Raw genomic sequence first — 56,081 nt, 5'->3', positions numbered from 1 at the left:
GGCGCTGGAGCCGCCGATCACCTTGCCCCGCGGATAGGCGAGGCTGCGGCCGCCCAGCCCCGGCTCCTCGGCGGTGGTGAACAGCCAGTCGGCGCGGGGGTGGCCGATGGCGAACAGGTAGCCCACGGGGATGTGGAACCAGACCCAGTCGTCCTGGCCGCCGGCTTCCAGCAGCAGGACGCGGTTCCTCGGGTCCGCCGACAGCCGGTTGGCCAAGAGGCACCCCGCCGAGCCCGCGCCGGCGATGACGTAGTCGTAGGTTCCGAAATCGCGGATCTGACCAGCCCCCAAGTGTCATCCCGGCCGGAGCGCAGCGGAGAGCCGGGACCCATAGACTCCGTGCGGAAGGAATAGCGCGGCGGCGACGCCTGGGTCAGCCCACGCGATCGGTGTTCATGGGGACCGGGTCGGCCTTCGGCCGTCCGGGATGACACCGGATGGTCACTCCGTGAGGTCGACGCTCTCCGCCTGGCGGCCTTCCTTCTCGGCGAGGCGGGCGCCGGCGAGGATGCCGGGGAGGGAGTAGTTGCCCTCGTGGCAGGCGTATTCGTAGACCGGGCCCTTGGCGGCGTTGAGCGGCATCTGGGCCTTCCAGGTCTGGGTGAAGACCTTGGGGTCGTCGACGGTGAACTCGTAGAGGATCTGGCCGTCGGCGATGCGGGTGAACCGCTCGGTGACCCTGGCGTCCTCCGAGATGTAGATGGTGGCCGCGAAATAGGGCCGCAGCACCTCGCCCGGATTGAAGTTGGTGGTCTCGACGACGAGGGTGTCGCCCTCCCACCAGCCGACCGAGTCGCCCATCCACGGCCGGATGTGGGCCGGGACGTGGGCGCGGTCCTTCAGGCGGATCACGCGGGCGTCGTGGTTCATCTCGACGACGATGGTCACGTAGTCGGGCGTCTGCACGATCTCGTAGTGGTTGTTGTAGAGCACGTTCAGCATCGGCGGGCCGGCCGTGGAGCCGAAGCCCAGGATGCAGCGCTCGCCGAGCGGCCGGCTCTCGGGGCCGTCGAAGCCGTTGCGGGCTTTGTCGAGGGTGGTCTGGAGCAGGCGGCGACCCTCGGCGCTGTAGGGCAGCTTGCCGTCGGCCGGCTCCACGATCCAGGAGGTCCGCACCTCGCCGGCGATGCGGCCCAGCGTCGTGCCCGGATCGGTCCAGGCGGCGTTGTAGCCGCCCGGGTCGGACGCCACCGGCGGGGCGCCGGCGTTCGGGTCCGAGGGCCTGTCCTGGGCGGCGCGCATGGCGGCGCGTCGGGCCTCGAAGGCCTTGGCCTCGGCCTCCGGGATGGTGAGCGACTTGAACATCGCCGGCCGCTCCAGGCCGGTGATCGCGGCGTTGGTCCACACGCCCTGCAGGTCGGGCTGGCCGAAGCTGGTGCGCGGGGCCCGGTAATCCTGGGCGGAGGCCGTCGTGGCGAGGGCGGCGGCGGCGAGGGCGAGGAGGGCGGCGCGGAACGTGGTCATGCGGAACGGTAGCGCGGGCGTCTCCGCATTGTCGAGCTTTCGGTATGGTGCGGAGGCGTGACGCGGCGGACGGGGCTTGATTGTCCCGGCGTCAATTGCACGCTGATGGGGCGTGGCCGCGTGCAAGACGGCCCGGGAGGAGATCGATGTCGGAGACGCTGGACCGCACGGGCGACGACCTGGGCTTCGATCCGGACGCGCTGCGCGAGAAATACCGGGCCGAGCGCGACCGCCGGCTGCGGGCCGACGGCAGCCAGCAGTACGTGGAGATCGCAGGCGACTTCGCCCACTACCTCGAGGACCCCTATGTGGAGCCGGGGTTCAGCCGCGAGCCGCTGACCGACGAGGTCGAGGTGGTGGTGGTCGGCGGCGGGTTCGGCGGCCTGCTGGCCGCGGCCCGGCTGCGCGAGCAGGGCGTGGCCGACATCCGGATCGTCGAGAAGGGCGGCGACTTCGGCGGCACCTGGTACTGGAACCGCTATCCCGGCGCGGCCTGCGACATCGAGAGCTACATCTACCTGCCGCTGCTGGAAGAGATCGGCTATGTGCCGAAGGAGAAGTACTCCCGCGCGCCGGAGATCCTGGAGCACAGCCGGGCGATCGGCCGGCACTTCGGCCTCTACGACAACGCCTGCTTCCAGACCGAAGTCACCGAGATGCGGTGGGACGAGGACGCCGCCCGCTGGATCGTGAAGACCAACCGCGGCGACGCCATGAAGGCCCGCTTCGTGGTCATGGCCAACGGGCCGCTGCACCGGCCGAAGCTGCCGGGCATCCCGGGCGTCGAGAGCTTCAAGGGGCATTCCTTCCACACCAGCCGCTGGGACTACGGCTACACCGGCGGGACCTCCGACGGCGGGCTCGTGGGCCTGAAGGACAAGGTGGTGGGGATCATCGGCACGGGGGCCACCGCCGTGCAGTGCGTGCCGCACCTCGGCGAATGGTCGAAGCACCTCTACGTCTTCCAGCGGACGCCCTCGTCGATCGACGTGCGCAACAACCGCCCGACGGACCCGGACTGGGCGGGCCGGCTCGAGCCCGGCTGGCAGCAGTACCGGATGGACAACTTCAACACCCTGGTTTCGGGCGGCTTCGCCGACGAGGACCTGGTGAACGACGGCTGGACCGACATCATCGGCAACATCCTGCTGCTGGCCCGCAAGAAGATGATGGCCGGCGAGGCGGTGGAGGACCCGGCGGCCCTGATGCAGCTCGCCGACTTCAAGAAGATGGAGCAGGTGCGCGCCCGGGTGGACGCGGTGGTGAAGGACAAGGCCACCGCCGAGGCGCTGAAGCCCTGGTACAACCAGTTCTGCAAGCGGCCGTGCTTCCACGACGACTACCTGCCGACCTTCAACCGGCCGAACGTGACGCTGGTGGACACCAAGGGGCAGGGTGTCGAGCGGATCACCGAGACGGCCGTGGTGGTGGAGGGCCGGGAGTATCCCGTCGACTGCCTGATCTACGCTACCGGCTTCGAGGTGGGCACCGACTACACCCGCCGCTCGGGCTACGAGCTCTACGGCCGCGGCGGGCTGACCCTGACGCAGAAGTGGAAGGGCGGGGCGGCGACCCTGCACGGCCTGACCAGCCGCGGCTTCCCCAACTGCTTCATCATCTCGAACGTGCAGTCGGGCTTCTCGGCCAACTTCCCGCACATGATCAACGAGCAGACCAAGCACATCGCCTACATCCTGAAGGCGGCCGGCGAGCGGCAGGCGCGCACGGTGGAGCCCAGCCAGGAGGCCGAGGACGCCTGGGTGGACACCATCGTGAAGCTGGCGGTGCTGCGGGAGAACTTCCTCAAGGAATGCACGCCCGGCTACTACAACAACGAGGGCATGCCCGAGACGATGAGCGCCAGGAACAGCTCCTACGGCGCGGGCCCGGTGGCCTTCACCAAGGTGCTGGAGGCCTGGCGGGCCGAGGGCGAGCTGAAGGGCCTGGAGCTGGCCGCCGGCTGACCCTGGGGACCCACTTCGGGTTGCGAAGTCGCAGCTTATGGGCGAGTCGCCGCTATACCAGCGGCGTGAGGGACGAAGACGGCCAAGGGCTCTGCGCCGGCGCGCGCCGGCACATCCGCGATCTCGTGCTTGAGAGCGGCGGGGCCTCCGAAGCGGAGGCCGAGCTGCTGCTGCGCGCCGTCGCACGCCTGCAGGAGATCGAGGCCGAGCAGGGGCCCGAGGCGGCCGAGCGGGCCGCCCTGGCGCTCAGACGCGCCTGGTCTTCGAGCGAGGCTCGCTAGGCGCCGTCCCGCCCGTCAGGTCGGCGAGGATCGGGCAGTCCGGACGGTCGTCTCCCGCGCAGCAGTGGGAGAGGTGGCGAAGCGTCCCGACCATGGCCTGCATCTCGGCGATGCGGGCCTCCAGGTCGGCGATGTGCTTGTCGGCGATGGCCTTCACCTCGCGGCTCGGGCGGTCGCGGTCACGCCACAGGGAGAGCAGGCGGGTGATCTCCTCCATGGAGAAGCCCAGCCCGCGCGCCCGGCGGATGAAGCGCAGCTCGTTGAGCTCGCGGTCGCCGTACTCGCGGTAGTTGGATTCCGTCCGCGCCGAAGGCCGCACGAGGCCGATCTCGTCGTAGTAGCGGATCATCTTGGCGGTGACGCCGGAGGCGCGCGAGGCCTGGCCGATGTTCATGCGGGACTCCTAGAGCTTCACGCCGCGCAGCCGCAGCGCATTGCCGACCACGCTGACGCTGGAGAGCGCCATGGCGGCGGCGGCGATGGCCGGGGAGAGCAGCAGGCCGAACACGGGATAGAGCACGCCCGCGGCGATGGGCACGCCGGCGGCGTTGTAGACGAACGCGAAGAACAGGTTCTGGCGGATGTTGCGCATCACCGCCCGCGACAGCCGCCGCGCCTTGACGATGCCCTGCAGGTCGCCCTTCAGCAGGGTGACCCCGGCGCTCTCGATGGCGACGTCGGCGCCGGCCCCCATGGCGATGCCCACCTCGGCGGCGGCGAGCGCAGGCGCGTCGTTCACCCCGTCGCCGGCCATGGCGACCTTGCGGCCCTCGGCGCGGAGCTTCTGGACGACGGCGGCCTTGTCCTGCGGCAGGACCTCGGCCTCCACCTCGTCGATGCCGAGACGGCGGGCGACGGCGAGCGCGGTGGTGCGGTTGTCGCCGGTCATCATGACGAGGCGCACGCCCTCGGCCTTCAGGGCGCGGACGGCCTCGGGGGTCGTGGCCTTCACCGGATCGGCGATGGCGAAGACGGCGGCGGCCTGGCCCTCCACGGCCATGAAGATGGCGGTGGCGCCGTCCGCGCGCAGCGCCTCGGCCTCGGCGTCGAGGGCGGAGGTGTCGATCCCCTGCTCGGCCTGGAACTTGCCGGAGCCGAGAACCAGGCGGCGGCCGTCCACCGAGCCCAGCACGCCCTTGCCGACGGGGGAGTCGAAGCCCGTCGCCTCGGCCAGGGTCAGGCCGCGGTCGAGGGCGGCGCGGACGACGGCGTCGGCCAGCGGGTGCTCGCTGCCGCGCTCGAGGCTGGCGGCGAGCCGCAGGAGCTCGGCCTCCTCGAAGCCCGGGGCCGGACGTATGGCGGTGACGGCGGGGCGGCCCTCGGTGAGGGTTCCGGTCTTGTCGATCACCAGGGTGTCGATGGTTTCGAAGCGCTCCAGGGCCTCGGCGTTCTTGATCAGCACGCCCGCCTGGGCCCCGCGGCCGACGCCGACCATGATCGAGATCGGGGTGGCGAGGCCGAGCGCGCAGGGACAGGCGATGATCAGCACCGAGACCGCGGAGACCAGGGCGAAGGTGTAGGCGGGTTCTGGCCCGAACATCGCCCAGCCGATGAAGGCCAGGACGGCGACCGCGATCACCGCCGGCACGAACCAGCCCGAAACCCGGTCGGCCATGCGCTGGATCGGCGCGCGGCTGCGCTGGGCCTGGGCGACCATCTGCACGATCTGGGAAAGCAGGGTGTCGGCGCCGACCTTCTCGGCGCGCATGACGAAGGAGCCGGTCTTGTTGATCGACCCGCCGACCACCTTGTCGCCGGCCTCCTTGGTGACCGGCATCGACTCGCCGGTGACCATGGATTCGTCGATCGCCACGCGGCCCTCGACGAGCTCGCCGTCCACCGGGACCTTCTCGCCGGGACGCACGCGCAGGCGGTCGCCGACCACGATCAGGTCCAGCGTCACCTCCTCGTCGGCGCCGTCGTCGCGGACGCGGCGGGCGGTCTTGGGCGCGAGGTCGAGGAGGGCCTTGATGGCGCCGGAGGTCTGCTCGCGGGCGCGCAGCTCCAGGAGCTGGCCCAGCAGGACGAGCACCACGATCACCGCGGCCGCCTCGAAGTAGATCGCCACCGACCCGTCGTGGCGGCGGAAGGCCTCGGGGAACACGCCGGGCGCGACGGTGGCCACCACGCTGTAGGCCCAGGCCACGCCGACGCCCATGCCGATCAGGGTGAACATGTTGAGGTTGCGGGTGGCCAGCGAACGCCAGCCGCGCTCGAAGAACGGCCAGCCGCTCCACAGGACCACGGGGGTGGCCAGCGCCAGCTGCAGCCAGTTGGACAGCTGGCCGCCGATCCGCTCGGTGAGGCCCGTCAGGTGGCCGCCCATCTCGAGCGCCAGGACGGGCAGGGTGAGGACGAGGCCGATCCAGAAGCGACGGGTGAAGTCGACGAGCTCAGGGTTCGGGCCGGCGTCGGCGCTGAACACCTCCGGTTCGAGCGCCATGCCGCAGATCGGGCAGGAGCCCGGGCCCACCTGGCGCACCTCCGGGTGCATGGGGCAGGTGTAGATGGTCCCCGGGGGCGCCTCGGGCGCCTGGGCCTTCTCCGCGCTGAGGTAGCGCTCCGGGTCGGCGGCGAATTTGTTTCGGCAGCCGGCGGAGCAGAAGTAGTAGGGCTGGCCGTGGTGCTCGGCGCGGTGCGGCGTGGCGTGCGGGTCGACCGTCATGCCGCAGACCGGATCGATCACGGTGTGGGCGTCGCCGGCCGGGGCCGGGGCGTGATGGTGCGCGTGGCCGGCGTGGTCGTGGCTCTTGTGATCGTGGCCCTTGTGATCGGGGGCCGCGTGGCCGCCGTGGCAGCAGGTCTTGGTCATGGTCGGTCTCCACCTCCAACGGTGAGGCTCGCCCTAGATGGACCTTCCCATGATGGGAGGGTCAAGAGATCTGTTCAGGACCCAAGCTGACCAGCCAGGCGCGGCCGGAGTCCAGCACCGGCGGCTTGTCCGCCGGCTCCAGGACGAGGACGTCGTAGCGCGCCAGGGGAACGCCTGCGGCGCGGGCCGGCTCGGTGGCGACGAGCAGTCCGCCGCCGGTGGCGACGCTGCCGGCCTCCAGCCGCCGGACGTCGGCGTGGGCCCGGCCCCGGCGGGTCATGACGTTGAGGTCGAGGACAGGTCCGTCCAGCACCGCGCCGTGCGTGGGGGCGTCGCCCGGGAAGACGGCCGGCGGGCTTTCGGGGGAGAGCTCGACGGGCGGCAGGCCCTCGACCTCGAGGCGCAGGCGGCCCTCCAGGACGGCCAGCACGCGGTCCACGCCGGGAAAGACCGAGAACGGGCCGTCAGCGCGCACCTCGGCCATGCTGACCCGCCAGAGGAAGTCGTCGAAGCCGGCGCCTTCGGGGAAGGCCGCCACCTCGCGGGTCACCCCGCCGCCGTTCTTCCAAGGGACGGGGACCCGGTCGGCGGCGCGGAGCAGGCGCATCAGCCGAGGATGCCCGGCAGGTCGAGGCCGTTCTCGCGGGCGCAGGCGAGGGCTTCGGGGTAGCCGGCGTCGGCGTGGCGCATGACGCCGGTCGCCGGGTCGTTCCAGAGGACGCGCTCGATGCGCTTCGCGGCGGCGTCGGTGCCGTCGCAGACGATGACCATGCCGGCGTGCTGGGAGTAACCCATGCCGACGCCGCCGCCGTGGTGCAGGCTGACCCAGGTGGCGCCCGAGGCGGTGTTCAGCAGGGCGTTGAGCAGCGGCCAGTCGGAGACCGCGTCGGAGCCGTCGCGCATGGCCTCGGTCTCGCGGTTCGGCGAGGCGACGGAGCCGGAATCCAGGTGGTCGCGGCCGATGACCACCGGCGCCTTCAACTCGCCCGTGCGCACCATCTCGTTGAAGGCGAGGCCGAGCCGGTGGCGGTCGCCCAGGCCCACCCAGCAGATCCGGGCCGGGAGGCCCTGGAACTTGATCCGCTTGCCGGCCATGTCGAGCCAGTTGTGCAGGTGCGGATTGTCCGGGATCAGCTCCTTCACCTTGGCGTCGGTGGCGGCGATGTCGGCCGGATCGCCCGACAGCGCGGCCCAGCGGAACGGACCGATCCCGCGGCAGAACAGCGGGCGGATGTAGGCTGGCACGAAGCCCGGGAAGTCGAAGGCGTCGGTGACGCCGGCGTCCTTGGCCACCTGGCGGATGTTGTTGCCGTAGTCGACGGTCGGCACGCCCCGGCGGCGGAACTCCAGCATGGCGCGGACGTGCTCGGCCATGGACTCGCGGGCGGCCTCCTCCACCTGCTTGGGGTCCTGGTCGCGCATGGCCGCCCAGCGCTCGAGCGTCCAGCCCTTGGGGAGATACCCATTCACGGGGTCATGCGCTGACGTCTGGTCGGTGAGCAGGTCGGGCGTGACGCCGCGGGCCAGGATCTCCGGCAGCACCTCGCAGGCGTTGCCGAGCACGCCGACGGAGACCGCCTGCTTCGTGCGGGTGGCCTCCTCGATGATCGCCAGGGCCTCGTCGAGGCTCGCGGCGGCGCGGTCCAGGTAGCCGGTGCGCAGGCGCATCTCGATCCGGCTGGGCTGGCACTCGATGGCCAGGCAGGAGGCGCCGGCCATGACCGCGGCGAGTGGCTGGGCGCCGCCCATGCCGCCGAGGCCGGCGGTGAGCAGCCAGCGGCCGGAGAGGTCGCCGCCGTAGTGCTGGCGGCCCATCTCCACGAAGGTCTCGTAGGTGCCCTGCACGATCCCCTGGGCTCCGATGTAGATCCAGGAGCCGGCGGTCATCTGGCCGTACATCATCAGGCCGGCGCGATCGAGCTCGTGGAAGTGGTCCCAGTTGGCCCACTTCGGAACCAGGTTGGAGTTGGCCAGCAGGACCCGCGGCGCGTCGGCGTGGGTGCGGAAGACGCCCACCGGCTTGCCGGACTGGATCAGCAGGGTCTCGTCGTCGCCGAGCCGGCGGAGGGTCTCGACGATGCGGTCGTAGCTCTCCCAGTCGCGGGCGGCGCGGCCGATGCCGCCGTAGACCACGAGTTCCGCAGGGTTCTCCGCGACGTCGGGGTGCAGGTTGTTCATCAGCATCCGCAGGGGGGCCTCGGTGAGCCAACTCCGGGCCGAGAGCTCGGTCCCGGTGGCGGGGCGGACGATGCGGTTGGGATCGGAACGGGTCATGGGTTCGGGTCTCTGAAGTTTCCCCACGCGCCGCTCATTCCGGCGAAAGCCGGGAACCAAGCGGCGGTGCGGGTGTGGGCGTCGCGGGTCGGGCGCGACTCGGCTTGGGCCCGGGCTTTCGCCGGGGTGAGCGGATTTCCTGCGGCCATCAGGCGCCCGCGAAATCGAGGCAGGCGTCGAGGACGCGGTGAAGGGCGTGGCGCATGAACAGGGCGCGCTCGGGGTCCCACGGCGTGGGCCAGGCGCCCGGCGCGGGCGGCGTGTCGGGGTCGTCCATGTAGCCGCGGCAGGCGAGCTCCATCTGGACGGCGTGGACGCCTTCCTCGGGGCGGCCGTAATGGCGGGTGGTCCACCCGCCCTTGAAGCGGCCGTTGAGGACCACGGAGAAGTCGGAGGCCTCGCAGGCGGCCTCCACCGCCTCGGCAAGAAGGGGATCGCAGCTGGCGCCCGAGTTGGTGCCGATGTTGAAGTTGGGCAGCTCGCCCTCGAACAGGCGCGGGATCCGGGAGCGGATGGAGTGGGCCTCGTAGAGCACCACCCGCGGGTGGACGGCGCGCAGGCGGTCCAGCTCGGCGGCCAGGGCGGCGTGGTAGGGGTCGAACCAGGTGCGCCGCCGCCGCGCGATCTCCACGGCGTCGGGCTCGTGGCCCGGCTTGTAGAGCGGCTCGCCGTCGAAGGTGGTCGTGGGGCAGAGCTCGGTGGTGGCCTGGCCCGGGTAGAGCGAGGCGCCGGAGGGATCGCGATTCACGTCGATGACGGTGCGCGAGACGGCGGTGCGGACCAGGGTGGCGCCGAGGCCGGGGGCGAAGTCGTAGAGCTTCTCTATCCACCAGTCGGCGTCCTTGCGGGCGAGCCAGGGGGAGACGAGCCGGTCCTCGATGTCGGGCGGGATGTCGGTCCCGGTGTGCGGGAAGCTGACGACGAGGGGCGCATCGCCCCGGGTGACCTGCAGCCAGTCCATCAGGCGACGCCCGGCAGGGACAGGCCGGCCGCAGCGGTGACGCCGCCGGTGCGGACGAGGTCGCAGGCCGCCTCCAGGTCCGGGGCCATGTGGCGGTCGTGGTCCAGCGTCGGCACCCAGGCGCGCAGGTCGGCGCGGACCGCCTCGAGCGCCGTGCTGGAGGTCAGGGGGGCGTGGAAGTCGCAGCCCTGGGCGGCGGCCAGCAGCTCGATCCCCACCACGGCGGTGGCGTTGCGCACCATCGGGGCCAGCCGCACCGCGCCGTGGGCGGCCATGGAGACGTGGTCCTCCTGGTTGGCGGAGGTAGGGATGGAATCGACGCTGGCCGGATAGGCCCGCTGCTTGTTCTCCGAGACCAGGGCCGCGGCGGTGACCTGGGGGATCATGAAGCCGGAGTTGAGGCCCGGCTGGGGGGTCAGGAAGGCGGGCAGGCCGGAGAGCGCCGGGTCCACCAGCATGGCGATCCGCCGCTCGGCGAGCGAGCCGATCTCGCAGACGGCGAGCGCGATCATGTCGGCGGCGAAGGCCACGGGCTCGGCGTGGAAGTTGCCGCCGGACAGGGCCTCGTCGGCCTCCGGAAAGATCAGCGGGTTGTCGGTGACGCCGTTGGCCTCGCGCTCGAGGGTCGTGCCGGCCTGGCGCAGGACGTCGAGGGCCGCGCCCATCACCTGCGGCTGGCAGCGCAGGCAGTAGGGGTCCTGCACCCGCTCGTCGTCCTTCAGGTGCGAGGCGCGGATCGCCGAGCCGGCCATCAGCCGGCGCAGGGCCTCGGCGGCCTCGATCTGGCCGGGCTGGCGGCGCAGCGCGTGGATACGCGGGTCGAAGGGGGTGTCGGAGCCCTTGGCGGCCTCGGTGGAGAGCGCGCCAGTGACCAGGGCGGCCTGGAACAGGCGCTCGGCCTCGAACAGGCCGGCGAGCGCGTGGGCGGTGGAGAACTGGGTGCCGTTCAGCAGCGCCAGGCCTTCCTTGGGGCCGAGCGTCAGGGGCTCCAGGCCGGCGGCCTTGAGGGCCTCGGCGGCGGGCAGGCGGCGGCCGTCGACCTCGATCTCGCCGACGCCGATCATGGCCGCGGCCATGTGGGCGAGGGGGGCGAGATCGCCGGAAGCTCCGACCGAGCCCTGGCTGGGCACCACGGGCGTCAGGCCCTGCGCCAGCATGGTCTCCAGCATCCCGACGGTCTCCACCCGGACGCCCGAGGCCCCCTGGGCGAGGCTGGCGACCTTCAGGGCCAGCATCAGGCGGATCACCGGGGCGGGCGAGGGATCGCCCACGCCCGCGGCGTGGGAGAGGACGATGTTGCGCTGGAGCGTGGCGAGGTCGGCCTCGGCGATGCTGACGCTGGCCAGCTTCCCGAAGCCGGTGTTGATCCCGTAGACCGGCTCCCCCTTCGCCAGGATGCGGCCGACGGCGGCGGCGCTCTCGGCGACCACGGCCCGGCAGGCCGGCGGCAGGCGCACGGACGCCCCGCGGTAGATCTCCCGCCAGTCGGCGAGGCTCGCCCCGCCCGGCTGCAGCAACACTTCGCTCACTCACCCCTCCAGACGCGCGCATGGAGCGGGTTGAAGCCCATGCGATAGACAAGTTCGGCCGGCCGCTCCACGTCCCAGATGGCGAGGTCGCAGGCCTTGCCCGGCTCCAGGGTCCCGACCTCGGCGGCCAGCCCCAGGGCCTGGGCGGCGTGGCGGGTGACGCCCAGCAGGCACTCCTCGACGGTCAGGCGGAACAGGGTCGCGCCCATGTTGAGGACCAGCAGGATCGAGGTGAGCGGCGAGGTGCCGGGATTGCAGTCGGTGGCGAGCGCCATCGGCACGCCCGCGGCGCGCAGGGCCTCGACCGGCGGCAGCCTGGTGTCGCGCAGGAAGTAGAAGGCGCCGGGCAGCAGGACGGCGGCCATGCCGGCGCGGGCCATGGCGGCGATCCCCGACTCGTCGAGGTGCTCCAGGTGATCGGCGGAGAGGCCGCCGAACTCGGCGGCGAGCGCCGCGCCGTTCAGGTTGGAGAGCTGCTCGGCATGCAGCTTCACGGGAAGTCCCAGGCTTCGGGCGGCCTCGAACACGCGGCGGGTCTGCGCCGTCGTGAAACCGATGCCCTCGCAGAAGGCGTCGACGGCGTCGGCGAGGCCGGCCTTCGCGACGGCGGGCAGCATCTCGCGGCAGACCAGGTCGATGTAGCCGTCGGCGTCGCTGGCGAACTCCGGCGGCAGGGCGTGGGCGCCGAGGAAGGTCGTGGCGATGCGCACAGGGCGGTGCTCGGCGAGCGCGCGGGCGGCGCGGAGCTGCTTCAGCTCGTGCTCGGTGGAGAGGCCGTAGCCGGACTTCACCTCCACGGTGGTCACGCCCTCGCCGATCAGGGCGTCGAGGCGCGGCAGGGACTGCGCGACCAGGTCGGCCTCGCCCGCCTCGCGGGTGGCGCGGACGGTGGAGATTATGCCGCCGCCGGCCCGGGCGATCTCCTCGTAGGAGGCGCCGGCCAGGCGCAGCTCGAACTCGTGGGCGCGGTCCCCGGCGTGGACCAGGTGGGTGTGGGGATCGATCAGGCCGGGGGTGACCCAGCGGCCTTCGCAGTCCACGGTGTCGGCGGCCTCCAGCGACGCCGCCCCGGCGGCGGGGCCGGCATAGACGATCCGCCCGCCCCGGGCGGCGACCAGGCCGTCCTCGACCTCGCCCAGACCCGGGCGGCCGGGGGCCATCGTGGCCAGTCGGGCGTTTCGCCAGACCCGGTCGCAGCGCACCGTCGTCTCCTCCAGAACAGGCGGGAATCCCTAGCCCGCTGCGTTTCAATTGTATAGACATAAGCCATGGCGGGGACGACGCTCTGGTTCGAACACGGGCTGACGGCGGCCGGCTGGGCGCGCGGCGTCCGGATTTCGGTGGCCGACGGCCGCATCGCGCGGCTGGAGACTGGCGTCGAGGCGGACGGCGCCGAGCGCCACGGGATCGCCGTCCCGGGCCTGCCCAACCTGCACAGCCACGCCTTCCAGCGGGCCATGGCCGGCCTCACCGAGGTGCGCGGGCCGGCCGGCGACAGCTTCTGGACCTGGCGCGAGCTGATGTACCGCTTCGGGGAGCGGCTGGGACCCGAGGAGCTGGAGGCGGTGGCGGCGCTCGCCTTCGCCGAGATGCTGGAGCGCGGCTTCACCCGCGTGGGCGAGTTCCACTACCTGCACCACGACGAAGGCGGCCGGCCCTTCGCCGACCCGGCGGAGATGTCGGCGCGGATCGCGGCGGCGGCGCAGGCCACGGGAATCGGCCTTACCCTCCTGCCGGTGTTCTACGCCCACTCCGGATTCGGCGGGGCCGCGCCCACGCCCGCCCAGGCGCGGTTCGTCCACGACCCCGACGGCTACGGCCGGCTGGTGGAGGCCGCGCGCCTGGCCGTACGGCCGCTGGGCGATGCGGTGGTGGGCGTCGCGCCGCACAGCCTGCGCGCCGTCACCGAGGACGAGCTGCGCGCGGTGGCCGACCTGGGCGACGGGCCGGTGCACATCCACATCGCCGAGCAGGTGCGCGAGGTTGACGACTGCCTGGCCTGGTCCGGCGCGCGGCCCGTGGAGTGGCTGCTCGACCGCTTTGGGGTGGGCGAGGCCTGGTGCCTGGTCCACGCGACCCACATGACGGCCGAAGAGACCCGGCGGCTGGCGCGGAGCGGCGCGGTGGCGGGCCTCTGCCCGGTGACCGAGGCCAACCTGGGCGACGGGATCTTCCCGGCGGACGCCTACCTGGCCGACGGCGGCCGCTTCGGGGTGGGCTCGGATTCGAACGTGCGGATCGACGCGGCCGAGGAGCTCAGGATGCTGGAGTATTCCCAGCGGCTGGGCCTGAAGGCGCGCAACGTCCTGGCCCGGGGCGAGGGCAGCTCGACCGGGGCGGACCTGTTCCGGGGCGCCCTGACCGGCGGCGCCCGGGCGCTGGGCGTCCCCGCGGCCGAGGGGCTGGCGGAGGGCGGGCCGGCGGATATCGTCGCCCTGTCCGCGGACCATCCGGACCTCGCCGGCAGATCGGGCGACCAGTGGCTGGACAGCTGGGTGTTCGCCGCGGGCGGAGCGGCGGTGGCCGACGTCTGGCGGGCGGGCGAGCATGTGGTGCAGGGCGGCCGCCACCGGGCGCGCGACGGGATCGAGGCGCGCTACCGCCAAGCGCTGGCGAGGCTGACCGCATGACCGTGCGCGACGCCACCCTGCACAAGCGCATCCGCGCCGACATCTCCGACCGCATCCTCTCCGGCGCCTGGCCGCCGGGCCACCGGGTGCCGGCCGAGCACGAGCTGATGGCCCAGTACGGCTGCTCGCGGATGACGGTGAACAAGGCGCTGGCGCCGCTCGCCGAGAGCGGGCTGATCGTTCGGCGGCGGCGCGCCGGCTCGTTCGTCTCGCGGCCGCGGATCCACTCGGCGGTGCTGGACATCCCCGACATCGCCGCCGAGGTGACCGGCCGGGGCGAGACCTATGGCTACGAGCTGCTGTCGCGGGCCGAGCGCAGGGCGACGGCCGCCGACTGCGAGGCGCTGGGGCTGGACGAGGCGGCGCGCGTGCTGGCCCTGCGCTGTCTGCACCGGGCCGGCGGCGTGCCCTTCGCGCTGGAGGAGCGGTTGATCAACCTGGGCGCCGCGCCGGAGGCCGCAGAGGTCGACTTCGCGCGCACCGCGCCGGGCGGCTGGCTGCTGGCGCACATCCCCTGGACCGAGGCCGAGCACCGGATCAGCGCCGCCAACGTCACGCCCGCCATGGCCCGGACCCTGCGGATCGCGCCGACCGCCGCCTGCCTCGTGCTGGAGCGGCGGACCTGGCGCGGGACGGACCGCATCACCCATGTGCGGCTGACCTTCCCGGGCGAGGCCTACGATCTGGTGGCGCGCTTCGCGCCCTCGGCCGGAGAGCCCGGCTAGTCCCGCCGGAGCTTCGCGAGGAAGGTCAGGGCGAAGACCCCGAGCCCGGCGGCGACGGCCACCGGCGCCATGGCGTCGAGGACCTGGCCCGCCGACCAGCCGATGTGGCGCAGCTCGCCCGCCAGCAGCGGGCCGATGATCGAGCCGAACCGGCCGAAACCCACCGCCGCGCCGGCGCCGGCCGCGCGCACCGCCGGGTCGTAGAGCATGGGGGCCAGGCTGTAGAGGGCGTACTGGGCGCCCAGCACCAGGAAGCCCGCGGCGGCCGACAGCGCCAGGATCGCGCCCACGTCGGCGGACCTTCCCAGGGCGAACATGGCCGCGGCCAGGGCGGCGTAGGCGACGAGCAGCGACCAGCGGAATCCCGCCCGGTCGACCAAGAGGCCCAGCAGCAGGGCGCCGGCCACGCCCACCAGGTTGAACAGCAGCGAGGCCACCGCGCCGTCCGCCGGGCTGTGGCCCTTGGCGACCACCAGCGAGGGCAGCCAGTTCAGCATCAGGTAGAGGACCAGCAGGGTCAGGATGTTGACGCCCCACAGCAGCAGGGTGGGGACCGCGAGGCCCTCGGCGAACAGGCCGCGCAGGACGCGGCGGTCGGCGTCCGGGTGCGCCGGCGGCCGGGTCTCCGGCAGCAGGAAGACGATCACCGGCACGAGCAGCAGGGGGATCACGCCGCCGGCGATGAACACCGCCCTCCAGTCGAGCCCGTCGCCCATCATCCGGGCCACCAGCGACACGACCGCGCCGCCCGCCGGCATGCCGCAGAACATGGCGCTGGTGGTCGCGCCGCGGCGTTCGGGGCGGCTGATCTCGCTGGCGATGGCGATCAGGTTGGGCAGGGCGCCGCCGAACCCCAGGCCGGTGACGAAGCGGGCGGCGAGCAGGCTTTCGTAGTCGTGGGTCAGCGCCGTCCAGATCGAGCAGACCCCGAAGCCGACTACCGAGGCGATCAGCACCGGCTTGCGGCCCGTGCGGTCGGCCAGCCAGCCGCCGGCGAAGGCGCCGATCACCAGGCCGACCATGGCCATGCTGGCGGCCCAGCCCTGCTGGTCGGCGGCCAGGCCCAGCTCCGGGACGAGCTGGGGCGCGGCCACGCCGAAGGCCTGGATGTCATAGCCCTCGATGGCGGCGATCAGGAAGCAGACGGCCGTCACGGCGCCTGGGCCCAGCCGGCTTGCGGTCTTTCCCACGGATGTTCTCCCCGAACGCCGTTCTGGCGGCGCGCATTGTGTTTCCCGGACGGGAGAGTCGTTCAACCTTGGCGTGGGCAGGCGGCCGGTGCGATACCCGGACAGACGTCTGGCTGACTGCCGTCTGCGGGCCTGTCGTGACCTGCGGGGCGTACTTCCTGGGCCGAGTGGCGGGCGCCTGTCGTGCGCATCCTCGGCGCCCCAGTCTTTGGCACTGGCGCTTTCCGCTGAACCTGGCGGAAGGTAGGATCTCGCAGCTCCAAGGTTAAAGGGCGAAGTCAGCAGCAATGCGAAATCCTGAGAGGCGGACGCATAAGCCCGTCGGTTATCTCACCAGATATCTTGGATTTGCTGGGTGGTTGGTGGTGCTTGCCTCAGCTTCCGCACTCATGTTCTACCCGGACTTCAAGCTAACCATGGCGCCATATGTCGCCTTCATATCCGTCATGACTGTTCTTTCCTGGCCGAGGTAGTCACTCTCCAAGCCCGCTCGATCCGGCTCCCTCTCGGGCAGCGACGCTTCCGGTGATTGATCGGCCTGACGCGGGCCCATTCACCCATGACTTACTAGGCGGGGCGTCTTTAGTTTGCATGGCTGGGGTTGTGACGCGGGAGTGTGGAGGCCTGCCTCTCATGTTTGTACTGGTGCTGATCTTTCTCGTCGCTGTGCTAGCATTCGGGGTTTATCAGACTTATCGCGGGCTGAAATTCGGCAGGGTCCTAAGCAGGTACGGAGACTGGTCAAGAAAAGAGTATCCGCTGCTGTTCTGGGTGCTGTTCAGCGTTTATGCCTCAGCCTCACTAGCTGCGCTGATCTCTCTTGCGGCCATTGTGTTGCCTTCTGGGTAGGCGCGCTCACTCCCCCGAAAAACAGTTGCTGGCCGACATTTTATGCCGGCGGCCTTTGGGGAAGCGCAGGGGCGCCTTCCCGAGCGTGGGCGGATCACCTCTCGACGGGAAATTCCTTTGGTCTTAGGCCCTAGACCGCCGGGGACATGGCGGAACTGGTAGACGCAAGCGACTTAAAATCGCTCGGAGCAATCCGTCCGGGTTCGACCCCCGGTGTCCCCACCACAGCCTAGCGGAGGGCCTGATGTCCGAGTTCGACTTCGGCGGACGCACGTTGCAGAGCGCGCCGCTGTGCGTGGCCCGCTTCGAGGTGGCCGGGGGCATCATGGACCTGGGCGCCTCGCCCTGGCGCACCCGGCGGATCGGCTACATCACCGGCGGCCGGTTCGAGGGGCCCAGGCTGAAGGGCGACATCCTGCCGGGCGGCGGCAACTGGTCGGAGGCGGGCGTCGCGGCCGACGGGGCGGCGATCGGCACCTTCGACGCCCGCTGCGTCTGGCGCACCGACGACGGGGCGCTGATCCACGTGAGCTACACGGGCCGGACCTGGATCCCGCCGGAGGTGGGGGCGGCGTTCCGCGACCCGGCCCAGCCGGAGGTGGCGCCCGACCGCTACCGCATCCGCATCGCGCCGGTCTTCGAGACGTCCGATCCCCGCTACGACTGGCTGAACGCCGTGCTGGCGGTGGGCGTGGGCGAGCGGCTGAGCGATGGCGTGCGCCACTTCATCCACGCGATCGGCTGAGGGGCGGCCTCAGTCGGTGAAGACGACGGTCTTGCGGCCGTTGAGCAGGACGCGGTCCTCGAGCGTCCAGCGGACGGCGCGGGCGAGCACCCGGCGCTCGATGTCGCGGCCCTTGCGGATCAGGGCGCTGGGCGTGTCGCGGTGGCTGATGCGCTCCACGTCCTGTTCGATGATCGGGCCCTCGTCGAGGTCGGCGGTGACGAAGTGGGCGGTGGCGCCGATCAGCTTCACGCCGCGGGCGTGGGCCTGGTGGTAGGGACGCGCGCCCTTGAAGCCCGGCAGGAAGGAGTGGTGGATGTTGATGCAGCGGCCCTCCAGCTTGCCGGCCAGGTCGTCGGACAGCACCTGCATGTAGCGGGCGAGGATGACGAGGTCGGTGCGGGTCTCCTGCACCAGCTTCCAGAGCTGGGCCTCCTGCGCAGCCTTGGTCTCCGCCGTCACCGGCAGGTGGTGGAAGGCGATGCCCTTCAGGTCGGTGTGCGGGAAGGTGGTCGCCGGATGGTTGGAGACCACCGCGGAGATCTCCATCGGCAGCTCGCCCTGGCGCCAGCGCCAGATCAGGTCGGCCAGGCAGTGGTCGGTCTGGGAGGCGAGGATCATCACCCGGCGCTTCTCCCGCGGGTCGCGCAGGGTCCAGTCCATGGCGAGCGCGGCGGCCAGCTCGCCGAAGGCCGAGCGCAGGGCCTCGAGGTCGTCGCCCTCGCCGAGGTCGAAGACCACGCGCATGAAGAACCGGCCGGTCTCGGCGTCGTCGAACTGCTGGGCGTCGAGGATGTTGGCGCCGCGCTCGTAGAGCAGGGCGGCGACGCGCGCGACGATGCCCGTGCGGTCGGGGCAGGAGAGGGTGAGGATCATCAGGCTTTCAGGCGCCGCGCGACGTATTCGACGGCGAGTTCGTAGCCGGTGACGCCGAGGCCGGCGATCACGCCGGTAGCGGCGGGGCTCATGATGGACTCGGCGCGCCAGCGGGCCTCGGTCTCGGCGCGCTTGTGGATGTTGGAGATGTGCACCTCGACCACGGGGCACTCGCACATCTTCAGGGCGTCCAGCACCGGCACGGAGTTGTAGCTGAAGCCGGCCGGATTGATCACCACGCCGCCGGACTTCCGCGCCGCCTGGATCCAGTCGACCATCTCGTGCTCGTTGTTGGTCTGGCGGAAGACCAGCTCGAACCCCTCGCGCTCGGCGATCGCGCGGCAGCGGGTCTCCACGTCGGCGAGGGTGTCGCGGCCGTAGATCTCCGGCTCGCGCTGGCCGAGGAGGTTCAGGTTCGGGCCGTTGAGCACATAGACGACAGCCATCGCAGGGTTCCCCTTCCCGAAGAGGGCGCACCGATAGCCGATACTTGGGTTGTATGCACAGCCCCGCCGTGGACCTGCTGTCGTGGACGGACGACCGGAATCGCCTGAACTCTCGCAGGATGCCGGTCGTCTCGATCCGCCACCTGACCACCTATCGCTACCGCCGGGCGGTGGCGTTCGGCGAGCATCGGATGATGTTCCGCCCGCTGGAGGCGCCCGACCAGCGGGTGATCGCCGCGGACCTCGCGATCTCGCCGGAGCCGCACCTGCTGGCGCACGACCAGGACCTGCACGGCGCCCACGTCGGCTCGGCGCAGTTCATGGCGCGCGCCGACCGGCTGACCTTCGACAGCCGGGTGACGCTGGAGCACCGGCCGCAGCCGGTGGCCAGGCTGATCTCCGACGCCATCGTCGATTCCGCCGCGCGCCGCGTGGAAGGCGCCGCCGCCCAGTGGGCCACGCGGTTCCTGAGCCGGCGGGGCCGGTCGCTGCTGCTGCCGGTTCTGACCGAGATGAGCGCGGCGATCCGCGAGGATCTGGCCTATTCCGTGCGCCTGGAGGGCGGGCCGCGGACGCCCGAGGAGACCCTGGACGCCGGCGGCGGGAGCTGCCGGGACTTCGCCGTGCTGATGATGGCCGCCGTTCGCAGCCTCGGCGTGCCCGCGCGGTTCGTCTCCGGCTACCTCTACAGCTCAGCGGCGCGCGAGCCGGCGTCGGCGGGGCACACCCACGCCTGGGTGCGCGCCCAGGTGCCCGGCTGCGGCTGGGTGGACTTCGACCCCACCAACGGGACGGTGGGCAATGCCGATCTGATCCGGGTGGCGGTGGTGGCCAATCCGCAGCACGCCCTGCCCCTGCAGGGCGCCTGGTCCGGCGACCCCGACGACTACCTCGGCATGGACGTCGAGGTGGAGGTCGCCGCCGTCAAGCCCGCCGAGGCCGTGGCCGCCTAGCCCCCGAAGGTCACGTTCAGCGTCGCGCGCACGGTTGGTCCCGCGATCGGCCAGAGCTCGGTGGTGGGCGAGGCCCAGTAGCCGGTCGGCCGCGCGAGGTTCGAGCCCAGGATCCGGAACGAGGCCGGCCGCCCGGCGATCTCGAAGCGGCGACGGGCGCCCAGGCTGAGCTCGGTGACGCCGTCGAGGCGGAAGGTCTGCTGGGCGTCCACCCAGCGCGGCCCGTTCCAGGTGACCTGGGCGTCCACCGACCATCCGCCGGCGAGCTGGCGCTCGATGCTGGCGTTGGCGATGACGTCGGAGAGCCCGGCCGGCCGGTCGCTGATCGCCCCCGACTCCACCAGCGGCCCCGACACCTTCGGGTCGAGGAAGACGGCGCCCATCACGACATTCGTGCGCCCGTCCAGCCGGCCGGCGAGGGAGGCTTCCACGCCGCGGTGGGTGACCTCGCCCACCAGGCCGAACGAGCCGTCGGCGCGCAGGCCGGTGGTCGGCTTGGAGACGTCGAACACGGCGCCGATCAGGGTCAGGCGCTCGCCCAGCGCATGGCGGACGCCGAACTCGTACTGCTCGGCCTCCACCGGCGGCAGGACCTCGTTGCGGTTGGTGGCGGTGCTGGGCGCCGAGCCGGTCTCCTCCAGGCCGGTCACCCAGCTCGCGAACAGGCTGGTGCGCGGCGTGAGGCTCCAGACGGCGGAGGCGTTCCAGAGCGTGGTCTCTTCCCGGCCCTGCTCGGTGGAGCCGGCGAGCGTCCGGACCGATTTCTCGTAACGGGTGCGGTGCGCGCCGAGGCGCAGCTGCAGCCGGTCGGCCCAGACCAGGCCGTAGCCCAGGGAGGCGGTGGTCTGCTCGACGGCGTCGAGGCCGCGCGCGCCCGACCACTGCGGGCGCACGCCGGGCCGCGGGCCGTCGTCCAGGTGGAAGGGCGCCGAGCGCACGGCGAGGCTGGAGGCGAGGTCGACCTCGCTGCGCCGCCAGCGGACCGAGGCGCTGACCAGGTGGTTCAGCGGGCCGGTGGCGAAGGTCCGGGTCGCGCGGGCCTCGGCGGAGTCGGAGACGTTGGTCTTGCCCGGGCTGACGAAGGTGGTGGCCACCGCGTCGCCGTCGCGGTCCACGTCCACCAGGGTGAAGTCCGTCTCCTCGGCGTTCCAGATCGAGCGGAAGGCGGAAAGGTCCAGCGCCCAGCCGCCGGCCGCGGCGCGGTAGAGCACGCCCATGTTGGTGTTGGCCGCCTCCACCCGCGCCCAGTCGGGGGAATAGTTGTGGCCGCGCCGGGGCGGCGGCGGCTCGACCGGATCGGCGGCGGTCATGGCGTAGTCGCCGTTGTAGGCGCGGTCATAGACGCTGAAGAAGGCGCGCAGGGTCTGGGCCTCGGAGATCCGCCAGCGGCCCACGAGGCCGGCGTCGATGGCGCTGCCGTGGGCGCCGCTCGCCCACTCCACGCGCGGGCGCCAGATCACCCCGCCGGCCAGGCCCAGCCGGCCCGTGGCGTCGGACCAGGAGCCGTTGGCCTCGAGGGTTGGCGTGCCGTAGTCGCGCAGGCCGCCGCCCAGGGTCAGGCGGTTGCGCGCGTCGGGCTCGCGCAGGCGGTAGTTCACGACCCCGGACGGCGCCGGATAGGCGAGCCGGGCGGCGGCCACGCCCACACGCACCCCGACGCCGGCCAGGACGGGATCGTTGAGCGGGGCGGCGCGGGCGAAATAGGCGTCCTCGATGCGGTAGGCGCCGGAGGACTGCAGGTCGAAGCCGCGCACCTGCCCCTCGGAGTAGAGGCCGAGCTGCTCGACCCCCACGCGCTCGCCGAAGGCGTCGGCGGCGGAGGAGACGGCGCTTTCCTGCGCCAGGGCCGGCGAGGCGGCGAAAACCGTCGCGAAGAGCGCGGCCTTGAAATGTGACATTGCTGTAATCCCGTCGAACGTGGGTATTCAGGCGGGACGATCTGTCGGAGATTGCGCCGGGGACGGCGTGGCCGCGGGCGTGATTTATTCGTGATGGTTTCGCGATGAACGAGCACGTCGCACTGAAGTGGCCGGGGCTGGACCTCGCCCGGGAGCTGCCGTTCAGCCTGGCGGGGACACAGGTGCGCCCCGCCGCGCTGGAGGTGGAGACCGACGGCGCCGTCACCGCACTCGAGCCGCGGGTGATGAAGGTGCTGGTGGCCCTCCACCGCTCGCGCGGGCATCCGGTGAGCCGGGACGAACTCATCGACCTGTGCTGGGGCGGACGGATCGTCACCGAGGGCGCGCTGAACCGCTGCGTGGCCCAGCTCAGGAAGGCGCTGTCGGCCAATCCGCGCATCCGGCTCGATACCATCGCCACGGTGGGCTACCGGCTGCAGGCGAGCGCGGACGTGCATCGCGTGGCCGCGCCGGCGGCGGAGCCGGAGGCCCGGGGGGAGGCGCCGAGGCGGGCGGTCCCGCGGCGGCTCGTGGCGGCGGCCGTGCTGGCGCTGGCGGCGGCTGCGGCGGGCGCCTGGCTGACGCTGCCCCGGCCGGTGGACTGGACGGCCCAGGCCTATCATCCTCTGACGGCGGAGCCGGGCCTGGAGACCCACCCGGCGCTATCGCCGAACGGCGAGCAGATCGTCTACAGCCAGCGGGCGGACGTGACCGGCCGGCGTGATCTCTACATCCGCGGCGTGGAGCAGGGGACGCCGGTGCGGCTGACCTCGCACGCCGACGACGACTTCAGCGCCGCCTGGTCCCCCAGGGGCGACCGAATCGCCTTCATCCGCACGCCGCCGGACGGGCCATGCACGGTGATGGTGGTCCCCGTGCCGCAGGGCCCCGAACGAATGGCCGGACGCTGCCAGCAGGCGACCTTCACGCGCGTCAGCTGGCTGGACGACCAGACGCTGGTGATCGGCGACCGGCCGTCGCCGACGACGCTGTGGCGGATCCGGGCGATCGACATCCGCACGGGCCGGGCACGCGACCTCACCGCGCCAAGTCCCGCCACCCTCGGCGACGCCGACCCGATGGTCTCGCCGGACGGCCGCTACGTCGTCTTCCGCAGGACCCTGATGCACGGGGCGGACGACCTCTTCCTGAAGGACCTGCGCACTGGGCGGGAGCGGGCGCTGACCACCGACGGCTGGAAGGCGGCGGGCTATGTCTGGTCGGCGGACAGCCGGCACATCTTCTACTCGTCCAACCGCGGCGGCGAGTTCGGCCTGTGGACGGTGGACACCCGGATCGACGCGGCGCCGAAGCGGATCAGCCTGGGGCTGGGCCAGCTCACCTTCAGCCGGATGTCCACCGACCGGAAGAACCGTCTGGCGGTGGAGGCGCCGCGCGGGCGGACCAACATCGCCGCGCGCCTGCCCTCAGGCGCGGTGGTCCCGGTGACCGACGCCGCCGGGACCGACTGGGAGCCGGAGGCCGGGGCGGACGGGACGGTGGCCTATGTGTCGAACCGCTCGGGCTCGCCGGAGCTGTGGGTGACCCATCCCGACGGCCAGTCGGTGCGGCTGACCTCGATCGTCGGCAGCTACGTCACCGCGCCGTCCTGGTCGCCGGATGGCCAGAGCCTGGCCTTCGTGGCGGTGAAGGGCAGGCGTTCCGACATCTACACTGTGGGCCGCGACGGCTCGCGGCTACGCAGCGTCACCTGGGACGGGCTCGACAAGCTGGAGCCCGTCTGGGGACCGGGGAACCGGCTCTACTACCTGGAGCGGACGGGGGGCGGATACCGGCTGATGCAGGCGAGCCTGGGCTCGGAGGCTCAGCCTCAGCCCGTGCCCGGCGGCGCCGGCTGGCGGGAGCTGAAGGCGGGTCCGGACGGGCGGCTGTTCGGGCTGCGGTTCGGCGGCGAGACGGTGGTGGCGCTGTCGGGCCAGGCGCCGCCGGTGCGCGTCCGGGGCTACGACACCTGGGCGGTCGGCCGCGACGGGATCTATGTGCTGACCCAGCGCCGGCAGGACGCGCCGGCGGTCTGGCTGCACCCCTGGCAGGGCGCGCCGCGGAAGCTGATGGACGTCCCCACCTCCGGCGGCTCGATCGGCGTGGCGCCGGACGGGCGGGTGCTGTTCTCGCGCAACCTCGACGACCAGGTGGACCTGGGGCTGTTCGACCTCAGCGCCGGCTAGCTACTGCGCGGCCTGTTCCTGGGCGTAGCCCAGGAGCTCGTTCAGGCGCTCCAGCACGGTGATCGCGGCGTCCGGCACGACGGTGCCTGGGGTGAAGACCGCGGCGACGCCCATCTCCTCCAGGGTCTTGAAGTCCTCCGGCGGGATCACGCCGCCCACGACCACCAGGATGTCGGGCCGGCCGAGCTTCGCCAGCTCCGCCTTCAGCTCTGGGACGAGGGTCAGGTGGCCGGCGGCCAGCGAGCTGGCGCCCACCGCATGGACGCCGTCCTTCACCGCCTGGGCCGCGGTCTCGGCGGGGGTCTGGAAGAGATCGCCGATCTCGACCTCGAAGCCGAGGTCGGCGAAGCCGGAGGCGATCACCTTCTGGCCGCGGTCGTGGCCGTCCTGGCCCATCTTGGCGACCAGGATGCGCGGCTTGCGGCCGTCGGCCTGGGTGAAGCTCTCGACCATGGCCTTGGCCCGCTCGGCGGCGGGCGTGGCGCCGGCTTCGCGCAGGTAGACGCCCTTCACGGCGTCGGCGTGGGCCTTGTGGCGGTTGAACACCCGCTCCAGGGCGTCGGAGATCTCGCCGACCGTGGCCTTGGCGCGGGCGGCCTCGACGGACAGCTCCAGCAGGTTGCCGCCGCCCGCCGCGCCGTTGGAGAGCGCGGTGAGCGCCGCCTCGACGGCCTTCGGGTCGCGCTCGGCGCGCAGGCGCTTCAGCTTCTCGAGCTGGCGCTCGCGCACGGCGGTGTTGTCCACCTTCAGCACCGGGATCTCGTCGGCCACGTCGGGGCGGTAGCGGTTGACGCCCACGACGCTCTGCAGCCCGGCGTCGATGCGCGCCTGGGTGCGGGCCGAGGCCTCCTCGATGCGCCGCTTGGGCAGGCCGTCCTCGATGGCGCGGGCCATGCCGCCCAGGGCCTCGACCTCGGCGATGTGCTCCAGGGCGCGGGCGGCGAGGTCGGCGGTCAGGCGCTCCACGTAGTAGGAGCCGCCCCAGGGGTCGATGACCCGGGTCTGGCCGCTCTCCAGCTGCAGGAAGAGCTGGGTGTTGCGGCTGATGCGGGCCGAGAAGTCGGTGGGCAGGGCCAGGGCCTCGTCCAGCGAATTGGTGTGCAGGCTCTGGGTCTGGCCGCCGACCGCGGCCATGGCCTCGATGGCGGTGCGGGCGACGTTGTTGAAGACGTCGTGGGCGGCCAGCGACCAGCCGGAGGTCTGGGTGTGGGCGCGCAGCGAGAGCGAGCGGGCGTCCTTCGGATCGAACTCCTGCTTCATGAGCCGCGCCCAGAGCAGGCGCGCGGCGCGCTGCTTGGCGATCTCCATGAAGGCGTTCATGCCGGCGTTCCAGAAGAACGACAGCCGCGGCGCGAAGCTGTCGACCGGCAGGCCCGCCGCGACGCCCGCGCGGACGTATTCGATGCCGTCCGCCAGGGTGTAGGCGAGCTCCAGGTCGAGCGTCGCCCCGGCTTCCTGCATGTGGTAGCCGCTGATCGAGATCGAGTTGAACCGCGGCATCTCGCGGCTCGTGTAGCCGAAGATGTCCGAGACGATCCGCATCGAGGGGACCGGCGGGTAGATGTAGGTGTTCCGGGTCAGGAACTCCTTGAGGATGTCGTTCTGGATGGTGCCCGAGAGCTTGGCGTGCGGCACGCCCTGCTCCTCGCCGGCCACGATGTAGAGCGCCATGATCGGCAGGACCGCGCCGTTCATGGTCATCGACACGCTCATCTTGTCGAGCGGGATGCCGTCGAACAGGGTGCGCATGTCGAGGATCGAGTCGATGGCGACGCCCGCCATGCCGACGTCGCCCTTCACCCGCGGGTGGTCGGAATCGTAGCCCCGGTGGGTCGCCAGGTCGAAGGCGATGGACAGCCCCATCTGACCGGCCGCCAGGTTGCGGCGGTAGAAGGCGTTGGAGTCCTCGGCCGTGGAGAAGCCCGCGTACTGGCGGATGGTCCACGGGTTGGTCAGGTACATGGTCGGGTAGGGGCCGCGCAGGAACGGCGCGAGGCCCGGATATCCCGCGAGCGTGTCGAGCCCGGCGGTGTCGGCGGGGCCGTAGGCCGGCTTGACCGCGATGCCTTCCGGCGTGGCCCACGGCTCGCCCGAGGCGGGCGCGGGCGGGGTCAGGTCGGCGTCGAACGCCAGGGTGGCGAAATCGGGGAAGCTGGTCATTTCTCGAAGGCCTCCGAGAGCCGGATGGGCCGGAGCGGCTCGCACCGGCCGTCGGGGCCGGGCAGGGCGGCGGACGGGGCGTCGACGGCCTTCGGCTCCGCGCGCTCGACCTCGACGGGGGTGTCCTTGTCGGGCGGGAAGGCGTTGACGCCGACGAGCTTGGGCTCGGGCCGGGCGGCGACGGCGGCGGCGACCTCCCGGGCCACGAGACCGGAGGTGAGCGCGGCGACGATCCCGCCGGCCGCCTCGATGGCCTGCAGCTTCTCCCAGGCGGCGCGGGCGATGCGGTCGGTGAGCGCCTCGACGTAGCCGGAGCCCGCAGCGGGGTCGGCGACGCGGCCCACGTGCGCCTCCTCCATCAGGACCAGCTGGGTGTTGCGGCTCTGGCGGCGGGCGAAGGCGGTGGGCAGGCCCATGGCGTCGGTGAAGTTACCCAGCACGACCGCGTCGGCCCCGCCCACGGCCGCGCCGAAGCCGGCGGCGGTCAGGCGGATCATGTTGGTCCAGGCGTCGCGGGCGGCGAGCATCCGGCGCGAGGTGCGGGCCTCGACGCGGGCGGCCGGCGCTGCGCCGCATGCGGCGGCCACGCGAGCGAAGACGGCGCGGGCGGCGCGCAGCTTGGCGATGGACAGGAAGTAGTCGGCGTCGGCCGAGAGGCCGAGGGTGATCCGGGCGAAGGCCTCGGCCATGGGCATCCCGGCGCGGACCAGCGCCCTGGCGTAAGCGATCGCGCCGGCCGCGGCGAAGGCGACCTCCTGGGCCTCGCCGCCGCCGGCCTCGTGGACCACGCGGCCCGAAGCCAGGAAGAGCTGCGCCTGCGGATAGGTCTCGGCCAGGCGCACGCCGACGGTGGCGGCGCTGACCAGGTGGCCCTCGATCGGGCCGGGACTCGCGCCGGCGTCGGCGAAGGCGCTGAGCGGATCCATGTGGAAGTTGAGCTTGGCCCCGGGGGAGGCCTTTGCGACCGTCCCCAGCCAGTCGGCGGCCTTCGGACCCAGGAACCCGGCGTCCAGGGCGACGGGGGCGAGCTCGAGGATGACGCCCTCCAGCACCCGGGCGAGGCCGTCGGCGGAGCCTACCGCCACGCCGGCCTGGCCGGTGGGATCGATCCGCACCACGGCGGAGGCCGCGCCGCCCTGCAGGTCGGCGAGGATCTCGGCGTTGGCGCGGCTGGCGTCGGGATGGGCGGTCAGCGTGCGCAGGTCCCAGGCGCGGTCGGCGTCGAACGGCCGGGCCGGGAAGGCGGCGGGCGCCGGCGCGGCCGCATAGAGCGGCGCGATCGGCAGGCCCTCGGCGGTGGTCTTCTCGAGCGAGGCGAAGGGCGCCTCGCCGAGCGTCTTGGTCACGAGGGCGCGCCAGGCGTCCTCGGTGGCGGGCGGGAAGTCCTGGGCGAGAAGGCTGGTGTCGGCCATGGGGCGAAATGGGCCGGAAGGCCGCGGGGCGTCAAGCTCACGCAGGGGCAGCGGGCAACCGGAATCGCCCTCTAATGGTTAAGCTCTTGAGCCAGATTCGAGGGGACCGATGCCGACCGTCGATTACACCTACTTCCGCGACATGGCCTGGGACTGGGGGCCGGCGCTCGCCGCGGCGATCGCCATCCTGGTGGTCTCCCATTTCATCGCCAAGGGCGTGCAGTGGGGCGTCGCCCGCATCGTCGACCGCGCGCCGGGCATGAGGAAGCACAACGAGGGCGCGGCCCCGCGCGAGACCACCGGCTACCAGCTGGGCCAGCTCGGCTACTGGCTGGTGCTGCTGATCGGCGTGGTCGGCGCGCTCTCGACGCTCGGGCTGACCGAGATCGTCACCCCGCTGAACGGGCTGCTGATCGAGGTGATGGCCTTCGTGCCCAACCTGATCGGCGCGGTGGTGATCTTCGTCGTTGGCCTGGTGGTGGCGACGCTGGCCCGCCGGGTGGTGGAGGCGGCGCTGAACGTGGCCCACGTGGACAGCTGGCTGGAGCGGGCGGGGCTCGCCAAGCTCACCGGCGCCTCGGGCCTGGCGCGGACCTTCGGCACCCTGGTCTATGTGCTGATCATCATCCCGGTGACCATCGCGGCCCTGCAGCAGCTGGGCATCAGCGCGATCTCCGAGCCGGCCGTGGCGGTGCTGGCCACCGTGCTCGACGCCCTGCCCCGGCTCATCGCGGCGGCCATCGTGCTGGCCATCGCCTACCTGATCGGCCGCTGGGTGGCGGGCCTGATCGAGCAGGTCCTGCCGTCGTTCGGCTTCGACAGCAGCCTGCAGGCCCTGGGCATCGGCGGCCCCTCGGCGGCCGATCCCAAGGACATGGCCGAGCCGCCGCCGCCCGGCGGGATCACGCCGTCGAAGGTGGTGGCCCGGCTGGCGCTGGTGGCGATCATGCTGTTCTCGGCCGTGGAGGCCGCCCGCCTGCTGGCCTTCGCCGCGGTGGCGGTGATGCTGACCGAGGTGCTGGAGCTCGCCGGCCACGTGCTGTTCGGCGGGGTGATCATCACCGTGGGCGTGCTGATCGGAAACTTCCTCGCCAACCTGATCGACCGCTCCACCAACGGCGCCGACAGCTTCGCCTCGACGATCGTGCGCTGGGCGACCATCGCGCTCGCCACCGCCATGGGCCTGCAGTTCATGGGCATCGCCGACGAGATCGTGATCCTGGCCTTCGGCCTGGTGCTCGGCTCGGCGGCGGTGGCCGCGGCGCTGGCCTTCGGCATCGGCGGCCGGGAGACGGCCGGCAAGCTGCTCGAGAAGTGGACCCATCAGGCGGAGACCAAGCCCAAGCCGCCGGTCCGCCGGCCGCAGGTCCGCCCGCCGACCCGGACGCCGAAGATCTGACTTGCCGGACGCTGCGGCAGCCTTTGAGGCTTGCGGGACCGCAGAAGTTTTGCGTACGTTGTAAATTCAACATTGTCCAAGGACCCGCCCATGGCCCTGCCGCCCGTGCTCCGTGACCGCCTGCGCCTGCCGGTGATCGGCTCTCCGCTGTTCATCATCTCCGGGCCGGACCTGGTGATCGCCCAGTGCAAGGCCGGCATCGTCGGCTCCTTCCCGGCGCTGAACGCCCGGCCGGCGTCGCTGCTGGAGGAGTGGCTGCACCGGATCACCGAGGAGCTGGCCGCCTGGGACCGGGACCATCCGGACACCCCCTCGGCGCCCTTCGCGGTGAACCACATCGTCCACAAGACCAACGACCGGCTCGAGCACGACCTCGAGATGTCGACCAAGTGGAAGGCGCCGATCGTGATCACCTCCCTGGGCGCGCGAGAGGACGTGAACGCGGCGGTGCACTCCTATGGCGGCGTGGTGCTGCACGACATCATCAACAACCGCTTCGCCCAGAAGGCGGTGGAGAAGGGCGCCGACGGCCTGATCGCGGTGGCGGCCGGGGCCGGCGGCCACGCGGGCCAGCTTTCGCCCTTCGCGCTGGTGCAGGAGATCCGCGAGTGGTTCGACGGGCCGGTGGCGCTGTCGGGCTCGATCGCCAACGGCCACGCCATCCTGGGCGCCCAGGCCATGGGCGCGGACCTGGCCTACATCGGCTCGGCCTTCATCGCCACGCAGGAGGCCAACGCCGACCAGGCCTACAAGGACATGATCGTCGCCTCGGCGGGCGACGACATCGTCTACACCAACCTCTTCACGGGCGTTCACGGCAACTACCTGAAGCCCTCGATCATCGCCGCGGGCCTCGACCCCAACGACCTGCCGCAGTCCGATCCGTCGCGGATGAACTTCGGCTCGGGCGGCAACCAGAAGGCCAAGGCCTGGCGCGACATCTGGGGCTGCGGCCAGGGGATCGGCGCGGTGAAGGACGTGCCGCCGGTCGCCGAGATGGTGGGGCGCCTGGCCGCCGAGTACGAGGCCGCCAAGGCCGAGTTGGCGGCGAAGACCTCGCTGACCGCAGGCCGCGCGCTGCTGGCGGCGGAATAGCCGCGGGTCTATAGTCGCTCCACCGGGTCCTCGCGGATCGCCCGGTGAGGCGGCGACGTCCAAGCATCCGCTCCGATGCCCGTGCGCGGGCGGAAGGAGCCGGGACGATGGACGCCCAATCCCCTGAGAGATGGAAGGTCGCGCTGGTCTGGCGCGGCGCGCGGCCGGCCGACGGGTTCGGCCGGTTCGAGGCCGTCGCAGACGCGCTGGCCGAAGCGGGCCTGGCGCCCGAGCCCTGTCCCTATGCCGAGGAGGAAGAGGCGGCGGCGCGGGCGCAGCTCCTGGCCAGCGACGCCGCCCTGGTCTGGGTCAACCCGCTGCAGGACGGCCGCCGGCGCACGGCGCTCGACGCCCTGCTGCGCGAGGCGGCAGCGGCCGAGGTGCTGGTCAGCGGCCATCCCGACGTCATCGACCGGATGGGCGTGAAGGCGGTCCTCTGGCGCACGCGTGAGATGGGCTGGGGCAGCGACGTGCGCTTCTACGAGACGGCGGCGGCGTTCGACGCGGATTTCCCGCGGAGCATGGCGGCCGGCCCGCGCGTGCTGAAGCCCAACCGCGGCAACGGCGGCCAGGGGATCTGGAAGGTCGAGGCCGTCCGGGGCGCGGGCGAGGTGCGGGTGCAGTCGGCGGAGGACGACGCCGTGCGGACGCTGCCGCTCGCCGACTTCATGGCCGAGCGGCGGGCGGAGCTGGCCGACTGCGACGGCTTCGTGGACCAGGCGTTCCAGGCTCGCGTCGGCGAGGGCATGGTCCGCTGCTACATGGCGGGCGGTACGCTGGCCGGCTTCGGCGCCCAGAAGGTGCAGGCGCTGGCGACGCCCGGGACGCGGGGCGAGCCGCGGCTCTACTCCGGCCCCGAGGACGCGCGCTTCCCGCGCCTGCGCGCGGTGATGGAGGCCGAGTGGACGCCGCAGATGGCCGGTCTGCTGGGCCTCGACCCGCAGGACCTGCCGGCGATCTGGGACGCCGACTTCCTGCTGGGGCCGCGCGATTCGGCCGGCGAGGACGGCTATGTCCTGTGCGAGATCAACGCGAGCTCGGTCTTCCCCATCCCGCCAGCCGCGGCGCCGGCCATCGCCCAGACGATTCGGGCGCGGCTGTCGGCACGATCCGCCGCCGCCCGGCGCGCACCCTTATCCGGATAAGATAAAATGCGTGAAAAAACCGCGACTTATCGTCCGCGTTAGAAAAACTCTTCATACCTCTAGTTTATACCTACTCGCCGACTAGGAATTAGCAGGGGTAGCTTCACCCCTGCTGCTGACAGGGGATGAAGATGACCAACCGGATGATCCGAGCGGCCGCTCTCGCGGCGCTCCTCAGCAGCGTCGCCCCGGCCGCCCTGGCCCAGGCCGTGTCCACCGCGCCCACGCAGGGCGGCGGCATCAGCCAGGAGCAGGCGCTGTCGCTGACCGCGCGCCTGGATGCGCTGGAGCGCCGAAACCAGGAGCTGGAGGCCCAGATCGCCGGCCTGAAGGCCGACGTGGGCTCGACCGCCAAGGTCGTGAAGGACCAGTCCGCCAACGCCAAGACGACGCTGGCCAACGGCCGGCCCACGGTGAGCAGCGCCGACGGCCAGTTCACCGCCACCCTGCGCGGCGTCTTCCAGCTCGACGGCGCCCGCTACGACCAGGACGAGGCCGGCCCGCTGGCTTCCGATCACCGCCGCGGCTCGTTCGGCGACGCGGTCGAGGCCGACCGGGCCCGCGACCTCTCCGACGGCTTCAACTTCCGCCGCGCCCGCCTCGGGATCGAGGGCAAGGCCTTCGGCGACTGGAACTACAACCTGCTGCTCGACTTCGGCGGCTCGGGCACTGAGGAGGCGGGCAAGATCAACGCCGCCTACATCGAATACACCGGCCTGAAGAGGGTGCGCCTGCGCGGCGGCGCCTTCGCCACGACGACCGGCCTGGAAGACGCCACCCCGCACCCGTCCTCGCTGTTCCTGGAGCGGCCGGCGGTGGCTGAGCTGGTCCGCGGCCTGGCCGGCGGCGACGGCCGCGTGGGCCTGGCGGCGATCACCGGCGGCGAGCGCTGGTCGGCGCACGCCACGGTCACCGGCAACGTGGTCGGGACCCAGACCTACGACGAGGCCCTGGGCTTCGTGGGCCGGGTCACCTTCTCGCCGCTGCACGGCGAGGACTGGACGACCCACCTGGGCGCCAACGCCAACATCATCATCAACCCAGCGGCCAACGGCCCGGACGTCTCCGGGCTCGGCGCGCCGCAGCCCGTGCGCCTGCGCGAACGGCCCGAGAACCGGGTCGACCCCACCCGCCTGGTGGACACCGGAAGCATCGACGCCGACGGCGTGACCGCGCTCGCCCTGGAAGGGGCCTGGCAGTACCGGAACTTCATGCTCGCGGGCGAGCACTTCTGGATCGACGTGGAGCGCCGCGCGAGCCCGCTGGCCGATCCGGACTTCTCCGGCTGGTACGTGCAGGGCGCCTGGACGCTGACCGGCCAGCCGCGCCGCTACAATCCGGGCACGGGCGGCTTCGACGCGCCGAAGGTGGACAAGCCGTTCAACCTGAAGTCCGGCGCCTGGGGCGTCTGGGAGCTGGCGGCCCGCTACTCCACCCTCGACCTGAACTACGGCCTCTCGGGCCCGGTCGCCTCGGCGATCCGCGGCGGCGAGCAGGAGATCGTGACGCTGGGCCTGAACTGGCACCCGAACCAGGTCGTCAAATTCATGGCCGACTTCCAGCACGTCGAGGTCGACCGGCTGTCGCCGGGCGGCACGGCTTTCGGGGCCGGGGCGCTCACGCCGCCGGCCGGCGCCCAGGTGGGCCAGGACCTGAACATCTGGTCGATCCGGACGCAGTACTCCTTCTAGCCATGAGGACCTGACATGACCTCCACCCAGCTCTCACGCCGTGGGCTGATCGCATCCGCCGCCGCCGCCGCAGGCCTCGCCGCCTGCTCGCCGAAGGGGGACGCGGCCGGGAGCCAGGGTGGAGGGACCGTCAAGCTCCTCAACGTCAGCTACGATCCGACACGCGAACTCTACAAGGAGATCAACGCCGCGTTCGCCGCCGACTGGGCCGGCAAGCACGGCGGCCAGAAGGTCGAGGTCGAGCAGAGCCACGGCGGCTCGGGCAAGCAGGCCCGGGCGGTGATCGACGGCCTGCAGGCCGACGTGGTCACCCTGGCGCTCGGCGGCGACATCGACGAGATCGCCACGCGGGCGAAGCTCCTGCCGGCCAACTGGCAGAGCCGGCTGCCGAACAACTCCGCGCCCTACACCTCGACGATCATCTTCCTGGTCCGGAAGGGCAACCCGAAGGCGATCCGCGACTGGGCCGACCTGGTGAAGCCGGGCGTCGGGGTCATCACCCCCAATCCGAAAACCTCGGGCGGCGCCCGCTGGGCCTACCTGGCGGCGTGGGCTCACGGGCTGAAGGGCGGCGGAGAGCCGGCCGCACGGGCCTATGTCGCGGGCCTGTTCAAGAACGTGCCGGTGTTGGACACCGGCGCGCGGGGCTCCACCACCACCTTCGCCCAGCGGCAGATCGGCGACGTCCTGCTCTCCTGGGAGAACGAGGCGCGGCTGACCATCGAGGAGTTCGGGCCGAACTTCGACGTTGTCTATCCGTCGAGCTCGATCCTCGCCGAGCCGCCGGTGGCGCTGGTCGACGCCAACGTCGACAAGCACGGCACGCGGGCCGCGGCCCAGGCCTACCTGGAGTTCCTCTACACGCCCGCCGCCCAGGACATCATCGGCAAGCACCACTTCCGGCCCCGGGACGCCGCGGCCCAGGCCAAGTACGCGGCGAGCTTCCAGTCCCTGCCGCTGGTCACCATCGACCAGGCGTTCGGCGGCTGGGCCAAGGCGCAGGCTGCGCACTTCGCCGACGGCGGCGTGTTCGACCAGATCTACAAGCCCACGTGACCGAGCCCCTCTCGATCCCGAGCGTGCTCGGGCCGGACCGGGGGCCCCACAGGGTCCTCGGGCGGTTCCGGCTGTCCAGGCTGGCCGAGCGGTCGATCCTGCCGGGCTTCCCGCTCGCGCTCGGGATCACGCTCGCCTACCTGGGCGTGATCGTGGTGCTGCCGCTCACCGCGCTGGCGGTGAAGCCGTGGGAGCTGGGCGTCTCCGGCGTCTGGGCGGCGCTGAGCGAGCCCCGGGTGGCGGCGGCGCTCAAGCTGTCCTTCGGCGTCTCCGCCCTGGCGGCGCTGGTGAACGCCCCGCTCGGCCTGCTCCTGGCCTGGACGCTCACCCGCTACGCCTTCCCGGGCCGGCGGCTGCTGGACGCGCTCGTGGACCTGCCGTTCGCCCTGCCGACCGCGGTGGCGGGCATTGCGCTCACCGCCATCTATGCCCCCACCGGTCCGCTCGGCGCCCAGTTCGCCAAGCTGGGGATCAAGACCGCCTATTCGCCGGTGGGGATCTTCATCGCGCTGGTCTTCATCGGCCTGCCGTTCGTGGTCCGCGCCATCCAGCCTGTGCTGCAGGACCTCGATCGCGAGGTCGAGGAGGCGGCCCAGACGCTCGGCGCCAACGACCTGCAGCGCATGGTGCATGTGGTGCTGCCGGCCGTGGCGCCGGCGATGATCAGCGGCGTCAGCCTGGCCTTCGCCCGGGCTGTCGGCGAGTACGGCTCGGTGGTGTTCATCGCCGGCAACATGCCGCTGAAGACCGAGATCGCGCCGCTGCTGATCGTCATCAAGCTGGAGCAGTACGACTACGCCGGCGCCGCGGCCGTCGGCCTGGCCATGGTCGCGATTTCGTTCGGCGCCCTGGTGGTGATCAACGCCGCGCAGGTGTTCCTGGCCGGACGGGGGCGGCGATGAGCAACGCCAACGGGAGCGTTCGCCTGCCGGGGCTGGCGCCGCTGTTCGTGACCGCCTCTGTGGCGGTCATGGGCGTGCTGGTGCTGCTGCCGCTCTACACCGTCTTCCACGACGCCTTCTCGAAGGGCGTGGGGGCCTATCTGGCGGCGATCCGCGAGCCGGACGCGCTGGCGGCCATCCGGCTGACCCTGACGGTGGCGGCGATCTCGGTGCCGCTCAACGCCGTCTTCGGCGTGGCGGCGGCCTGGGCGGTGACCAAGTTCGAGTTCCGGGGAAAGAGCTTCCTGCTCACCCTGATCGACCTGCCGTTCTCGATCTCGCCGGTGGTCTCGGGCCTGGTCTGGGTGCTGCTGTTCGGCGCCCAGGGCTGGTTCGGCGCCTGGCTGATCGAGCACGACGTCAAGATCATCTTCGCCACCTCGGGCCTGGTGCTGGCGACGGTGCTGGTCACCCTGCCGTTCGTGGCGCGCGAGCTGATCCCGCTGATGCAGGACCAGGGCTCGGACGAGGAGGCGGCGGCGCTGACGCTCGGGGCCGGCGGCTTCACCACCTTCTTCCGGATCACCCTGCCCAACATCAAGTGGGCGCTGCTCTACGGCGTCCTGCTCTGCAATGCGCGGGCGATGGGGGAGTTCGGCGCGGTCTCGGTGGTCTCGGGCCACATCCGCGGCCAGACCACCACCCTGCCGCTGCACGTCGAGGTTCTCTACAATGACTATGACTTCGTCGGCGCCTTCGCGGCCGCCAGCCTCCTGGCCAGCCTCGGGCTCGTCACCCTGGTCCTCAAGACCCTCCTCGAATGGCGGTACTCCGGTGAACTTGCAGCCAGCCGCCGACACTAGCCCGCTGTCACTGGAGATCCGCGGGGTCTCCAAGTCCTTCGGCCGCTTCCCGGCGCTGAAGGGCGTGTCGCTGCAGGCCAGGGACAAGGAGTTCCTGGCCCTGCTCGGCCCCTCGGGCTCGGGCAAGACCACGCTGCTGCGCGTGCTGGCGGGGCTGGAGCAGCCGGACGCCGGCGAGGTGAGCTTCGGCGGCGAGGACTTCCTGTCCCTGCCGGTGCGCAAGCGGCGGGTGGGGATGGTGTTCCAGCACTACGCCCTGTTCCGCCACATGACGGTGGCCCAGAACATCGCGTTCGGGCTGACGGTGCGGCCGCGGCGCGAGCGGCCGGGCAAGGCCGAGGTGGCCGAGCGGGTGCGCGACCTGCTCTCGCTCGTGCAGCTCGAGGGCCTCGACAAGCGCTATCCGGCGCAGCTCTCCGGCGGCCAGCGGCAGCGGGTGGCGCTGGCCCGGGCGCTGGCCATCGAGCCGCGGATGCTGCTGCTGGACGAGCCGTTCGGGGCGCTCGACGCCCAGGTGCGCCGGGAGCTGCGGCGGTGGCTGCGCGAGCTGCACGAGCGGACCGGCGTGACCACGGTCTTCGTCACCCACGACCAGGAGGAGGCGCTCGACCTCGCCGACCGGGTGGCGATCCTGAAGGATGGCGAGCTCGTCCAGCTCGGCACGCCCAACGAGGTCTATGAGGATCCGGCGACGCCCTTCGTCTACGACTTCCTGGGCGCGGCCTGCCGGCTGCCGGGCCGTGTGGACAGCGGCCGCCTGCTGGTCGCGGACTGGGAGACCCAGGCTCCGAAAGGCGCGGGAGATGGCGCGGTGGAGGTCTTCTTCCGCCCCGACGAGGTGGCCTTCGCGCCCCTGGACGGCGCCGGGCTCGCCGCGGAGGTGCGCGCCGTCGCCCAGCGCGGTCCCGACGTGCGCATAGAGTGCGCCATCGAGGGCCAGGTCTTCGAGCTGGAGGCGCACGGACCCACCATGCCGGCCGGGGTCGCCCCCGGCCTGGCGGTGCGGGTCAAGCCCATGCGGCCGCGAGTCTATCCCGCGGGCTGAGCCCTACTGGACGATCCAGTCGCCGGCCCCGAGCGAGGCCGGGGCGACGCCGTTCAGGGTGGTGATCGTCACCGGCCACTGACCGCTCTGGTTCGGGCCGTCGAGGTCGACCAGCACCCGCGTGCCGCCGTCCACCGCCTCGAGCAGGATCCAGCGGTCGGCCACCGGATTGGTCCCGGCGTAGGAGGTCTGGTCGAAGATGGCCCTGAGGTCGATCTTGTCGGTCCCCGGCGCGAAGTCGGTGATCCGGCCGGCGTTCCACGGCGCATTGGCGAAGACGAAGCGGTCGGCCCCGCCGGCGCCGGTGAGCTGGTCCGGGCCCTGGCCGGCGTTGAGGGTGTCGTTCCCCGCGCCGCCGGTGAGGGTGTCGCCGTACCGGGTGGAGGTGAGGACCTGGCCGCCAGTGGGCGGCGGCGGGGTTCCGGCGTCGTCGTTGGTGATGGTGCCGATACCCGGATTTCCGGTGACGGCGCCCTGCTGCAGGACGACCTGGAAGGTTTCGTCCGCCTCGGCCACACCGTCCCCCTTCACCCGGATCAGAGCGGTGGCCGAGCTCTGGCCGTCGGAGAACCGCAGCACCCCGCCCGAGCTCCAGAAATCGTCCGCCGAGGTCGGGTTCGAGCCGACGCCGACCGTGGTGTAGTCGATCGAGATCGGGCCAGCCGTCGAGCCGTTGCGCACGACAGTGAACAGGTACTCGGTGGCGCCGCCGCCGTTCCCCTCCGGATGAACGACGCTGGTGGTGGCGAAGCTGAAGGTGACGCTCCCGCCCGGCGGCGGCGTGGACCCGCCGCCCGCGAGCTGGGACCAGGTGACCGGCGTGGTCACCCCCTGCAGGTTGATGATGTAGTTGCCCCACTGCTGGGCGGTCCCCGCGCCGTCGCGGTCGAACAGCACCTTGGTCCCGCTCGAGTCGGTGAGCAGGGTGACGTACTTGTCCGCGACCGGGTCGGAGCCGGTGTAGCCCGAGGCCTGGAAGAGGGCCGAGAGGTCGAGCTTGTCGGTCCCCACCACGAAGTCGGTGACGGTGGCGGGCGACCAGGGCTCCTTGCCCCAGACGAAGCGGTCGGCGCCCGCGCCGCCGGTGAGTACGTCGGCGCCCTGGCTGGCGTTGATGGTGTCGTCGCCGGAGCCGGCGGTCACCGTCGAGCCGGGGCCGGGCGAGGTGTAGACCTGGCCCGCCCCGGTCGGCGGCGGGGAGCTCGTGTCGTCGTTGGTGATCGTGCCGGTGGCGCTCGCGGTCCCCAGGGTAGTCCCGGACGAGGGGCCCGAAAGGGTGACGGTGAAGGCTTCGGCGCTTTCCACCGTGGTGTCGCCCGCGACGTTGACCACGATGGTCTTGGACGTCTCGCCGGCCGCGAAGGTCACCGTGCCGGAGGGCAGGGCGCCTGTGGCGAAGTCGGCGCCGTTCGCTGGGTTGGCGCCCGAGCCGGACACGCTCCAGTTCACGGTCGAGGCGCCGGTGGTGGTTCCTGTCCTCGCGAGGGTGAAGCTGAAGGCGGTGGCGCCGGTGTTCCCCTCCGCGAGGGAGAGCGTCGTGGTGGTGAAGCCGACCTGGGCCGAGCCGGACGGCGGCGGGGTGGTGGAGCCGCCGCCCGAGAGCTGGGCCCAGGTGACCGGCGTCGTCACGCCCTGCAGGTTGATGACGTAGTTGCCCCACTGCTGGGCCGTGCCGGTCCCGTCGCGGTCGAACAGCACCTTGGTGCCGTTCTGGTCGGTCAGGAGGGTGATGTACTTGTCCGCGACCGGATCGGCGCCGGCGTAGCCGGAAGCCTGGAAAAGGGCCGAGAGGTCGAGCCGGTCGGTTCCGACGGCGAAGTCGGTGACGGTGGCCGGCGACCAGGGCTCGCGGGCCCAGGCGAACTTGTCGGCCCCGGCGCCGCCGGTGAGCACGTCGGCGCCCTGGCTGGCGTTCAGGGTGTCGTCGCCGGCGCCGCCGGTGAGCGTCGAGCCCGGGCCTGGCGAGTTGATCACCTGGCCGCCGCCGGTGGGCGGCGGGGTGGAGCCGTCGTCGTTGGTGATCAGGCCCCCGGCGGTGGCGGTCCCGAGGTTGGCGCCGCTGGCGCCGGACAGGGTCACCGTGAAGGCCTCGTCGGCCTCGCCGGTGGTGTCGCCGGCCACCTGGACGGTGATGGTCTTGCTGGTCTCGCCGGCGGCGAAGGTGAGGGTCCCGGACGGCAGGGTTCCGTTCTGGAAGTCGGCGGCCGCCGCGGGATTGGAGCCGGAGCCGGAGACGGTCCAGTTGACGGACGACGTCCCGGTGGTCGAGCCCGTGCGCGTCACCGTGTAGGCGAAGGCGGTGAGGCCGGAATTCCCCTCCGCGTGGGTGACCGAGCTGGTGGTGAAGCCCACCTGGGTGGTGGGCGGCGGCGGGGTCCCGCCGGTGTCGTCGTTGGTGACGAAGCCGGTGGCGGTGGCCTGGCCGAGCTTGGCGCCCACCGGGTTCACGAGGGTGATCAGGAACTCCTCGTCGCCCTCCTTGACCGCGTCGCCCTGCACCCAGACCTGCACATAGGCGGTGGTCTGGTTGATCTCGAAGGTCACGACGCCGGAGGGCAGGACGCCGCCCTCGAAGTCGTTGGCGTCGGTGGGGTTGGCGCCCTGGCCGCGCACGGTCCAGCCGACGGTGGACTTCTGGCTCTGGTCCCAGTCGCGGGTGAGGGTGAAGGTGTAGAGCGTGCCGCCCGAGTTGCCCTCGGTATGGGTCACGCCGGCCATCGGCCCGACGGAGATCACCGCGTCCACGCCACGGGGCGGGTTGATCATGTCGTAGAGCTGCTGCTGGCCGGACGCCGTGGTGGCGATCAGCTCGCCGGTGGCGGTGACGCCGGTCAGGTCGCCGGCGAGCTGCCGGGCGGGGCCGTACCAGCCCTCTCCGTCGTAGGCGAAGGCGTCGTAGCCGCGGCCCATCACCGTGCCGCCGGGCGCGTCCCAGCTGGCCGCGAAGCCGCCGTTCTTGGTGGCGATGACGTCGATGTCGCCGGTGGACGGGCCGAGCTCGTGGCGGACGAAGGTGTTCTTGACGGGGTCGAAGACCATCACCCAGGCCGCCTTGCCGGCGCCGTCGGGCATCATGTAGGCCAGCGCCACCTTGCCGTCGGTGAGCCAGGTCCCCGTGCCCGTGAAGGCGCTCGAGGAGCCGGCCATCAGCGGCGTGGCGGTCCCGAGGGTGGAGCCGTTGGAGACCGCGCCGAACACCGCCCCGGAGTCCTCCCAGATCACGAAGGTCTCGCCGGGCGGGAGCGTCGTGGGCTTGGCGCCGTAGACGGCGATCTTCGAGGTGGTCACCGCCTGGCCGGTGTCCTCGAAGGTCACCGGGACATTGGTCTGGCCGCTGGTCGCGCCGCCGTCGGCGCGCAGGGTGGCGGCGGGCGGCTCGGGCTCGCCGCGCTCGATGACGGTGGAGCCGTCGGCCAGGGCGTAGGCGCGGACATAGTCCACCTTCATCTCGGCCGGGAACTGCAGGGAGTTGGGCTCGCCGCCCCAGCCGCCCACCGCCATGTTGACGATGAGCGCCATCGGGTGGGTCCAGTTGGCCGGGGTGTCCGACTGCAGGACCGCGACGCCATCGAAGTAGAAGGTGACGGTCGTGGGCGTCCACAGCATGCCGTAGCTGTGGTAGCCGGTCGGGTCGATCTTATAGGCGTTGTCGTAGAGGTTGGTGTCGCCGCCCCAGGCGCGGCGGTAGTCGACGTGCGGCGTGGCCGCCAGCCCCTCCATGATATCGGCCTCGGTCTGGGCGACGTAAGGAGTGGGCATCATCCAGAAGGCAGGCCAGGCGCCGTGGGCGGTCGGCAGTTCGGCGCGCATCTCGAAGTAGCCGTACTTCTGCTCGAACATGCCCATGGTGTTGAGCATCCCCGACGAATACTCGCGGCCCCAGGCGGCCTCGCGGTCCTCGTCCAGCAGACGCTCGGCCTTGATGGTCAGGATCCCGCCGGAGACCGCGTGCGGGGTGTAGTGGTCGAGCTGCCGCTCGCCCTGACCGTAGAAGTGGTCGGTGGTGTAGACCTGCCGCTCGCCGTTGGAGGTGAGGGTGTAGGCCCACTCGTCCTTCAGGTTGTTGCCGAAGTCGGCGCGCCAGATGCCGGTCTGCAGGGAGTGGTCGTAGATCTGCAGGGTGTTGAATTCGTCGGAGAAGGTCAGCGCCCCGAGCTTGGACGTGTCGAGCGGCAGCAGGAACTGCCGGTCCTGGAAGCCCGCCAGGGTTTCGTCCCGGAAGGTCAGGGTCTCGCTCGCCGACAGCCGCAGGACGACGTCGGCGCCCTGCTGGGTCATGGCCTGGCGGATCTGGTCGGCCGTGTTCAGGCCGTAGCCCCAGAGCTGGAGCTGGGAGTTGCCGTTCCAGTTGTAGATGACGTCCGAGCCTTCGCCCGCCCGCACCACGAAGGTGGTCTTGGACGTGGCGCCGCCCACCAGCACGTCGTCCCCGCCGGCGCCGTAGATCCAGTGGGTTTCGTTGTCGACGATGATCAGGTTTCCGAGGCCGTTCCCGACCGCGTAGTTGAAGGCGCCGTTGACCTGCAGGTTCTCGACGTTCGCCGCGAGCTGGATCGAGGTCCAGCCGATCTGGGTGTCGACGCCGCCGCCCGCCTGTTCGACGACCCGATCCTTCGGGTCGGTGATCCAGTGGCGGTTGTCGCGGTTGTTGCCGATCAGGAGGTCGCCGCCGCCCTCGCCCGAAAGGGAGGAATTCCCCGCGGGCGCATTGATCGTCTCGTTACCCGCGGCAGTGCCAGCGACACGCGCCTCTTCGGCCGCGCTCTCCGGCATCGCAACACCGCGCGAGTTGTAATAGGTCATCCACCAGCTCCCAAAGATACGGTCGCGACAACTCGCGACCGGGGTTCGGGTTCAATGAAGTTCCCGTGCGGGGCAGACCGGGGATTCAATTTGTGGTTTTGCGGAGACATTGAAGCGCGACTGTAGAGCTACAGCAGAGCTCTGCCGTTGACTGCGTGCGGAGACCGCGGCGCCGGCGTCAAAGCTCATGCTCGCCCGCGCCCTGTGGGTAATTTCTAGTCCAGGTGGAACCGCGCGCTTTGCACCTGCGTTCGTCTCCCGCAATGTCGGGAAGTCCACTTATGGAAATCGGTGATCTTCCGCCCCGCCAGCGGGCCACCCGCTATAAGGACCTTGCGCAGGCCCAGCGCGAGCTCGCCGACGCGTGCGACCTTCCCGAAATCCGCGCCACCCATCTGGAGCTCGCCGCCATGTGGGCCCGCCTGGCCGAGGAGGCCGAGCGTCACGCGGATACGCCCCGCCCGGGAGACGCCGACGAGAGTGCGGCGCCGGCCGCCTGAGCCCCTGAATCCTTTCGCCCCCTTCCGCGTTAGGAGGGCAGGAGGATCTGCCCCATGCCACAATCCGCCGCCCTGCAGCGCCGCTTCTCCGTCCACGGCGTGGACGAGGCGCCGTCCCGCGGCCACCAGGTGGAGGGGGTGAGCTTCGAGGACGCCGCCCTGCACTTCCTGGAGGAGTGTCACCCGTCGGCCGACGCGGACGAGGAAGTCGCGCTCTTCGTGGAGGACTGCGAGACGGGAGAGCGGCAGTGCTTCCGCATCGATCTGGCCACCGGCGAGACGGCCCCCTGCGACTGAGCTAGGGCCGCCGCGCGTTCATCTCGTCGCCGGCGTCGCGCGGCAGGCGTACGAACCACAGCGCCGACACCAGGGTGATCGCCCCCACGATCGGGAAGGCGGGCGAGACCGCCTGCCAGGTGAGCGTCGCATCGCCGCGGGCCCGCATCAGGAAATGCAGCAGGGCCGCGGCCAGGCCGATGCCGATCGACTGCACGAGCTGCTGCACCATCGAGGCGGTGGTGGAGGCGCGGCTCATCCGGTCCTGGCCCACCTCGGCATAGGCCATGCCGTTCAGGCTGGTGAACTGCAGGGAACGGAAGAAGCCGCCCACCGCCAGAACGCTCATGATGATCCAGTGCGGCGTGCCGGGGCGGAACAGGCCGTAGGCGGCGAAGCTGGCCGCCACGACGAGGGCGTTGGCCAGAAGCACCGTGCGGAAGCCGAAACGGCGCAGGATCGGCGGCGCCGTGGTCTTCATCAGCAGCGCGCCCACCGCGGAGATGAAGGTCATGGTCCCGGCCGCGAAGGCGGAGAGGCCGAAGCCCACCTGCAGCAGCATGGCCAGCAGGAAGGGATTGGCGCCCATGGCCACCCGCATGAAGGCCCCGCCCACCGTCGCGGCCTGGAAGGTGGGCAGGCGGAAGATGGAGAGATCGATGATGGCGTGCGGGTTGCCGCGGGCGTGGCGCCAGTAGAGGCCGAGGCTCAGGAACCCGCCGATGAACAGGCCGGCGACGACGCCTGGCGGCAGGAAGCTGCGGCCGAGGTTCTCGAAGCCGAAGATCAGGGCGGCCAGCCCCACGCCGGTCAGCAGGATGCCCAGCCCGTCGATCGGCGAGACCGCCTGCTCCTTCACGTTCGGCACGAAGGCGCGGACGAGGGCGACGCCCGCGATGGCCACCGGCAGGTTCATGAAGAAGATCCACCGCCAGTCGGCGAAGGTGACGATGGCGCCGCCGATCACCGGCCCGATCACCGGCCCCAGCAGCGCGGGCATGGTCAGGACCGACATGGCGCCCACCAGTTCGGACTTCGGCGTGGTGCGCAGGAGCACGAGCCGGCCCACGGGTCCCATCATCGCCCCGGCCATCCCCTGCAGGAACCGGGCGGCCAGCAGCTGCGGGAGGGTCTGGGCGAAGCCGCAGGCCGCCGAGGACAGGGCGTAGAGCACCATGGCCGCCATGAAGATGCGCTTGGCCCCGAAGCGGTCCGCAGCCCAGCCGGACACCGGCAGGAAGACCGCGGAGGCCAGCAGGTACATGGTGATGGCGAGGTTCAGCCTGAGCGGATCGACGCCGAACGCCTCGGCCATGGCGGGCAGGGCGTTGGTGATCACCGTGGCGTTCAGGGTCTGCATCAGGAGCCCTGAGCCGATGATCGCCGGGACGATCCAGCCGCGCCGCAGGGCGTGGGCGCCAGCGGCCGGCTCCAGGGCCTGGGCGGGGGGTTCGGGCGTGTCGTCGGGTTCGCTCACCCCCTGGCTGTAGGCGCCGCGGCGGAGCCGAGCAAGCGCGACCCTAGGAACGTCTCTGCTGCTGGCCTTGTTTTCACATTTGAGAGTTCAATCCGAGGGTTAAGCAATGTCTTCCGTCGAAAGCCGGCGCGGCGCGGCCGTGGCCGAGATGGATATGCTGCGCGCCGAGGTCCGCGCGGTCGGCCGGCGGCTGACCCGCGAGCAGATGCTGGAGCTTGCGGAGATCCTGGAAGAGATGGCCGGCGGCGCGAGCGAAGAGGCGCGCTCCTGGCGTCCCGAGGAGGCCTCGCCGCGGTAGGGCGCGGGGCTTAGTGGCCGGTGGGGTTTCCGCTCCTGTCGGCGTCGTCCTCCGGCGGGCGGGCGTCCCACACCGAGGGGCTCTGGGCGGCGACGGCCACGTCCGCGATCGGAGGCCCGTCCTGCGGCGGCTCCTTGCCGGCCCGGTCGAGCTGGGGCGCAAGGGGGTGATCGGGCTTCTCGTTGTGGCGGACGCTGACCAGGTGATCCGGCGCCGGCTCGAAATGCACGTCCTCGCGCCGGCTGCCGTGGGCGACCTGGCCGCTCTCGGTGGCGTCGCCGGCGAGGGGGATGCCCGCCTGGCGGTTCAGTTCGGGGGAATTGTCGTTGCTCATGCTCGCCTCCGCCCCGACAAGCGGCCGGGGCGGGGCGAGGTTCCGGTGAGCTAGAGGACGCCCAGCATCTCGGCCACCAGCGGGTGGCGGACGATGTCCTGCTCGGCGAGGCGGACCACGGCGATGTTGCCCACCTGCTCGAGCTTCGTGGCGACGGGCCCGAGGCCGGAGAGCTCCGGGAGCAGGTCGGACTGGTTCGGGTCGCCGGTGACGACCATGGTGGAATGCCAGCCCAGGCGGGTCAGCAGCATCTTCAGCTGGACGTAGGTGCAGTTCTGCGCCTCGTCGATCACCACGAAGGCGTTGTTGAGCGTGCGCCCGCGCATGAAGCCCACCGGCGCGATCTCGATGGCGCCCTCGGCCATCAAGGCGCGGACCCGCTTCATGGACAGCCGGTCGGACAGCGCGTCGTAGAGCGGGCGCAGGTAGGGGGCGAGCTTGTCCTCCGCGTCGCCGGGCAGGAAGCCGATCGACTCGCCGGCCTCCACCGCGGGGCGGGACAGCACGATGCGGCCGACGCGGCCGCTCTCCAGGGCCTCCACCGCCTTGGCGATGGCCAGGTAGGTCTTGCCGGTGCCGGCCGGGCCCAGCGCCATGACCAGGTTCTTCGCGTCGATCGCCTTGATCAGCTGCTCCTGGCCGGGCGACTTGGCCTTGATGGTCTTCAGGTAGCCCTGGTCGCGGTCGTCGTTGGCGCCGCCGCTGTGCCCAAGCGGCGTCCAGCCCCGATCGAGCGGCAGCCGGCGCACCTTATCGTCGCCTTCGAACTGACCGGCGTCGAACGCGCCTTCGCGCAGCTGTCGCTTCAGGGCTCGCTTGCTCATCAAGGCCTCCTATCGGGGCATGAAAAAAGGGCGTCCCTGCGTGGGAGCGCCCTTGGACATCGTGGAAGAGGAACGGAAGCGGCGGCGTCGTGCGGGGCCCGGGGGCCCGGCTTGAGGCTCAGGTCCGGGCGGCTCCGCCCGTGAGAACGACCAACTCGGCGCCATCTACTCCGTCCAGCGCGAGGCACGGACCGATCCTCGGTCCGCGGCGGATGCGGGAAGGCCTTCGCCTCCTCGAATCGCCTGACTAGAATGATCGTAGCGTGGTTTCCCAACCGTTAAACGGACCGTTTGTCGCAAGAATCGAGGAGTCGGATGGCTGTCTACAACTTGGGCAATGTGACGCCTGAATTACCGAACGATGACGAATACTGGATAGCGCCCAACGCCGCCGTGATAGGTCGGGTGATTCTCAAGAAGAACGCGTCCGTCTGGTGGGGCGCAACCCTGCGTGGCGACAACGACCCGATCATCATCGGGGAGGGCTCCAACGTGCAGGACGGCTCGGTCCTGCACACCGACGAGGGCTCGCCCCTGACCATCGGCGCCAACGTCACGGTGGGCCACCTGGTGATGCTCCACGGCTGCACGATCGGCGACAACACCCTGGTCGGGATCGGCTCCATCGTCCTGAACGGCGCGAAGATCGGGAAGAACTGCCTGATCGGCGCCAACTGCCTGATCACCGAAGGCAAGGAGATCCCGGACAACTCGCTCGTCATGGGCGCGCCGGGCAAGGTGGTGCGCGAGCTCACCGACCAGCAGGCGATGATGATGGCCGCCGGCTCGCACCATTATGTGGAGAACTGGAAGCGTTACCGGCGGGAGCTCTCGCCCCGCTAGGCGGCCGCCAGTCGAACGAACCACGGAAGACACGGAATACACGGACGCCGCCCGACCCGCGGAGCCCTTCCGTGTGGTCCGTGTATTCCGTGGTTTCTCTACTCCTCCTCGCCGGTCTCGTCGCCGATGGCCTCCTCGACCAGACGGCGCCAGACGGGGTCGCTCTCGTCGACGAGGTCGACGTCGTCGAGCAGGGCCACGGCGCCCGCGCCGTCCGGCAGGATCAGGCCGAGCACCTCCATGGTCTCGCCCTCGTCGGTCTCGTGCGCCTCGGCCTGGACGGCGACGGCGGCCTGTTCGCCGTCGTCCTCGCTCCACCAGATGACCGGCTGCGGCAGCTCCATCTCGATGGGGCGCGCGCCCTCGGTGTCGCCGAGCGCGAAGATCGCCGCCCGCCGCTGGACGTCCTCCAGGGTGGCGACAGCGCCTGAGAAGGCGCGCAGCCTGCGCCAGTCGTCGACGTCGAAGCCGCCGTCCTCGAAATCGTCCTCGTCGGCCATCGGGGGCTCCTTCCGCTGTTGACGGACGCTGCGGCGCCTGCGGAGCGTCCTCCTATAGAAAAGACAGGAGGGCGCCATGGCCTATGAATTCATCAAGGTGGAGCGGGACGGCCCGGTCACCATCTTCACCCTGAACCGGCCGGAGGTGATGAACGCCCTGCATTCGCCGGCGCACTTCGAGCTGCACGAGGCCTTCGACGCCTTCGCCGCCGACCCGGAGCAGTGGGTCGGCATCGTCAACGGGGCGGGGGACCGCGCCTTCTCGGCCGGCAACGACCTGAAGCACCAGGCCGGCGGCGGGGAGATGAAGAGCCCGCCCTCCGGCTTCGCGGGCCTGACCTCGCGCTTCGACCTGACGAAGCCGCTGATCGCGGCGGTGAACGGGGTGGCCATGGGCGGCGGGTTCGAGATCGCGCTCGCCTGCGACATCATCATCGCCTCGGAAGCCGCGACCTTCGCCCTGCCGGAGCCGCGGGTGGGCCTCGCCGCCCTGGCCGGCGGCCTGCACCGCCTGCCGCGGGCGATCGGGACCAAGCGGGCCATGGGCATGATCCTCACCGGCCGCCGGGTCTCGGCGGCGGAGGGGAGGGAGCTGGGTTTCGTCAACGAGGTGACCGCGCCGCAGGACCTGATGCGCACGGCTCGGGAATGGGCGGCGATGATCGCCGAGCTCTCGCCGATGTCGGTGCGGGCCTCCAAGGAGGCGGTCTACCGGGGCCTCGACGAGGCGACGCTCGAGGCGGCGATCCGGGGTCAGAACAAGTACCCGGCCGTGGCGGCGCTGTTCCGGTCGGAGGACTTCGTGGAGGGCCCGCTCGCCTTCGCGCAGAAGCGCAAGCCCGCGTGGAAAGGCCGCTGACCACGGCTTGTCCATGAGGGCCAATCTGGTCACATAGCCCGAGCGTGACCGGGGGGTGACATGGTCGATATGGACGCCGTGGGCGGCGCGGCGACGGCGGGACTGATGGCGGGCGCCATCGAGAAGCCGACCGGCCAGGCCGGCGAACGCCACCACCTCTGCTCCGACTGCGGGGCGGAGGTCTCCGGCCGGTTCTGCTCGAACTGCGGCCAGCCGGCGCACGTGCACCGCTCGCTCCTGCACCTGGGCGAGGAGCTGCTGCACGGGGTGATGCACTTCGACGGGCGGGTGTGGCGGACGCTTCCGCTGCTGCTGTTCCGGCCGGGCCGACTGACGCGCGAGTGGGTGCACGGCCGGCGCACGCGCTACGTCTCGCCGCTGGCGATGTTCCTGTTCACCGTCTTCGTCATGTTCATGGGCCTGAGCTACATGCCCGGGACGCCCGACAGCTCGGTGACCGGCCAGCAGATCACCGCCGGCGCGGAGCTGGCGCGGCGGTCGAGCGAGGTGGCCATGGCCGAGCAGGCGCTGGAGCGGGCCACGCCCGCCGAGCGGCCCACGGCCGAGGCGCGGGTGAAGGCCGCCGAGGCGAAGCTGCAGGAAGTCAGCAAGCTGGTCGGCAACGTGCGGGTGGCGACGCCCGAGACGGTGATCGAGAAGGCGCCGCAGGACGGCGACTGGAAGGCCGAGCTGGCGGAGAACGCGCGCACCGGCGGCCTGAACCTCAACCTCGGCAACGAGAAGCTCGAGAAGAAGCTGATCAAGAAGCTCGAGAACCCGGAGCTGGCGATCTACAAGCTGCAGCAGAGCTTCTACAAATTCTCCTTCCTGCTGGTCCCGATCTCAATCCCGTTCGTGGCCCTGCTGTTCCTGTGGAAGCGGGGGTTCACCCTCTACGACCACGGGGTCTTCGTCCTCTACTCGCTGACCTTCATGTCCATGCTGATCATGGCGGTGGTCGTCGCCATGCGGATCAGCGACGTGACCTCGGCGCTGGCCTGGACCGTCGCGCCGTTCATCGTGCCCGCGCACATGTATTTCCAGCTGAAGGGCGCCTACGGACTGAACTGGTTCTCGGCGGCCTGGCGGACCTGGTTCCTGCTGTGGTTCTGCGCCATCGCGCTCAGCCTGTTCGCGCTCGCCATACTTTACCTTGGGATGGCCTAGGGGCCGTGCGGCTTGCCAGAAGATGACGCCTGCGTCAGGTTCGCGGCCAACAACAAGCTTCGGGGAACAGACGCCGTGGAACGCTACGACTACATCATCATCGGGGCGGGCTCGGCCGGCTGCGTGCTGGCCAGCCGGCTGACGGAGGACGCCTCGAAGCGGGTGCTTCTGATCGAGGCCGGCGGCAAGGACGCCTCGATCCTGGTGAAGATGCCGGCCGGCGTGGGCCAGCTGATCGGAAAGCAGGGGCCGTTCAACTGGGGCTTCTGGACCGAGGAGGAGCCCAACCTGGACAACCGCCGGCTCTGGTGGCCGCGGGGCAAGGGCTGGGGCGGCTCCTCGTCGATCAACGGCATGATCTACATCCGCGGGCACGCGCGCGACTACGACCAGTGGCGGCAGATGGGCCTGCAGGGCTGGGGCTATGCGGACGTGCTGCCCTACTTCAAGCGCTCGGAGAGCTACGAGGGCGGGGCCGACCCCTGGCACGGGGACAAGGGGCCGCTGCGGGTCTCGAAGGCGAGCTCGCCCAACCCGATCTACAAGGCCAGCATCGAGGCGGGCCGGCAGGCGGGCTATCCGCTGACCGGCGACTTCAACGGCCACCAGCAGGAGGGCTTCGGGCCCTACCAGCTCACCATCCACGACGGCCAGCGCTGGAGCGCGGCCCGGGGCTACCTGCATCCGGCGCTGTCGCGGCCGAACCTGACCTGCCTTACCAACACCCGGACCACCCGCATCGTCGTGGAGAACGGCCGCGCCGTGGGCGTGGAGGTGATCGAGGGCAAGAAGCCGGCGCGGACCATCCATGCCGACGCCGAGGTCCTGCTCTGCGCGGGCGCGGTGCAGTCGCCGCACATCCTGCAGCTTTCCGGCATCGGCGACGGCGAGGAGCTGTCGCGGCACGGGGTGAAGGTGGTCCACGAGCTGAGGGGCGTGGGCGCCAACCTGCAGGACCACCTGGACGTCTGCCTGAGCTGGGAGTGCCCTCAGCCGATCACCGTCTATTCCATGCGCAAGGGCCTGGTGAAGACGCTGGGCGTGGGCCTCTCCTACATGCTGTTCGGCAAGGGCATCGGCCGGCAGAACTTCCTGGAGAGCGGCGCCTTCCTGCGCTCCCGGCCCGACCTCGACCGGCCGGACCTGCAGATCCACACGGTGCTGGCGATCATGCAGGACCACGGAAAGGTGCAGGTGGCCAAGGACGGCTTCACCTTCCACGTCTGCCAGCTGCGGCCCGAGAGCCGCGGGAAAGTGGGGCTGAAGAGCGCCGACCCGCTGGCCGATCCGGCGATCTTCGCCAACTACCTCTCCGCCGAGGAGGACCGCCGCGCGGTCCGCGAGGGCGTGAAGATGATGCGCGAGGTGGCCGCCCAGGCCGCGCTCGATCCCTACCGCGGGGCCGAGTACGCGCCGGGCGAGGCGGTGAGGACCGACGCGGAGATCGACGCCTGGATCCGCCGCTCCGCCGAGACGATCTACCACCCGGTGGGCACCTGCCGCATGGGCGCCGCCGGCGATCCCATGGCGGTGGTGGACGCCGAGTGCCGGGTGCAGGGGCTGAAGGGTCTGCGGGTGGTGGACGCCTCGGTCATGCCGACGCTGGTGGGCGGCAACACCAATGCGCCGACGATCATGATCGCCGAGAAGATCTCCGACGCGATCCGCGGCCGCGCCTTCCTGGCTCCGGAGGACGCGCCGGTCTACGGCGACGAGGCCCAGGCGGCCTGAGCCGCCAAAAAGAGGGCCGGGGGGGGCGGCCTGAGCCGCCAAGAAGAGGAACGTCATGGCCGGCCTTGCGCCGGCCATCCCCGCTCACCGTGGCTTTGGGCTCGCCTGGAGAGACCGGTGATCAGGGATCCCCGGCGACCAGACCGGGGATGACGTCCAGTTGCCGTTGTCCGTCAGGCCACCTGCCGGCCGCCGATCGCGGCGAGGCGCACGCGCGGCGCCTCCTCGTTGGCGGCGCCCGGCCTCGTGAGGCGTCGGACGGAGAGCTCAAGCGCGGTGCGGCCCATCAGCCGGGCCACCATGGACGTGGGCTGGTAGAGGCCGAGGAAGCGGTCGGGTCCGCCGTCGTGCGCGACGAGCGGGGCGAACAGCACCTCCATGGGAAGGCTCGGCCCGTCGGTGAGGGCCTCAGTGGTGGCGACAAGCGGCTCGGGGCGGGCGCGGATCTCCTCCAGCGCGGTCTGCAGGCGCAGCCGGTCGCGCTCGGACCAGAGATCGAGGCCGTTGACGCCCCGCAGGTCGCAGCCGTGCAGGTCGCCCACGAAGCCGCCGGCCAGGCGCACCGGGTACCGCCCGCGGCCGTCGCGGCCGAGGATGAACACCTGCGGCATCAGCTGCCGGAAGTCGGCGGGCTGGACGCTGGCGCGGGAGGGCGCGCGGCCCTGGACGGCGCGGGCGGTCCAGTAATCGATCATCCGTTCCGTATTGGAATGGAACATGGTGAGGCGCTCGGCGCGGCCGGACGTGGCCGCACAGGGCTTGCAGGAAATCCGGCGCCAGCCTGCGATTGTGCCGGATCGGCACAGGCCTCCTACTTCGTCGCTGCGGCCGTGCTCGCCACCTGAGGCCGCGGCCGCACCATCAGCCGGTACGCACGCTCCTCGCGCAGGAAGGTCTGGGCCGCGCGCTGCACGTCGGCGGCGGTGACCTTCTCGGTGCCGGGGATCAGCTCGCGGATCATGTCCAGCCGCCGCGGGTCGGCCTGGCCGCCGCCGAGCTGGCCCAGCCAGTACTGGTTGGTCACCCGGGCCCGCTGGAAGCCTTCGAGGCGGGGCTTCTTGGCCCGGGCGAGCTCGTCCTCGCTGATGGGCTTCGCCTTCAGGTCTGCGGCGATCTTCTGCACGTCGGCGAAGAACTCCGACAGCTTCTCCGGCGGCACCTCGACCGACGCGGCGATGTAGCCCCAGCCGGTCCAGACCAGGCTGTGGTTGTAGCTGAGGGACGGGGAGTAAGTGGACCCCTGGGTCTCGCGCAGCTCCTCCATCAGGCGAAGGCGCATGACCTCGCCCAACACGGCGGTCTCACGGGCCCGCTGCGGGTTCTCCCAGAAGTCGGTGGTGGGCCAGCCGATGTAGCCGATCGCCTGGTCGGCGCGGCCCTTGTGGGTGAGCACCACCGGGTCCTTCGGCGCGGCGGGGAAGCGGACCTGGCGCTGGGCGTCGGGCACGGGCTTGGGATCGGGCCGCTTCGGCAGGGCGCCGAAGGTGGCGGCGACCGTCTCGATGGCCTGGTCCACGGTGACGTCGCCGACGATGACGACCTCGATGGGATCGTTCGCGAGATGCGGCGCGATCTGCGCCTGCAGCTGCTGCAGCTCGGCGCCGGCGATCTCCTCGCGGGTCGGGAAGGTCCAGCGCGGGTCACCCGAGTGCAGCAGGCCGCCCAGGTCGCGCTGCAGCACGCCCGAGGTGGTGGCCTCGTACTGGTCGTGGATCGTCCGCCCGGCCGCCTTCAGGCGCTGGAAGGCCTCGGCCCGCCAGCCCGGCTCGGACACGTAGGCGGCCAGCACCTGCAGCTGGGTGGGCAGGTCGTCGGTCCGGGTGCCGCCGGAGAGGACGAAGGCGTCGTCGCCGATGGAGAAGCTGGTCCCGTAGACCTTCGAGGCCAGGACGCGCTCCATGTCCTCGTTGCTGATCTTCTTCAGCCCCCCCTCGAGGAAGGCGCTGCCCGCCCAGCTCATGCTCTGGCGGTCCTTCGGCAGGTCGAGCATGCCGTCGCCGACATTGACGCGCACCAGCACCTCGTCGTCGCGGAAGGTCGTGGGCTTCACGCTCAGCCGCACGCCGTTCTCGAAGCGCACGAAGGTGGTCCCGAGGTCGGCGACCTCGCGGCGCTCGGCGACCTTGCCCGGCGCGCCGAAGGTCTCGTAGGGCCAGGCGATCTGGGCCGGGGCGGCCGGCGGGGTGACCGCCACCTGGCGGGAGGCCTCCAGCGCGGCGAGCACCGTCGTCTCCGCCCCCTCGATGGGCTGCGGCGTGGCCACGAAGACCAGCGGCCCGCCGCCTTCGAACGCCCGCTTCAGGGCGGCGGAGACCTCGGCGGCCTTCAGGTCCTTCACCGCGGCCTCGAACAGGGCGAGGTCCTCGGCGGGGCTGGTGACGACCAGGTCGTCGCCCAGGGCGCCCACGATCTCGCCGGCCAGGTCCGCAGGCCGGCGGGTGGCGGCGCCGGCGACGGCGGCCTTCAGCAGGGCGCGCATCTCCTCGATCTCGCGGTCGAGCTCGTCCTGGCGGACGCCGAACTGCACGGCCCGGCGCTGCTCGCGCTCCACGGCGGCCAGGGCCTGGCGCCAGCGGCTGGGCTCGGCGTTCACGGCGACCGTCGTCGTCTCCTGGCTGTCGAAGGTGTCACCCGCGTAGGCGCCGGCGGCGATGAACGGCGGATCGGCCGCGCGTGCGAGCGCCGAGAAGCGGCGGTTCAGGACGGAGAAGCCCAGGCGCTCCACCAGATCCCGGCGGCGGGTGGCCGCGGTGTCGGGGCGCTTCTCGGGCGGCTTAACCCAGGAGACCTGCATGCTGAGCGGCGCGCCGGGCTCGACCACGACCTTGGCCTCGGTCCGGCGCGGGCGCACGGCGCCGAGGTCGGGCTCCACCCCGGCGGGCCCGTCGGCCTTCCAGTCGGAGAAGCGAGCGCGGATCTTGGCCTCCATGGCCGCCACATCGAAGTCGCCGACGACGACCAGGACGGCCCGTTCGGGGCGGTACCAGCGCTGGTAGTAGTCGCGCAGCTGGCCGGCCGGCGCGGTCTTCAGGACCTCCACCTCGCCGATCGGATAGCGGGTGGGGACCCGCTGGCCCGGCATCAGGAACGCCAGCCGCTCCTTCAGCAGACGGTAGCCGGGGGTGTCGCGGGCGCGCTCTTCGGAGAGCACGATGCCGCGCTCGCGATCCACCGCGGCCTGGTCGATGGTGAGCTCGCCCGCCGCCTCGCGCATCAGCATCAGCGAGGTGTCCACCGTCTCGTCGTCCGTGCGGGGCAGGTCGAGCTTGTAGATGGTCTCGTCGAAACCGGTCGAGGCGTTGGTGTCCGCCCCGAAGGCGAGGCCCAGGCGCTCCAGGATCTTGATCATCTCGCCTTCCTTCACCCCCTTCGAGCCGTTGAAGGCCATGTGCTCGAGGAAGTGGGCGAGGCCCTGCTGGGCGTCCGTCTCCATCAGGGAGCCGGTGTCGAACCAGAGGCGGATGGCGGCCTGCTTCGGCGGGATGGTCTGGCGGCGGATGGCGTAGCGCATGCCGTTGGGCAGGGCGCCGAAGCGGATGTCGGCGTCCGCCTTCAGGTCGGACTTCGACTGCGGCCATTCGCCCGGCGCCAGCCTGAACGGCTGGGCCTGGGCGGTCGCCGGACGGGCGGCGGGGGCCTGGGCGAAGGCGGGGAGGGAGAGCGAAAGCGCGGCGGCGAGCGCGAGGCCCGCGCGCAGGGGACGGATCATCTAGAGGTCCTGGAAGCGTCCATCATGGAGATGGCGGCACCTTCTAGGAGCGGGGCGCCCGCCGCAAGGCCGGAACAAGGCGCCATCGCGCCCGCGGCGAAGAGCCCCTAAATGGGGACCATGAGCCTCCTCCACTTCGAAGAGTCCGCCGAAGGGCCCCGCTACACGCCGGAGCCGGAGTCCGGCCGCCGCGTGCGCGAGCCGGTGTTCAACAACGGCGCCTGGCCGGTGCTGGTCCTGGTGGGGGCGATCGTCGGCGGCTACGCCCTGCAGAGCCGGGTGGACGTCAATGTGATCGCGGCCGCCTTCGCCTTCACGCCCGACGCCTTCGAGACCGGGCGATGGTGGACGCTGGTCAGTTCGCTGTTCATCCACGGCAACTGGCCGCATGCGCTGATGAACGCGGCCTTCATCCTGGCCTTCGGCACGCCCGTGGCGCGGTACTTCGGCCTGGGCGCGGGCGGGGCGTTCTGGTTCTTCACCTTCTATCTGGCGTGCGGGATGCTCGCGAGCCTGCCCTTCGCGGCCGTGCATTCGGGCGAGGCGGTGGCCCTGATGGGCGCCTCGGGCGCGGCCTCGGGCCTCATGGGAGCGGCGGCCCGGCTGATCGCCGGCTACGGCCGTCCGGGCCCGATCCTGTCGCGGCCGGTGCTGGGCTTCGGCGCGGCGTGGGTGATCGTGAACCTGATCATGGCGGTGGTCGGAGCGGCCATGGTGCCGGGCGCCGGCGACGCGGCCATCGGCTGGGAGGCGCACCTGGCGGGCTTCGCCGCGGGCGTGCTGCTGATCGGCCTCATGGGGCGGCTGGCGCGCCGCGCCTAGCCGTCTTTCACGCGCGCGTGCATTGATTCCCCGGGCGATCGGGGTGACGGTGTTCTCCGAGGAAACGGGAGGAGACGCCGGATGCTGGTGTCACAGATCCTAAGGTCCAAGGGCGACCTGGTGTTCACCGCCAGGCCCGACGAGACGGTCGGCGAGGTGGCCGGACTGCTGAACACGCGGAAGGTAGGGGCGCTGGTGGTGCTCGACGCCGAGCGGGTGGCGGGCATCGTCTCCGAGCGCGACATCGTCCGCGCGGTGGCCGAGGGCGGGGCCGAGGCGCTGTCGCGGCCGGTCTCCAGCTGCATGACCAAGGACGTGCTGTACGCCGAGCCGGGCGAGACGGTGGACCAGTTGCTCTCCCGCATGACCGACCGCCGCATCCGCCACCTGCCGGTGTGCCGCAACGAGCGGCTGGTGGGCATCGTCTCCATCGGCGACCTGGTGAAGTCGAAGATCTCCGAGGTGGAGGCCGAGGCGGACGGCCTGAAGGCCTACATCGCGGCCAGCTAAGCCATACCCTCCCCTGGAGGGCTGAAGCGCCGACGGTGCGTCGGCGAGGGCGGAGGACCAGGCGTCCTCCGCCCGCTTTCGTTTCGGCGTTAGACGTTCTTGCTGTGTTCTTGAATTTCCCGCCGTCTGGTGGGAAGCTGAGTTGCGCCTCCTGCGAGGATTCCAGCTTCGATGTCCATCGAAGACCTGCCGATGAAAGCCGTGCGTCGCTCGGCCGGGATAGCGACGCTCGCGATGGCGGGGCTGGTGGCGGCCTGCTCGCCGCCTGACCAGGTGGCGGTGTACAACAACTCCGGGCAGTCGATCCTGCTCCGGCTCGCGCCGTCGCTCTACGGACCGCAGTGGTCGACGGAGATCGCGCCGGGCGAGCGGTCCCGCCACCTCAGCGAGAACATGGCGCCGCCCGGCCTGGTTATCGAGGTGGGCGGCTGCGTGCTCGGCTACGATCTGCCGCCGGTCGACGAGGACTACAGGACGGCGTCCGGCTCCCGGGCGCCGATCCACAGCATCCAGTGGAGCCCGACCTGACCGTGGTGCTGTTGCCGGCCAAGGCGGGACCGGCGCCGGTCGTCGCGGCCGGCCGCCTTCCGCTGCAGCGGCGGTATGGCTACCCGGTGCGTCCCCTGTTCAGGAAGTGCGGCGAGGCGGCCGGCTGGCTGCTGCGGACGCGGTGGGCGGAGAAGGCGACCTAGACGGCCGAGCGCAGGACGTCGGCCGCGGCGCCGGAGGCGGCGGCGTCGGCGAGGGTGTAGCCCTCGAGCACGTGGGCGGTGGCGTCGCGGGCGCGCAGCAGGGCCTCGCGCAGCGCGCAGAGGTCGCGGTCGGGGCAGTCGTCGCACTTGCGGTAGCCAAGCCTCGGGCTGACGCAGGGGGCGAGCGCCAGGGGACCGTCGATCACCCGGATCACCTCGGCGAA

Annotated in this window: 50 protein-coding genes and 1 tRNA gene (2 of these 51 cut by a window edge); 28 read left to right on the top strand and 23 right to left on the bottom strand. The window is 71.6% G+C overall.

Annotation, left to right across the window (positions count from 1 at the left end; translation table 11 throughout):
- Together VM685_RS18025 and VM685_RS18020 are read right to left on the bottom strand one after the other, a co-directional pair.
- Nucleotides 1-291: the beginning of a GMC family oxidoreductase gene (locus tag VM685_RS18025; protein WP_325461557.1), read on the bottom strand. 1,335 nt of this gene lie to the left of the window's left edge; 291 of the gene's 1,626 nt are visible here — the first part of the coding sequence; it begins with the start codon at nt 289-291; its stop codon lies off the left edge, out of view.
- Between the two features lie 150 nt (nt 292-441).
- Complete coding sequence (locus tag VM685_RS18020) at nt 442-1,464, bottom strand: hypothetical protein (protein ID WP_325461556.1); 1,023 nt, start codon at nt 1,462-1,464, stop codon at nt 442-444.
- A 146-nt stretch (nt 1,465-1,610) separates the two neighbouring features.
- Between VM685_RS18020 and VM685_RS18015 the strand changes: the two genes are divergently transcribed.
- Nucleotides 1,611-3,428, top strand: a complete 1,818-nt coding sequence (locus VM685_RS18015) for an NAD(P)/FAD-dependent oxidoreductase (RefSeq protein WP_325461555.1) — start codon at nt 1,611-1,613, stop codon at nt 3,426-3,428.
- A 65-nt stretch (nt 3,429-3,493) separates the two neighbouring features.
- Nucleotides 3,494-3,709: a hypothetical protein gene (locus tag VM685_RS18010; protein ID WP_325461554.1), complete on the top strand. Its 216-nt coding sequence runs from the start codon at nt 3,494-3,496 to the stop codon at nt 3,707-3,709.
- On the opposite strand, the gene cueR is transcribed toward VM685_RS18010, so the two are convergent.
- The 7 genes from cueR to hutI form a co-directional block, all read right to left on the bottom strand.
- A complete protein-coding gene (gene cueR, locus VM685_RS18005) occupies nt 3,675-4,103 on the bottom strand; it encodes a Cu(I)-responsive transcriptional regulator (protein ID WP_325461553.1) in 429 nt (142 codons plus the stop codon). The two genes, VM685_RS18010 and cueR, sit on opposite strands and share 35 nt — an antisense overlap.
- A gap of 9 nt (nt 4,104-4,112) precedes the next feature.
- Nucleotides 4,113-6,521, bottom strand: a complete 2,409-nt coding sequence (locus VM685_RS18000; RefSeq protein WP_325461552.1) for a heavy metal translocating P-type ATPase — start codon at nt 6,519-6,521, stop codon at nt 4,113-4,115.
- Between the two features lie 61 nt (nt 6,522-6,582).
- A complete protein-coding gene (locus VM685_RS17995; RefSeq protein WP_325461551.1) occupies nt 6,583-7,128 on the bottom strand; it encodes a HutD family protein in 546 nt (181 codons plus the stop codon).
- Complete coding sequence (gene hutU, locus VM685_RS17990) at nt 7,128-8,795, bottom strand: urocanate hydratase (protein ID WP_325461550.1); 1,668 nt, start codon at nt 8,793-8,795, stop codon at nt 7,128-7,130. The genes VM685_RS17995 and hutU overlap by 1 nt, the downstream gene beginning before the upstream one ends.
- A 148-nt stretch (nt 8,796-8,943) precedes the next feature.
- Nucleotides 8,944-9,759 (bottom strand): N-formylglutamate deformylase, encoded by an 816-nt coding sequence (hutG, locus tag VM685_RS17985; RefSeq protein WP_325462042.1) that lies wholly within the window; start codon nt 9,757-9,759, stop codon nt 8,944-8,946.
- Nucleotides 9,756-11,285 (bottom strand): histidine ammonia-lyase, encoded by a 1,530-nt coding sequence (gene hutH / locus VM685_RS17980; protein ID WP_325461549.1) that lies wholly within the window; start codon nt 11,283-11,285, stop codon nt 9,756-9,758. The genes hutG and hutH overlap by 4 nt, the downstream gene beginning before the upstream one ends.
- Nucleotides 11,282-12,487, bottom strand: a complete 1,206-nt coding sequence (gene hutI / locus VM685_RS17975; protein ID WP_325461548.1) for an imidazolonepropionase — start codon at nt 12,485-12,487, stop codon at nt 11,282-11,284. Before hutI ends, hutH begins: the two co-directional genes overlap by 4 nt.
- Before the next feature lie 66 nt (nt 12,488-12,553).
- On the opposite strand from hutI, the gene VM685_RS17970 reads away from it, so the two are divergent.
- Both VM685_RS17970 and hutC read left to right on the top strand, forming a co-directional pair.
- Complete coding sequence (locus VM685_RS17970) at nt 12,554-13,915, top strand: formimidoylglutamate deiminase (RefSeq protein ID WP_325461547.1); 1,362 nt, start codon at nt 12,554-12,556, stop codon at nt 13,913-13,915.
- The gene (gene hutC / locus VM685_RS17965; protein WP_325461546.1) at nt 13,912-14,640 is read left to right on the top strand and encodes a histidine utilization repressor; all 729 of its coding nucleotides are present in this window, start codon (nt 13,912-13,914) and stop codon (nt 14,638-14,640) included. The genes VM685_RS17970 and hutC overlap by 4 nt, the downstream gene beginning before the upstream one ends.
- On the opposite strand, the gene VM685_RS17960 is transcribed toward hutC, so the two are convergent.
- Nucleotides 14,637-15,830, bottom strand: a complete 1,194-nt coding sequence (locus tag VM685_RS17960) for an MFS transporter (RefSeq protein ID WP_325461545.1) — start codon at nt 15,828-15,830, stop codon at nt 14,637-14,639. The genes hutC and VM685_RS17960 overlap by 4 nt on opposite strands.
- Nucleotides 15,831-16,463: 633 nt before the next feature.
- Between VM685_RS17960 and VM685_RS17955 the strand changes: the two genes are divergently transcribed.
- From VM685_RS17955 to VM685_RS17945, 3 genes are all read left to right on the top strand, one after another.
- Nucleotides 16,464-16,679 (top strand): hypothetical protein, encoded by a 216-nt coding sequence (locus VM685_RS17955; RefSeq protein ID WP_325461544.1) that lies wholly within the window; start codon nt 16,464-16,466, stop codon nt 16,677-16,679.
- Between the two features lie 140 nt (nt 16,680-16,819).
- Nucleotides 16,820-16,904: transfer RNA gene (locus VM685_RS17950), tRNA-Leu, on the top strand.
- Nucleotides 16,905-16,923: 19 nt separating this feature from the next.
- A complete protein-coding gene (locus VM685_RS17945) occupies nt 16,924-17,424 on the top strand; it encodes a DUF3237 domain-containing protein (protein ID WP_325461543.1) in 501 nt (166 codons plus the stop codon).
- A 9-nt stretch (nt 17,425-17,433) separates the two neighbouring features.
- Here the strand turns inward: VM685_RS17945 and purU are convergent, their stop codons facing one another.
- Nucleotides 17,434-18,279, bottom strand: a complete 846-nt coding sequence (gene purU, locus VM685_RS17940) for a formyltetrahydrofolate deformylase (RefSeq protein WP_325461542.1) — start codon at nt 18,277-18,279, stop codon at nt 17,434-17,436.
- Nucleotides 18,279-18,725 (bottom strand): type II 3-dehydroquinate dehydratase, encoded by a 447-nt coding sequence (locus VM685_RS17935; protein WP_325461541.1) that lies wholly within the window; start codon nt 18,723-18,725, stop codon nt 18,279-18,281. Before VM685_RS17935 ends, purU begins: the two co-directional genes overlap by 1 nt.
- A gap of 53 nt (nt 18,726-18,778) precedes the next feature.
- Between VM685_RS17935 and VM685_RS17930 the strand changes: the two genes are divergently transcribed.
- On the top strand, nt 18,779-19,678 hold the full coding sequence (locus tag VM685_RS17930) for a transglutaminase family protein (RefSeq protein WP_325461540.1): 900 nt from the start codon (nt 18,779-18,781) through the stop codon (nt 19,676-19,678).
- Here the strand turns inward: VM685_RS17930 and VM685_RS17925 are convergent.
- Complete coding sequence (locus VM685_RS17925) at nt 19,675-21,576, bottom strand: TonB-dependent siderophore receptor (RefSeq protein WP_325461539.1); 1,902 nt, start codon at nt 21,574-21,576, stop codon at nt 19,675-19,677. The two genes, VM685_RS17930 and VM685_RS17925, sit on opposite strands and share 4 nt — an antisense overlap.
- 104 nt (nt 21,577-21,680) lie before the next feature.
- Here VM685_RS17925 and VM685_RS17920 point away from each other — a divergent pair, with 104 nt between their 5' ends.
- Complete coding sequence (locus tag VM685_RS17920; RefSeq protein ID WP_325461538.1) at nt 21,681-23,765, top strand: winged helix-turn-helix domain-containing protein; 2,085 nt, start codon at nt 21,681-21,683, stop codon at nt 23,763-23,765.
- On the opposite strand, the gene scpA is transcribed toward VM685_RS17920, so the two are convergent.
- Both scpA and VM685_RS17910 read right to left on the bottom strand, forming a co-directional pair.
- Nucleotides 23,766-25,925, bottom strand: a complete 2,160-nt coding sequence (scpA, locus tag VM685_RS17915; protein WP_325461537.1) for a methylmalonyl-CoA mutase — start codon at nt 25,923-25,925, stop codon at nt 23,766-23,768.
- Nucleotides 25,922-27,337: a methylmalonyl-CoA mutase family protein gene (locus VM685_RS17910; RefSeq protein WP_325461536.1), complete on the bottom strand. Its 1,416-nt coding sequence runs from the start codon at nt 27,335-27,337 to the stop codon at nt 25,922-25,924. The genes scpA and VM685_RS17910 overlap by 4 nt, the downstream gene beginning before the upstream one ends.
- A gap of 109 nt (nt 27,338-27,446) precedes the next feature.
- Here VM685_RS17910 and VM685_RS17905 point away from each other — a divergent pair, with 109 nt between their 5' ends.
- From VM685_RS17905 to VM685_RS17870, 8 genes are all read left to right on the top strand, one after another.
- Nucleotides 27,447-28,736, top strand: coding sequence for a mechanosensitive ion channel (locus VM685_RS17905; RefSeq protein ID WP_325461535.1), 1,290 nt, complete (start codon nt 27,447-27,449; stop codon nt 28,734-28,736).
- A 90-nt stretch (nt 28,737-28,826) separates the two neighbouring features.
- Entirely contained in the window at nt 28,827-29,831 is a 1,005-nt protein-coding gene (locus VM685_RS17900; RefSeq protein ID WP_325461534.1) for a nitronate monooxygenase family protein, read from the top strand.
- A gap of 107 nt (nt 29,832-29,938) precedes the next feature.
- Entirely contained in the window at nt 29,939-30,976 is a 1,038-nt protein-coding gene (locus VM685_RS17895; protein WP_325461533.1) for a Cj0069 family protein, read from the top strand.
- Nucleotides 30,977-31,107: 131 nt separating this feature from the next.
- A complete protein-coding gene (locus VM685_RS17890; RefSeq protein WP_325461532.1) occupies nt 31,108-32,667 on the top strand; it encodes an OprO/OprP family phosphate-selective porin in 1,560 nt (519 codons plus the stop codon).
- Between the two features lie 15 nt (nt 32,668-32,682).
- Entirely contained in the window at nt 32,683-33,723 is a 1,041-nt protein-coding gene (locus VM685_RS17885) for a sulfate ABC transporter substrate-binding protein (RefSeq protein ID WP_325461531.1), read from the top strand.
- A complete protein-coding gene (gene cysT, locus VM685_RS17880) occupies nt 33,720-34,625 on the top strand; it encodes a sulfate ABC transporter permease subunit CysT (protein ID WP_414693389.1) in 906 nt (301 codons plus the stop codon). The genes VM685_RS17885 and cysT overlap by 4 nt, the downstream gene beginning before the upstream one ends.
- Nucleotides 34,622-35,467: a sulfate ABC transporter permease subunit CysW gene (gene cysW / locus VM685_RS17875; protein ID WP_325461530.1), complete on the top strand. Its 846-nt coding sequence runs from the start codon at nt 34,622-34,624 to the stop codon at nt 35,465-35,467. Before cysT ends, cysW begins: the two co-directional genes overlap by 4 nt.
- Nucleotides 35,445-36,512: a sulfate/molybdate ABC transporter ATP-binding protein gene (locus VM685_RS17870; RefSeq protein ID WP_414693401.1), complete on the top strand. Its 1,068-nt coding sequence runs from the start codon at nt 35,445-35,447 to the stop codon at nt 36,510-36,512. The genes cysW and VM685_RS17870 overlap by 23 nt, the downstream gene beginning before the upstream one ends.
- A 3-nt stretch (nt 36,513-36,515) precedes the next feature.
- Here the strand turns inward: VM685_RS17870 and VM685_RS17865 are convergent, their stop codons facing one another.
- Nucleotides 36,516-41,315 carry a Calx-beta domain-containing protein gene (locus tag VM685_RS17865; protein ID WP_325461529.1) on the bottom strand — a complete coding sequence of 1,600 codons (4,800 nt, stop codon included), beginning with the start codon at nt 41,313-41,315 and terminating at the stop codon, nt 36,516-36,518.
- A gap of 281 nt (nt 41,316-41,596) precedes the next feature.
- On the opposite strand from VM685_RS17865, the gene VM685_RS17860 reads away from it, so the two are divergent.
- Nucleotides 41,597-41,815: a hypothetical protein gene (locus VM685_RS17860; RefSeq protein ID WP_325461528.1), complete on the top strand. Its 219-nt coding sequence runs from the start codon at nt 41,597-41,599 to the stop codon at nt 41,813-41,815.
- Between the two features lie 54 nt (nt 41,816-41,869).
- A complete protein-coding gene (locus tag VM685_RS17855; RefSeq protein WP_325461527.1) occupies nt 41,870-42,112 on the top strand; it encodes a DUF5961 family protein in 243 nt (80 codons plus the stop codon).
- A gap of 1 nt (nt 42,113) precedes the next feature.
- Here VM685_RS17855 and VM685_RS17850 read toward each other — a convergent pair whose 3' ends face one another.
- Complete coding sequence (locus VM685_RS17850; protein WP_325461526.1) at nt 42,114-43,568, bottom strand: MFS transporter; 1,455 nt, start codon at nt 43,566-43,568, stop codon at nt 42,114-42,116.
- 106 nt (nt 43,569-43,674) lie between these two features.
- Here VM685_RS17850 and VM685_RS17845 point away from each other — a divergent pair, with 106 nt between their 5' ends.
- A complete protein-coding gene (locus VM685_RS17845; RefSeq protein ID WP_325461525.1) occupies nt 43,675-43,866 on the top strand; it encodes a hypothetical protein in 192 nt (63 codons plus the stop codon).
- A 10-nt stretch (nt 43,867-43,876) separates the two neighbouring features.
- Here VM685_RS17845 and VM685_RS17840 read toward each other — a convergent pair whose 3' ends face one another.
- Both VM685_RS17840 and VM685_RS17835 read right to left on the bottom strand, forming a co-directional pair.
- Nucleotides 43,877-44,200, bottom strand: coding sequence for a hypothetical protein (locus tag VM685_RS17840; RefSeq protein ID WP_325461524.1), 324 nt, complete (start codon nt 44,198-44,200; stop codon nt 43,877-43,879).
- Between the two features lie 50 nt (nt 44,201-44,250).
- Nucleotides 44,251-45,024 (bottom strand): PhoH family protein, encoded by a 774-nt coding sequence (locus VM685_RS17835; protein WP_325461523.1) that lies wholly within the window; start codon nt 45,022-45,024, stop codon nt 44,251-44,253.
- 315 nt (nt 45,025-45,339) lie between these two features.
- On the opposite strand from VM685_RS17835, the gene VM685_RS17830 reads away from it, so the two are divergent.
- Entirely contained in the window at nt 45,340-45,867 is a 528-nt protein-coding gene (locus VM685_RS17830; RefSeq protein WP_325461522.1) for a gamma carbonic anhydrase family protein, read from the top strand.
- A 98-nt stretch (nt 45,868-45,965) separates the two neighbouring features.
- On the opposite strand, the gene VM685_RS17825 is transcribed toward VM685_RS17830, so the two are convergent.
- Nucleotides 45,966-46,367, bottom strand: coding sequence for a hypothetical protein (locus VM685_RS17825; protein WP_325461521.1), 402 nt, complete (start codon nt 46,365-46,367; stop codon nt 45,966-45,968).
- 76 nt (nt 46,368-46,443) lie between these two features.
- On the opposite strand from VM685_RS17825, the gene VM685_RS17820 reads away from it, so the two are divergent.
- The 3 genes from VM685_RS17820 to VM685_RS17810 all read left to right on the top strand — a co-directional run bounded on the left by VM685_RS17820 (nt 46,444) and on the right by VM685_RS17810 (nt 50,124).
- Nucleotides 46,444-47,226 carry an enoyl-CoA hydratase-related protein gene (locus VM685_RS17820; protein ID WP_325461520.1) on the top strand — a complete coding sequence of 261 codons (783 nt, stop codon included), beginning with the start codon at nt 46,444-46,446 and terminating at the stop codon, nt 47,224-47,226.
- 60 nt (nt 47,227-47,286) lie between these two features.
- Complete coding sequence (locus VM685_RS17815; RefSeq protein ID WP_325461519.1) at nt 47,287-48,393, top strand: DUF3667 domain-containing protein; 1,107 nt, start codon at nt 47,287-47,289, stop codon at nt 48,391-48,393.
- A 75-nt stretch (nt 48,394-48,468) separates the two neighbouring features.
- Entirely contained in the window at nt 48,469-50,124 is a 1,656-nt protein-coding gene (locus tag VM685_RS17810) for a choline dehydrogenase (protein WP_325462039.1), read from the top strand.
- Nucleotides 50,125-50,297: 173 nt separating this feature from the next.
- Here the strand turns inward: VM685_RS17810 and VM685_RS17805 are convergent, their stop codons facing one another.
- Both VM685_RS17805 and VM685_RS17800 read right to left on the bottom strand, forming a co-directional pair.
- On the bottom strand, nt 50,298-50,843 hold the full coding sequence (locus VM685_RS17805) for a PAS domain-containing protein (protein ID WP_325461518.1): 546 nt from the start codon (nt 50,841-50,843) through the stop codon (nt 50,298-50,300).
- A gap of 92 nt (nt 50,844-50,935) precedes the next feature.
- Complete coding sequence (locus tag VM685_RS17800) at nt 50,936-53,833, bottom strand: M16 family metallopeptidase (RefSeq protein ID WP_325461517.1); 2,898 nt, start codon at nt 53,831-53,833, stop codon at nt 50,936-50,938.
- 120 nt (nt 53,834-53,953) lie between these two features.
- Here VM685_RS17800 and VM685_RS17795 point away from each other — a divergent pair, with 120 nt between their 5' ends.
- The 4 genes from VM685_RS17795 (at nt 53,954) to VM685_RS17780 (ending at nt 55,857) form a co-directional block, all read left to right on the top strand.
- The gene (locus tag VM685_RS17795; protein ID WP_325461516.1) at nt 53,954-54,655 is read left to right on the top strand and encodes a rhomboid family intramembrane serine protease; all 702 of its coding nucleotides are present in this window, start codon (nt 53,954-53,956) and stop codon (nt 54,653-54,655) included.
- An 81-nt stretch (nt 54,656-54,736) separates the two neighbouring features.
- Complete coding sequence (locus VM685_RS17790; protein WP_325461515.1) at nt 54,737-55,165, top strand: CBS domain-containing protein; 429 nt, start codon at nt 54,737-54,739, stop codon at nt 55,163-55,165.
- 192 nt (nt 55,166-55,357) lie between these two features.
- A complete protein-coding gene (locus VM685_RS17785; RefSeq protein ID WP_325461514.1) occupies nt 55,358-55,693 on the top strand; it encodes a hypothetical protein in 336 nt (111 codons plus the stop codon).
- A complete protein-coding gene (locus VM685_RS17780; RefSeq protein ID WP_325461513.1) occupies nt 55,678-55,857 on the top strand; it encodes a hypothetical protein in 180 nt (59 codons plus the stop codon). Before VM685_RS17785 ends, VM685_RS17780 begins: the two co-directional genes overlap by 16 nt.
- On the opposite strand, the gene VM685_RS17775 is transcribed toward VM685_RS17780, so the two are convergent.
- Nucleotides 55,854-56,081, bottom strand: partial view of an Rrf2 family transcriptional regulator gene (locus VM685_RS17775; RefSeq protein WP_325461512.1) — the 3' portion only. Its footprint extends 219 nt past the window's final position; the window shows 228 of its 447 coding nt (coding positions 220-447); the start codon falls outside the window, past its right edge — the gene reads right to left on this strand; its stop codon occupies nt 55,854-55,856. The two genes, VM685_RS17780 and VM685_RS17775, sit on opposite strands and share 4 nt — an antisense overlap.

It is taken from the genome of Phenylobacterium sp. (assembly GCF_035539035.1).
GTDB lineage: Bacteria > Pseudomonadota > Alphaproteobacteria > Caulobacterales > Caulobacteraceae > Phenylobacterium.
Note: the sequence above shows the minus strand (reverse complement) of the source record. Positions and strands in the feature narration are given on the sequence as shown.

Bases quoted from the DNA above. Each gene is read 5' to 3' on its own strand.
- VM685_RS18020 (WP_325461556.1), bottom strand. From the start codon at position 1,464: ATGACCACGTTCCGCGCCGCCCTCCTCGCCCTCGCCGCCGCCGCCCTC.
- VM685_RS18015 (WP_325461555.1), top strand. From the start codon at position 1,611: ATGTCGGAGACGCTGGACCGCACGGGCGACGACCTGGGCTTCGATCCG.
- cueR (WP_325461553.1), bottom strand. From the start codon at position 4,103: ATGAACATCGGCCAGGCCTCGCGCGCCTCCGGCGTCACCGCCAAGATG.
- VM685_RS18000 (WP_325461552.1), bottom strand. From the start codon at position 6,521: ATGACCAAGACCTGCTGCCACGGCGGCCACGCGGCCCCCGATCACAAG.
- VM685_RS17995 (WP_325461551.1), bottom strand. From the start codon at position 7,128: ATGCGCCTGCTCCGCGCCGCCGACCGGGTCCCCGTCCCTTGGAAGAAC.
- hutU (WP_325461550.1), bottom strand. From the start codon at position 8,795: ATGACCCGTTCCGATCCCAACCGCATCGTCCGCCCCGCCACCGGGACC.
- VM685_RS17970 (WP_325461547.1), top strand. From the start codon at position 12,554: ATGGCGGGGACGACGCTCTGGTTCGAACACGGGCTGACGGCGGCCGGC.
- hutC (WP_325461546.1), top strand. From the start codon at position 13,912: ATGACCGTGCGCGACGCCACCCTGCACAAGCGCATCCGCGCCGACATC.
- VM685_RS17955 (WP_325461544.1), top strand. From the start codon at position 16,464: ATGTTTGTACTGGTGCTGATCTTTCTCGTCGCTGTGCTAGCATTCGGG.
- VM685_RS17945 (WP_325461543.1), top strand. From the start codon at position 16,924: ATGTCCGAGTTCGACTTCGGCGGACGCACGTTGCAGAGCGCGCCGCTG.
- purU (WP_325461542.1), bottom strand. From the start codon at position 18,279: ATGATCCTCACCCTCTCCTGCCCCGACCGCACGGGCATCGTCGCGCGC.
- VM685_RS17935 (WP_325461541.1), bottom strand. From the start codon at position 18,725: ATGGCTGTCGTCTATGTGCTCAACGGCCCGAACCTGAACCTCCTCGGC.
- VM685_RS17930 (WP_325461540.1), top strand. From the start codon at position 18,779: ATGCACAGCCCCGCCGTGGACCTGCTGTCGTGGACGGACGACCGGAAT.
- VM685_RS17925 (WP_325461539.1), bottom strand. From the start codon at position 21,576: ATGTCACATTTCAAGGCCGCGCTCTTCGCGACGGTTTTCGCCGCCTCG.
- VM685_RS17920 (WP_325461538.1), top strand. From the start codon at position 21,681: ATGAACGAGCACGTCGCACTGAAGTGGCCGGGGCTGGACCTCGCCCGG.
- scpA (WP_325461537.1), bottom strand. From the start codon at position 25,925: ATGACCAGCTTCCCCGATTTCGCCACCCTGGCGTTCGACGCCGACCTG.
- VM685_RS17910 (WP_325461536.1), bottom strand. From the start codon at position 27,337: ATGGCCGACACCAGCCTTCTCGCCCAGGACTTCCCGCCCGCCACCGAG.
- VM685_RS17905 (WP_325461535.1), top strand. From the start codon at position 27,447: ATGCCGACCGTCGATTACACCTACTTCCGCGACATGGCCTGGGACTGG.
- VM685_RS17900 (WP_325461534.1), top strand. From the start codon at position 28,827: ATGGCCCTGCCGCCCGTGCTCCGTGACCGCCTGCGCCTGCCGGTGATC.
- VM685_RS17895 (WP_325461533.1), top strand. From the start codon at position 29,939: ATGGACGCCCAATCCCCTGAGAGATGGAAGGTCGCGCTGGTCTGGCGC.
- VM685_RS17890 (WP_325461532.1), top strand. From the start codon at position 31,108: ATGACCAACCGGATGATCCGAGCGGCCGCTCTCGCGGCGCTCCTCAGC.
- VM685_RS17885 (WP_325461531.1), top strand. From the start codon at position 32,683: ATGACCTCCACCCAGCTCTCACGCCGTGGGCTGATCGCATCCGCCGCC.
- cysW (WP_325461530.1), top strand. From the start codon at position 34,622: ATGAGCAACGCCAACGGGAGCGTTCGCCTGCCGGGGCTGGCGCCGCTG.
- VM685_RS17865 (WP_325461529.1), bottom strand. From the start codon at position 41,315: ATGACCTATTACAACTCGCGCGGTGTTGCGATGCCGGAGAGCGCGGCC.
- VM685_RS17860 (WP_325461528.1), top strand. From the start codon at position 41,597: ATGGAAATCGGTGATCTTCCGCCCCGCCAGCGGGCCACCCGCTATAAG.
- VM685_RS17855 (WP_325461527.1), top strand. From the start codon at position 41,870: ATGCCACAATCCGCCGCCCTGCAGCGCCGCTTCTCCGTCCACGGCGTG.
- VM685_RS17845 (WP_325461525.1), top strand. From the start codon at position 43,675: ATGTCTTCCGTCGAAAGCCGGCGCGGCGCGGCCGTGGCCGAGATGGAT.
- VM685_RS17840 (WP_325461524.1), bottom strand. From the start codon at position 44,200: ATGAGCAACGACAATTCCCCCGAACTGAACCGCCAGGCGGGCATCCCC.
- VM685_RS17835 (WP_325461523.1), bottom strand. From the start codon at position 45,024: ATGAGCAAGCGAGCCCTGAAGCGACAGCTGCGCGAAGGCGCGTTCGAC.
- VM685_RS17830 (WP_325461522.1), top strand. From the start codon at position 45,340: ATGGCTGTCTACAACTTGGGCAATGTGACGCCTGAATTACCGAACGAT.
- VM685_RS17825 (WP_325461521.1), bottom strand. From the start codon at position 46,367: ATGGCCGACGAGGACGATTTCGAGGACGGCGGCTTCGACGTCGACGAC.
- VM685_RS17820 (WP_325461520.1), top strand. From the start codon at position 46,444: ATGGCCTATGAATTCATCAAGGTGGAGCGGGACGGCCCGGTCACCATC.
- VM685_RS17815 (WP_325461519.1), top strand. From the start codon at position 47,287: ATGGTCGATATGGACGCCGTGGGCGGCGCGGCGACGGCGGGACTGATG.
- VM685_RS17805 (WP_325461518.1), bottom strand. From the start codon at position 50,843: ATGTTCCATTCCAATACGGAACGGATGATCGATTACTGGACCGCCCGC.
- VM685_RS17800 (WP_325461517.1), bottom strand. From the start codon at position 53,833: ATGATCCGTCCCCTGCGCGCGGGCCTCGCGCTCGCCGCCGCGCTTTCG.
- VM685_RS17795 (WP_325461516.1), top strand. From the start codon at position 53,954: ATGAGCCTCCTCCACTTCGAAGAGTCCGCCGAAGGGCCCCGCTACACG.
- VM685_RS17790 (WP_325461515.1), top strand. From the start codon at position 54,737: ATGCTGGTGTCACAGATCCTAAGGTCCAAGGGCGACCTGGTGTTCACC.
- VM685_RS17785 (WP_325461514.1), top strand. From the start codon at position 55,358: ATGAAAGCCGTGCGTCGCTCGGCCGGGATAGCGACGCTCGCGATGGCG.